This window comes from Pseudomonas sp. IB20 (assembly GCF_009707325.1).
GTDB lineage: Bacteria > Pseudomonadota > Gammaproteobacteria > Pseudomonadales > Pseudomonadaceae > Aquipseudomonas.
This window is the reverse complement of record NZ_CP046103.1, coordinates 5,252,892-5,310,253: the sequence shown is the minus strand read 5'-3', so window position 1 is coordinate 5,310,253 and position 57,362 is coordinate 5,252,892. Positions and strand designations below refer to the sequence as shown.

At 60.5% G+C, this 57,362-nt stretch carries 51 protein-coding genes and 2 pseudogenes (2 of these 53 cut by a window edge); 35 read left to right on the top strand and 18 right to left on the bottom strand.

Features of this window, described 5'->3' with window-relative positions:
- The 20 genes from rnpA to glmS all read left to right on the top strand — a co-directional run.
- On the top strand, nt 1–149 hold the final stretch of the coding sequence (gene rnpA, locus GJU48_RS24810) for a ribonuclease P protein component (RefSeq protein WP_218193654.1). It extends 256 nt beyond the left edge of the window; the window shows 149 of its 405 coding nt (coding positions 257–405); its start codon lies beyond the left edge, outside the window; it ends in the stop codon at nt 147–149.
- Nucleotides 142–387 carry a membrane protein insertion efficiency factor YidD gene (yidD, locus tag GJU48_RS24805; RefSeq protein WP_083355989.1) on the top strand — a complete coding sequence of 82 codons (246 nt, stop codon included), beginning with the start codon at nt 142–144 and terminating at the stop codon, nt 385–387. Before rnpA ends, yidD begins: the two co-directional genes overlap by 8 nt.
- A gap of 2 nt (nt 388–389) precedes the next feature.
- Nucleotides 390–2,069 carry a membrane protein insertase YidC gene (yidC, locus tag GJU48_RS24800; protein ID WP_094949091.1) on the top strand — a complete coding sequence of 560 codons (1,680 nt, stop codon included), beginning with the start codon at nt 390–392 and terminating at the stop codon, nt 2,067–2,069.
- Between the two features lie 79 nt (nt 2,070–2,148).
- On the top strand, nt 2,149–3,519 hold the full coding sequence (gene mnmE, locus GJU48_RS24795; RefSeq protein WP_094949090.1) for a tRNA uridine-5-carboxymethylaminomethyl(34) synthesis GTPase MnmE: 1,371 nt from the start codon (nt 2,149–2,151) through the stop codon (nt 3,517–3,519).
- A gap of 552 nt (nt 3,520–4,071) precedes the next feature.
- Nucleotides 4,072–5,964, top strand: a complete 1,893-nt coding sequence (gene mnmG / locus GJU48_RS24790) for a tRNA uridine-5-carboxymethylaminomethyl(34) synthesis enzyme MnmG (protein ID WP_094949098.1) — start codon at nt 4,072–4,074, stop codon at nt 5,962–5,964.
- Entirely contained in the window at nt 5,961–6,605 is a 645-nt protein-coding gene (gene rsmG / locus GJU48_RS24785) for a 16S rRNA (guanine(527)-N(7))-methyltransferase RsmG (RefSeq protein ID WP_094949089.1), read from the top strand. Before mnmG ends, rsmG begins: the two co-directional genes overlap by 4 nt.
- 18 nt (nt 6,606–6,623) lie before the next feature.
- Complete coding sequence (locus GJU48_RS24780) at nt 6,624–7,421, top strand: ParA family protein (protein WP_094949088.1); 798 nt, start codon at nt 6,624–6,626, stop codon at nt 7,419–7,421.
- A 9-nt stretch (nt 7,422–7,430) separates the two neighbouring features.
- Nucleotides 7,431–8,303: a ParB/RepB/Spo0J family partition protein gene (locus GJU48_RS24775; RefSeq protein ID WP_094949087.1), complete on the top strand. Its 873-nt coding sequence runs from the start codon at nt 7,431–7,433 to the stop codon at nt 8,301–8,303.
- Nucleotides 8,304–8,451: 148 nt separating this feature from the next.
- Nucleotides 8,452–8,859, top strand: coding sequence for a F0F1 ATP synthase subunit I (locus tag GJU48_RS24770; RefSeq protein WP_010565865.1), 408 nt, complete (start codon nt 8,452–8,454; stop codon nt 8,857–8,859).
- 16 nt (nt 8,860–8,875) lie between these two features.
- Nucleotides 8,876–9,745, top strand: coding sequence for a F0F1 ATP synthase subunit A (gene atpB, locus GJU48_RS24765; protein ID WP_017736231.1), 870 nt, complete (start codon nt 8,876–8,878; stop codon nt 9,743–9,745).
- A 133-nt stretch (nt 9,746–9,878) separates the two neighbouring features.
- Nucleotides 9,879–10,136 (top strand): F0F1 ATP synthase subunit C, encoded by a 258-nt coding sequence (gene atpE, locus GJU48_RS24760; protein ID WP_002555987.1) that lies wholly within the window; start codon nt 9,879–9,881, stop codon nt 10,134–10,136.
- A gap of 56 nt (nt 10,137–10,192) precedes the next feature.
- Nucleotides 10,193–10,663 (top strand): F0F1 ATP synthase subunit B, encoded by a 471-nt coding sequence (locus GJU48_RS24755; RefSeq protein WP_083355998.1) that lies wholly within the window; start codon nt 10,193–10,195, stop codon nt 10,661–10,663.
- A gap of 12 nt (nt 10,664–10,675) precedes the next feature.
- Nucleotides 10,676–11,212 carry a F0F1 ATP synthase subunit delta gene (locus GJU48_RS24750; protein WP_003213551.1) on the top strand — a complete coding sequence of 179 codons (537 nt, stop codon included), beginning with the start codon at nt 10,676–10,678 and terminating at the stop codon, nt 11,210–11,212.
- Between the two features lie 21 nt (nt 11,213–11,233).
- Nucleotides 11,234–12,778 carry a F0F1 ATP synthase subunit alpha gene (gene atpA / locus GJU48_RS24745; RefSeq protein WP_094949086.1) on the top strand — a complete coding sequence of 515 codons (1,545 nt, stop codon included), beginning with the start codon at nt 11,234–11,236 and terminating at the stop codon, nt 12,776–12,778.
- Between the two features lie 50 nt (nt 12,779–12,828).
- On the top strand, nt 12,829–13,689 hold the full coding sequence (gene atpG, locus GJU48_RS24740) for a F0F1 ATP synthase subunit gamma (protein WP_083356000.1): 861 nt from the start codon (nt 12,829–12,831) through the stop codon (nt 13,687–13,689).
- A gap of 27 nt (nt 13,690–13,716) precedes the next feature.
- The gene (gene atpD, locus GJU48_RS24735) at nt 13,717–15,096 is read left to right on the top strand and encodes a F0F1 ATP synthase subunit beta (RefSeq protein WP_083356001.1); all 1,380 of its coding nucleotides are present in this window, start codon (nt 13,717–13,719) and stop codon (nt 15,094–15,096) included.
- Between the two features lie 44 nt (nt 15,097–15,140).
- Nucleotides 15,141–15,557 (top strand): F0F1 ATP synthase subunit epsilon, encoded by a 417-nt coding sequence (locus tag GJU48_RS24730; RefSeq protein ID WP_094949085.1) that lies wholly within the window; start codon nt 15,141–15,143, stop codon nt 15,555–15,557.
- A 122-nt stretch (nt 15,558–15,679) separates the two neighbouring features.
- Complete coding sequence (gene glmU, locus GJU48_RS24725) at nt 15,680–17,047, top strand: bifunctional UDP-N-acetylglucosamine diphosphorylase/glucosamine-1-phosphate N-acetyltransferase GlmU (RefSeq protein WP_094949084.1); 1,368 nt, start codon at nt 15,680–15,682, stop codon at nt 17,045–17,047.
- A gap of 241 nt (nt 17,048–17,288) precedes the next feature.
- Nucleotides 17,289–18,056, top strand: coding sequence for a DeoR/GlpR family DNA-binding transcription regulator (locus GJU48_RS24720; protein ID WP_049710825.1), 768 nt, complete (start codon nt 17,289–17,291; stop codon nt 18,054–18,056).
- Nucleotides 18,057–18,066: 10 nt separating this feature from the next.
- On the top strand, nt 18,067–19,899 hold the full coding sequence (gene glmS / locus GJU48_RS24715) for a glutamine--fructose-6-phosphate transaminase (isomerizing) (protein WP_083356004.1): 1,833 nt from the start codon (nt 18,067–18,069) through the stop codon (nt 19,897–19,899).
- Between the two features lie 406 nt (nt 19,900–20,305).
- Here the strand turns inward: glmS and pbpC are convergent, their stop codons facing one another.
- The 3 genes from pbpC to GJU48_RS24700 form a co-directional block, all read right to left on the bottom strand.
- Complete coding sequence (gene pbpC / locus GJU48_RS24710; protein ID WP_094949049.1) at nt 20,306–22,603, bottom strand: penicillin-binding protein 1C; 2,298 nt, start codon at nt 22,601–22,603, stop codon at nt 20,306–20,308.
- Nucleotides 22,584–28,391, bottom strand: a complete 5,808-nt coding sequence (locus GJU48_RS24705) for an alpha-2-macroglobulin (RefSeq protein ID WP_094949048.1) — start codon at nt 28,389–28,391, stop codon at nt 22,584–22,586. The genes pbpC and GJU48_RS24705 overlap by 20 nt, the downstream gene beginning before the upstream one ends.
- Nucleotides 28,392–28,468: 77 nt before the next feature.
- Nucleotides 28,469–29,098, bottom strand: coding sequence for a LysE family translocator (locus tag GJU48_RS24700; RefSeq protein ID WP_094949047.1), 630 nt, complete (start codon nt 29,096–29,098; stop codon nt 28,469–28,471).
- Nucleotides 29,099–29,225: 127 nt separating this feature from the next.
- On the opposite strand from GJU48_RS24700, the gene GJU48_RS24695 reads away from it, so the two are divergent.
- Nucleotides 29,226–29,708: an Lrp/AsnC family transcriptional regulator gene (locus GJU48_RS24695; RefSeq protein ID WP_016978705.1), complete on the top strand. Its 483-nt coding sequence runs from the start codon at nt 29,226–29,228 to the stop codon at nt 29,706–29,708.
- A gap of 82 nt (nt 29,709–29,790) precedes the next feature.
- On the opposite strand, the gene GJU48_RS24690 is transcribed toward GJU48_RS24695, so the two are convergent.
- The 6 genes from GJU48_RS24690 to GJU48_RS24665 are packed head-to-tail and all read right to left on the bottom strand — an operon-like array spanning nt 29,791 to nt 35,471.
- Nucleotides 29,791–30,723 (bottom strand): phosphatidate cytidylyltransferase, encoded by a 933-nt coding sequence (locus tag GJU48_RS24690; protein ID WP_094949046.1) that lies wholly within the window; start codon nt 30,721–30,723, stop codon nt 29,791–29,793.
- Nucleotide 30,724: 1 nt separating this feature from the next.
- Entirely contained in the window at nt 30,725–31,345 is a 621-nt protein-coding gene (locus GJU48_RS24685) for a lysophospholipid acyltransferase family protein (protein ID WP_094949045.1), read from the bottom strand.
- 9 nt (nt 31,346–31,354) lie between these two features.
- Complete coding sequence (locus GJU48_RS24680) at nt 31,355–31,798, bottom strand: hypothetical protein (protein WP_094949044.1); 444 nt, start codon at nt 31,796–31,798, stop codon at nt 31,355–31,357.
- Nucleotides 31,788–33,086 carry a phosphatase PAP2/dual specificity phosphatase family protein gene (locus GJU48_RS24675; protein ID WP_094949043.1) on the bottom strand — a complete coding sequence of 433 codons (1,299 nt, stop codon included), beginning with the start codon at nt 33,084–33,086 and terminating at the stop codon, nt 31,788–31,790. Before GJU48_RS24675 ends, GJU48_RS24680 begins: the two co-directional genes overlap by 11 nt.
- Nucleotides 33,087–33,088: 2 nt before the next feature.
- On the bottom strand, nt 33,089–34,843 hold the full coding sequence (locus GJU48_RS24670; RefSeq protein WP_094949042.1) for a bifunctional alpha/beta hydrolase/class I SAM-dependent methyltransferase: 1,755 nt from the start codon (nt 34,841–34,843) through the stop codon (nt 33,089–33,091).
- Nucleotides 34,844–34,853: 10 nt separating this feature from the next.
- Nucleotides 34,854–35,471, bottom strand: a complete 618-nt coding sequence (locus GJU48_RS24665) for a CDP-alcohol phosphatidyltransferase family protein (protein WP_094949041.1) — start codon at nt 35,469–35,471, stop codon at nt 34,854–34,856.
- Nucleotides 35,472–35,774: 303 nt separating this feature from the next.
- Between GJU48_RS24665 and hflK (GJU48_RS24660) the strand changes: the two genes are divergently transcribed.
- The 8 genes from hflK (GJU48_RS24660) to cfaB all read left to right on the top strand — a co-directional run bounded on the left by hflK (GJU48_RS24660) (nt 35,775) and on the right by cfaB (nt 44,943).
- Entirely contained in the window at nt 35,775–37,700 is a 1,926-nt protein-coding gene (gene hflK, locus GJU48_RS24660) for a protease modulator HflK (protein WP_094949040.1), read from the top strand.
- Between the two features lie 9 nt (nt 37,701–37,709).
- Nucleotides 37,710–38,699, top strand: coding sequence for a protease modulator HflC (gene hflC, locus GJU48_RS24655; RefSeq protein ID WP_176462890.1), 990 nt, complete (start codon nt 37,710–37,712; stop codon nt 38,697–38,699).
- Entirely contained in the window at nt 38,696–39,730 is a 1,035-nt protein-coding gene (gene hflK / locus GJU48_RS24650) for a protease modulator HflK (RefSeq protein WP_094949038.1), read from the top strand. The genes hflC and hflK (GJU48_RS24650) overlap by 4 nt, the downstream gene beginning before the upstream one ends.
- The gene (locus GJU48_RS24645; protein WP_094949037.1) at nt 39,727–41,613 is read left to right on the top strand and encodes a cation-translocating P-type ATPase; all 1,887 of its coding nucleotides are present in this window, start codon (nt 39,727–39,729) and stop codon (nt 41,611–41,613) included. The genes hflK (GJU48_RS24650) and GJU48_RS24645 overlap by 4 nt, the downstream gene beginning before the upstream one ends.
- 115 nt (nt 41,614–41,728) lie before the next feature.
- Nucleotides 41,729–41,980: a BufA2 family periplasmic bufferin-type metallophore gene (gene bufA2, locus GJU48_RS25440; protein WP_094949036.1), complete on the top strand. Its 252-nt coding sequence runs from the start codon at nt 41,729–41,731 to the stop codon at nt 41,978–41,980.
- A 67-nt stretch (nt 41,981–42,047) separates the two neighbouring features.
- Nucleotides 42,048–42,893, top strand: a complete 846-nt coding sequence (bufB, locus tag GJU48_RS24635) for an MNIO family bufferin maturase (protein WP_094949035.1) — start codon at nt 42,048–42,050, stop codon at nt 42,891–42,893.
- The gene (locus GJU48_RS24630; RefSeq protein WP_094949034.1) at nt 42,884–43,672 is read left to right on the top strand and encodes an HvfC/BufC N-terminal domain-containing protein; all 789 of its coding nucleotides are present in this window, start codon (nt 42,884–42,886) and stop codon (nt 43,670–43,672) included. Before bufB ends, GJU48_RS24630 begins: the two co-directional genes overlap by 10 nt.
- Nucleotides 43,673–43,758: 86 nt before the next feature.
- A complete protein-coding gene (gene cfaB / locus GJU48_RS24625; RefSeq protein ID WP_094949033.1) occupies nt 43,759–44,943 on the top strand; it encodes a C17 cyclopropane fatty acid synthase CfaB in 1,185 nt (394 codons plus the stop codon).
- 118 nt (nt 44,944–45,061) lie between these two features.
- On the opposite strand, the gene cls is transcribed toward cfaB, so the two are convergent.
- The gene (gene cls / locus GJU48_RS24620) at nt 45,062–46,501 is read right to left on the bottom strand and encodes a cardiolipin synthase (RefSeq protein ID WP_094949032.1); all 1,440 of its coding nucleotides are present in this window, start codon (nt 46,499–46,501) and stop codon (nt 45,062–45,064) included.
- 130 nt (nt 46,502–46,631) lie between these two features.
- Here cls and GJU48_RS24615 point away from each other — a divergent pair, with 130 nt between their 5' ends.
- Nucleotides 46,632–47,153 carry a DUF3617 domain-containing protein gene (locus GJU48_RS24615; protein ID WP_094949031.1) on the top strand — a complete coding sequence of 174 codons (522 nt, stop codon included), beginning with the start codon at nt 46,632–46,634 and terminating at the stop codon, nt 47,151–47,153.
- Here GJU48_RS24615 and GJU48_RS24610 read toward each other — a convergent pair.
- The 7 genes and pseudogenes from GJU48_RS24610 to folE2 form a co-directional block, all read right to left on the bottom strand.
- Nucleotides 47,150–48,487: a dihydroorotase gene (locus tag GJU48_RS24610; RefSeq protein WP_094949030.1), complete on the bottom strand. Its 1,338-nt coding sequence runs from the start codon at nt 48,485–48,487 to the stop codon at nt 47,150–47,152. The genes GJU48_RS24615 and GJU48_RS24610 overlap by 4 nt on opposite strands.
- 3 nt (nt 48,488–48,490) lie before the next feature.
- Complete coding sequence (locus GJU48_RS24605) at nt 48,491–49,051, bottom strand: gamma carbonic anhydrase family protein (protein WP_017135756.1); 561 nt, start codon at nt 49,049–49,051, stop codon at nt 48,491–48,493.
- Nucleotides 49,048–49,471: pseudogene (gene hisI / locus GJU48_RS24600) on the bottom strand (phosphoribosyl-AMP cyclohydrolase). Before hisI ends, GJU48_RS24605 begins: the two are co-directional and overlap by 4 nt.
- Entirely contained in the window at nt 49,468–50,346 is an 879-nt protein-coding gene (locus GJU48_RS24595; RefSeq protein WP_094949028.1) for a metal ABC transporter substrate-binding protein, read from the bottom strand. The pseudogene hisI and the gene GJU48_RS24595 overlap by 4 nt, the downstream one beginning before the upstream one ends.
- Before the next feature lie 11 nt (nt 50,347–50,357).
- On the bottom strand, nt 50,358–51,224 hold the full coding sequence (locus tag GJU48_RS24590; protein WP_094949027.1) for a metal ABC transporter permease: 867 nt from the start codon (nt 51,222–51,224) through the stop codon (nt 50,358–50,360).
- Nucleotides 51,224–51,892: a metal ABC transporter ATP-binding protein gene (locus GJU48_RS24585; RefSeq protein ID WP_094949026.1), complete on the bottom strand. Its 669-nt coding sequence runs from the start codon at nt 51,890–51,892 to the stop codon at nt 51,224–51,226. Before GJU48_RS24585 ends, GJU48_RS24590 begins: the two co-directional genes overlap by 1 nt.
- A complete protein-coding gene (gene folE2 / locus GJU48_RS24580; protein WP_094949025.1) occupies nt 51,889–52,785 on the bottom strand; it encodes a GTP cyclohydrolase FolE2 in 897 nt (298 codons plus the stop codon). The genes GJU48_RS24585 and folE2 overlap by 4 nt, the downstream gene beginning before the upstream one ends.
- 128 nt (nt 52,786–52,913) lie before the next feature.
- Here folE2 and GJU48_RS24575 point away from each other — a divergent pair.
- A pseudogene (locus tag GJU48_RS24575) lies at nt 52,914–54,125 on the top strand (N-acetylmuramoyl-L-alanine amidase).
- Here GJU48_RS24575 and GJU48_RS24570 read toward each other — a convergent pair.
- Nucleotides 54,122–54,490, bottom strand: coding sequence for a glutamine synthetase (locus tag GJU48_RS24570; RefSeq protein WP_094949024.1), 369 nt, complete (start codon nt 54,488–54,490; stop codon nt 54,122–54,124). The pseudogene GJU48_RS24575 and the gene GJU48_RS24570 sit on opposite strands and share 4 nt — an antisense overlap.
- Before the next feature lie 126 nt (nt 54,491–54,616).
- On the opposite strand from GJU48_RS24570, the gene dksA reads away from it, so the two are divergent.
- The 4 genes in view from dksA to GJU48_RS24550 are tightly spaced (at most 44 nt apart) and all read left to right on the top strand, a layout consistent with a single transcriptional unit that may run on beyond the window.
- Nucleotides 54,617–55,021: an RNA polymerase-binding protein DksA gene (gene dksA / locus GJU48_RS24565; protein ID WP_094949023.1), complete on the top strand. Its 405-nt coding sequence runs from the start codon at nt 54,617–54,619 to the stop codon at nt 55,019–55,021.
- Between the two features lie 27 nt (nt 55,022–55,048).
- Nucleotides 55,049–56,254, top strand: coding sequence for a zinc metallochaperone GTPase ZigA (zigA, locus tag GJU48_RS24560; protein ID WP_094949022.1), 1,206 nt, complete (start codon nt 55,049–55,051; stop codon nt 56,252–56,254).
- On the top strand, nt 56,254–56,898 hold the full coding sequence (locus tag GJU48_RS24555) for a DUF1826 domain-containing protein (RefSeq protein ID WP_094949021.1): 645 nt from the start codon (nt 56,254–56,256) through the stop codon (nt 56,896–56,898). The genes zigA and GJU48_RS24555 overlap by 1 nt, the downstream gene beginning before the upstream one ends.
- Nucleotides 56,899–56,942: 44 nt before the next feature.
- Nucleotides 56,943–57,362, top strand: partial view of a CobW family GTP-binding protein gene (locus GJU48_RS24550; RefSeq protein WP_094949020.1) — the beginning only. Its footprint extends 543 nt past the window's final position; 420 of the gene's 963 nt are visible here — the first part of the coding sequence; it begins with the start codon at nt 56,943–56,945; its stop codon lies off the right edge, out of view.

Here is a 57,362-nt window from a genome sequence, read left to right as displayed (position 1 = left end):
TTATCGTCGCGCGCAAAGGCTTGGGGGACGTAGAAAACCCCGAATTGATTCAGCATTTCGGCAAGCTCTGGAAACGTTTGGCGCGTACCAACAAGCCAGCACCAGCAGTCAGCACCGAAACTGTAGGGGTAGACAGCACCAATGCGTAAACTGGCCCTCGTTCCGATCCAGTTTTACCGCTATGCCATTAGTCCTCTGATGGCTGACCACTGTCGTTTCTACCCCAGTTGTTCCTGCTACGCGTTAGAGGCCATAGAAAATCATGGTCTTCTGCGCGGTGGCTGGCTGGCCTTTCGTCGTTTAGGCCGCTGTCATCCGTGGAATCCCGGTGGTTATGACCCGGTTCCGCCTATCCCTACCTCCCGTTCTTCTTCGATGGCCGAGTAATCATGGATATTAAACGCACGATCCTGATCGTCGCCCTGGCAATCGTGTCCTACGTCATGGTTCTTAAGTGGAACCAGGACTACGGCCAAGCTGCCCTGCCGACTCAGAATGTTGCTACCAATCAGGCTGCGCCGGCTATTCCGGACACCCCGCTGGGTAACAATGCGTCCGCGAGTGCCGATGTTCCCAGCGCGAATGGCGAGACAAGCGCCCCTCTAGAAACGCCAGTGGTCACCAACAAAGACCTCATCCACGTGAAAACGGATGTGCTCGACCTGGCTATCGACCCACAAGGTGGTGATATCGCGCAGTTGAAACTGCCGCTGTATCCACGTCGTCAAGACCATCCAGATGTACCGTTCCAACTGTTCGACAACGGTGGTGAACGTACTTATCTGGCACAAAGTGGCCTGACCGGCACTGACGGTCCGGATGCTCGTGCTACCGGTCGTCCGGTTTATTCGACCGAACAGAAGACTTATCAACTGGCTGATGGCCAGAACCAGCTGAATGTTGACCTGAAATTCAGTCAGGACGGCGTCAACTACATCAAACGTTTCAGCTTCACCCGTGGTTTGTACGATTTGAAGGTCACTTACCTGATCGACAACGAAAGCGCCAAACCGTGGACGGGCAACCTGTTTGCCCAGCTCAAGCGTGACAACAGTGCCGATCCTTCTTCCAGCACCGCCACCGGCACCGCGACTTACCTGGGCGCAGCCCTGTGGACAAGTGGCGAGCCGTACAAAAAAGTGTCGATGAAAGATATCGACAAGGGCTCGCTGAAAGAGACTGTACAAGGCGGCTGGGTTGCCTGGTTGCAACACTACTTCGTGACCGCATGGATCCCGAACAAGGGTGAAGCCAACCTGGTTCAAACCCGCAAAGACAGCCAAGGCAACTACATCATTGGTTTTACTGGCCCGGCGTTGACCGTCGCGCCAGGTGCCAAGGCTGAAACCAGCGCCACGCTGTATGCCGGCCCGAAAAGCCAGGCTGTACTGAAAGAGTTGTCCCCAGGCCTCGAACTGACTGTGGATTACGGCATTCTGTGGTTCATTGCCCAGCCGATCTTCTGGCTGCTGCAACATATCCACAGCATCGTCGGTAACTGGGGTTTCTCGATCATCTTCCTGACCATGCTGATCAAAGGGATCTTCTTCCCTCTGTCGGCAGCCAGCTACAAGTCGATGGCGCGCATGCGTGCTGTGGCGCCGAAACTGGCCGCTCTGAAAGAGCAACATGGTGATGACCGGCAGAAAATGTCGCAGGCCATGATGGAGCTGTACAAGAAAGAGAAGATCAACCCGCTGGGTGGATGCTTGCCGATTCTGGTACAGATGCCCGTGTTCCTGTCGCTGTACTGGGTTCTCCTGGAAAGCGTGGAAATGCGCCAGGCTCCGTTCATGCTGTGGATAACTGACCTGTCGATCAAAGACCCGTTCTTTATCCTGCCGATCATCATGGGCGCGACCATGTTCATCCAGCAGCGCTTGAACCCGACTCCGCCGGATCCGATGCAGGCCAAGGTAATGAAAATGATGCCAATCATCTTCACCTTCTTCTTCCTGTGGTTCCCAGCCGGTCTGGTGCTGTACTGGGTGGTCAACAACGTGTTGTCGATCTCTCAACAGTGGTACATCACGCGTAAAATCGAAGCGGCTACCAAAGCTGCGGCGTAGTTTACTCTGTGGATAACCACTCAAAACGCCCCCTAGTGGGGCGTTTTGCTTTCCGTCACTTTTATTCTGGAACCTGCTGATGAGCGCTCCTCGTGAAACCATCGCTGCTGTCGCTACCGCTCAAGGTCGCGGCGGTGTCGGTATCGTTCGAATTTCCGGGCCGCTGGCCAGCGTGGCAGCCCAGGCCATCAGCGGCCGCGAGTTGAAACCCCGATACGCGCATTACGGCCCCTTTCTGGATGCCGATGAAACGGTGTTGGATGAAGGCTTGGCGCTGTATTTTCCCGGCCCCAACTCGTTCACCGGTGAAGATGTGCTGGAACTTCAGGGCCACGGCGGCCCGGTTGTGCTGGATATGTTGCTGCAGCGCTGCCTGCAGTTGGGTTGCCGCTTGGCGCGTCCGGGAGAATTCAGTGAGCGTGCATTCCTGAATGACAAACTCGACCTGGCCCAGGCTGAAGCCATTGCCGACTTGATCGAAGCGAGTTCTGCACAGGCAGCCCGCAACGCTTTGCGCTCATTGCAGGGCGCCTTTTCATTGCGTGTGCATAACCTGACCGAGCAATTGATCAGCTTGCGTATCTACGTCGAGGCCGCGATTGATTTTCCGGAGGAAGAAATCGACTTCCTCGCCGATGGGCATGTGCTGGCGATGCTGGATAAAGTCCGTGATGAGTTATCCACTGTGCTGCGCGAAGCTGGGCAGGGCGCCCTGCTGCGTGACGGTATGACGGTGGTGATTGCCGGCCGACCGAATGCCGGCAAGTCGAGCCTACTGAATGCCCTGGCAGGTCGCGAGGCGGCCATCGTTACCGAGATTGCCGGCACCACCCGGGATATTCTGCGTGAACATATCCACATCGACGGCATGCCGCTGCACGTGGTCGACACTGCCGGTTTGCGCGACACCGATGACCAGGTGGAAAAGATCGGGGTAGAACGCGCCCTCAAGGCCATTGGCGAAGCAGATCGGGTGCTGCTGGTGGTGGATGCCACGGCGCCAGAGGCTGTGGATCCTTTTGCCTTGTGGCCGGAATTCCTCGAGCAGCGGCCGGACCCGGCCAACGTGACGTTGATCCGTAACAAGGCCGACCTGACGGGTGAAGCCATCGCCATGGAAACCAGCGAGGATGGCCACGTCACCATCAGCCTGAGTGCAAAGTCGGCCGGCGATGGTCTGGAATTGCTGCGCGACCACCTCAAGGCCTGCATGGGCTATGAGCAAACCTCGGAAAGCAGCTTCAGTGCACGCCGCAGGCACCTGGAGGCGCTACGCCATGCCAGCGCGGCGTTGGAGCACGGTCGGGCACAGCTGACCTTGGCGGGGGCAGGGGAGCTGCTGGCTGAGGATTTACGTCAGGCGCAGCAGCTGTTGGGTGAGATCACTGGCGCATTCAGCTCAGATGATTTGCTGGGGCGGATCTTTTCCAGCTTCTGTATCGGTAAATAACCCTTCGTTGTCCACAGACAGGCCATTCGCGCCTGTCTGTTTCGCCCGCTTGAGGGCATTCCATTGCATCTTCTGATTCACCACCCAGGTTGTGGCGGTTTTTGCGTGGGCGTTATTTGGTCGCGTGAGCACTTTTCTGTGGATTAAGCCCTGTGAATAACCGCCCCTGTGCCCAGTTGATAACAGGGCTTGAAACCTGAGTAAAAACCCCCTTGTGGATAACCACCTGTTTAATCCACAGGCTTAAAGCACTTATCCAAGGGCCTCATTGGCACATGACCACAGACTTTTGAATCTCTGTACACAACGTAAATAAAGGGCTGTAGAGATCTATCCACAGAAAGTAGGCTCAGTAGAAATAAACATAAAAACAAAGAGCTTATAAAGTTCTCTCTTTTAATTTCTATTGTCTGTGATTCATCCACAGCTGGTTAAATTTTGTGCAAAGGGTTCTTTAGGAAGGGCTAAGTCCCTATACTTGCGGCCATTGCTCTAAAACCAGCTCAACCAATCAATTCCTAATTACCTACATAAGCAGGCACGAGGTGCGTGGTGGATTTCCCTTCCCGTTTTGAAGTGATCGTCATCGGCGGCGGTCATGCCGGTACCGAGGCAGCACTGGCCTCAGCACGCATGGGCGTCAAAACCCTGTTGCTGACGCACAACGTGGAAACCCTCGGTGCCATGAGTTGCAACCCCGCCATTGGCGGGATCGGCAAAAGCCACCTGGTCAAGGAAATCGATGCCCTGGGCGGCGTCATGGCCACGGCTACCGACAAAGGTGGTATTCAATTTCGCGTGCTCAACAGCCGCAAAGGCCCGGCCGTACGGGCTACTCGGGCACAGGCAGACCGCATCCTGTACAAGGCCGCGGTACGTGAAACCCTGGAAAACCAGCCGAACCTGTGGATATTTCAGCAAGCAGCGGATGACCTGATCGTCGAACAGGATCAGGTACGCGGTGTAGTCACCCAAATGGGCCTGCGTTTTCTCGCAGAATCCGTGGTGTTGACCACCGGTACGTTCCTCGGCGGACTTATCCACATCGGTATGCAGAACTATTCCGGTGGCCGCGCTGGTGACCCGCCGTCGATTGCCCTGGCAAAACGCCTGCGTGAATTGCCGCTGCGCGTCGGCCGCCTGAAAACCGGGACCCCGCCGCGTATCGACGGGCGTTCTGTGGATTTCTCGGTGATGACCGAACAAGCCGGCGATACACCGATCCCGGTGATGTCGTTCATGGGTTCCAAAGAGCAGCACCCCAAACAGGTGAGCTGCTGGATTACCCACACCAACGCCCGAACCCACGAAATCATTGCCGCGAACCTCGACCGTTCGCCGATGTATTCCGGGGTGATCGAAGGCATTGGCCCGCGTTACTGCCCATCGATTGAAGACAAGATCCACCGCTTTGCCGACAAGGAAAGCCACCAAGTCTTCATCGAACCCGAAGGCTTGACCACTCACGAGCTGTACCCGAACGGAATTTCCACGTCCCTGCCGTTCGACGTGCAAATCCAGATCGTGCAGTCGATTCGCGGTATGGAAAACGCGCACATCGTTCGCCCTGGCTACGCCATCGAGTACGACTACTTCGACCCGCGTGACCTCAAGTACAGCCTGGAAACCAAAGTGATCGGCGGCCTGTTCTTCGCTGGGCAAATCAACGGCACCACCGGTTACGAAGAAGCCGGCGCCCAAGGTTTGCTGGCCGGGACCAACGCGGCACTGCGTGCACAGGGCAAAGACAGCTGGTGCCCGCGTCGCGATGAGGCGTACATCGGCGTGTTGGTTGACGACCTGATTACCCTGGGCACCCAGGAACCGTACCGGATGTTCACCTCCCGGGCGGAATATCGCCTGATCCTGCGTGAAGACAACGCCGACCTACGCCTGACCGAAAAAGGTCGCGAGTTGGGCTTGGTCGATGACGCACGCTGGGCCGCTTTCTGCAAAAAACGCGAAAGCATCACGCTGGAAGAGCAGCGCCTGAAAAGTACCTGGGTTCGCCCGGGCACCGAGCAGGGCGACGCGATTGCCGAAAAATTCGGCACGCCGCTGACCCACGAATACAACTTGCTAAACCTGCTGTCCCGTCCGGAAATCGACTACGCTGGTTTGGTCGAAGTGACTGGCCACGGCGCAGAAGACCCACAGGTCGCCGAGCAAGTTGAAATCAAGACCAAATACGCCGGTTACATTGACCGCCAACAGGATGAGATCGCTCGCCTGCGCGCCAGTGAAGACACCAAGCTGCCTGTGGATATCGACTACACCGGGATTTCCGGGCTGTCGAAAGAAATCCAAAGCAAGCTGGGGATAACTCGGCCGGAGACACTCGGCCAGGCTTCACGTATTCCCGGCGTCACCCCGGCAGCCATTTCGCTGTTGATGATTCATTTGAAAAAACGCGGCGCGGGCCGTCAGTTGGAGCAAAGCGCTTGAGTTCGTTGGTCACCTCGCAACACGCCGAAGAGTTATCCACAGGTGCACGCCAGTTGGGTGTGCACTTGACCGATGCCCAGCATGAGTTGCTGCTGGGCTACCTGGCCCTGTTGATCAAATGGAACAAGGCTTACAACCTGACGGCGGTGCGCGACCCGAACGAAATGGTCTCGCGTCATTTGCTCGACAGCCTGAGCGTGATGCCGTTTATCGAAAACGGCCGCTGGCTGGACGTTGGCAGTGGCGGCGGCATGCCTGGCATCCCGTTGGCCATCCTGTTTCCAGAGTCGCAAGTCACGTGCCTGGACAGCAACGGCAAGAAAACCCGCTTCCTGACCCAGGTCAAACTCGAACTCAAGCTGGATAACCTTCAAGTTATCCACAGTCGCGTCGAAGCCTTCACGCCGCAGCAGCCCTTCAACGGAATTGTTTCCCGGGCATTCAGCAGCATGGAGAACTTCAGCAACTGGACCCGCCACTTAGGCGACCGCGACACCCGTTGGCTGGCAATGAAGGGCGTTCATCCAAGCGACGAGCTGTTAGCATTGCCGGCAGACTTCCACCTCGATAGCGAACACGCCTTGGCCGTACCCGGTTGCCAAGGCCAACGCCATCTGCTGATACTGCGCCGCACGGCATGATTGGGAACACAAGCAAGAATGGCTAAGGTATTCGCGATAGCGAACCAGAAAGGTGGCGTGGGCAAAACCACCACCTGCATCAACCTCGCAGCATCCCTGGTCGCGACCAAGCGCCGGGTGCTGTTGATCGATCTCGATCCACAGGGCAACGCCACCATGGGTAGCGGTGTGGATAAACACGGCCTGGAAAACTCGGTCTATGACTTGCTGATTGGCGAGTGCGACCTGGCCCAGGCCATGCACTACTCCGAGCACGGCGGTTATCAACTGCTGCCGGCCAACCGCGATTTGACCGCGGCGGAAGTGGTGCTGCTGGAAATGCAGATGAAAGAAAGCCGTCTGCGCAGCGCCCTGGCGCCGATCCGCGAGAACTACGATTACATTTTGATCGACTGCCCTCCGTCGCTGTCGATGCTCACGTTGAACGCTTTGGTCGCGGCAGATGGGGTGATTATCCCCATGCAGTGCGAGTACTTCGCGCTCGAAGGCTTGAGCGACCTTGTGGATAACATCAAGCGTATCGCTGAGTTGCTCAACCCCAACCTGAAAATCGAAGGCCTGCTGCGGACCATGTACGACCCGCGCCTGAGCCTGATGAACGATGTGTCGGCGCAGCTCAAGGAACACTTTGGCGAACAGCTTTACGACACCGTGATCCCACGCAACATCCGTTTGGCCGAAGCGCCAAGCTATGGCATGCCCGCGCTGGCGTACGACAAATCATCGCGTGGAGCCATTGCCTACCTGGCGCTGGCTGGCGAGATGGTTCGCCGTCAACGCCGTAACTCACGCACCGCTGCAGCCCAGCCAACTTAAGGAACCCCCATGGCCGTCAAGAAACGAGGTCTCGGACGTGGACTGGATGCACTGCTGAGTGGTCCGACTGTCACTTCGCTTGAAGAACAAGCGGTGCAGGCCGACGAGCGCGAGCTGCAACACCTGCCGCTGGACCTGATCCAGCGCGGCAAATACCAGCCACGCCGGGACATGGACCCCCAGGCGCTGGAAGAACTGGCCAATTCGATCAAGGCCCAGGGCGTGATGCAGCCGATCGTGGTCCGCCCGATTGGCGGTGGTCGCTTTGAAATCATCGCCGGTGAACGCCGCTGGCGTGCCAGCCAACAGGCCGGCAAGGACACCATCCCGGCGATGGTGCGCGATGTGCCGGACGAAACCGCCATCGCCATGGCGTTGATCGAGAACATCCAGCGTGAAGACCTCAATCCAATCGAGGAAGCGATCGCCCTGCAGCGTTTGCAGCAGGAATTCAAACTGACTCAGCAGGAAGTCGCGGATGCAGTGGGCAAGTCCCGCGTGACCGTGTCCAACTTGTTGCGCCTGATTGCGCTGCCGGAAGTCATCAAGACCATGCTGTCCCATGGCGACCTGGAAATGGGTCATGCCCGTGCTTTGCTCGGTTTGCCGGAAAATCAACAGGTTGAAGGGGCGCGACACGTTGTCGCACGAGGCCTTACCGTTCGTCAGACTGAGGCTTTAGTTCGCCAATGGCTCAGCGGTAAACCTGCACCGGTCGAAACCGCCAAACCTGATCCGGACATCGCGCGCCTCGAGCAGCGCCTGGCTGAGCGCCTGGGCTCTGCGGTGCAAATTCGCCACGGCAAGAAAGGCAAGGGGCAATTAGTCATCGGATATAACTCACTCGATGAGCTTCAGGGCGTCCTTGCCCACATCCGCTGAAACATTTGCTTATGTAGCGTGTGATCGGAAAACACTACCTGACAGTTGAATAGGGGCAGAACCGCCCCTATACTCTGCGCGCATTTTGTCGGCACAAATTATGCCAAGTTATTGATTCTCGGCAGCCGACCATTGAGGAGCAAGAGTGATGGAAACCCGCACGCCAAACACGTTGCCGTTCCATCGCTTGGCCGTTTTCCCGGTTTTATTGGCTCAATTTGTTATTTTGCTGATCGCCGCATTGGCGCTTTGGTATTGGCATGGAGTCGTAGCCGGATATTCAGGACTCTGCGGAGGCCTGATAGCCTTGCTGCCCAATATGTATTTTGCTCATAGGGCCTTTCGGTTTTCCGGCGCCCGAGCAGCCCAGGCTATCGTCCGGTCTTTTTATGCCGGCGAAGCAGGGAAACTGATTTTGACGGCAGTGCTGTTTGCACTGACCTTTGCAGGTGTGAAGCCATTGGCGCCGCTGGCTGTATTCGGCGTCTTCGTGTTGACCCAACTGGTCAGCTGGTTCGCTCCCCTGCTAATGAAAACAAGACTTTCGAAACCTTAGGGCGTTTGAGGCAACCATGGCAGAAACAACCGCTTCGGGCTATATCCAGCACCACTTGCAGAACCTGACCTTCGGTCAGCTTCCCAACGGCGGCTGGGGCTTCGCCCACTCCGCAGCAGAAGCCAAAGAAATGGGCTTCTGGGCTTTCCACCTGGATACTCTGGGCTGGTCGGTCGCATTGGGTCTGATCTTCGTCCTGATTTTCCGCATGGCGGCAAAGAAGGCGACTTCCGGTCAGCCAGGTGCTTTGCAGAACTTCGTTGAAGTATTGGTCGAATTCGTCGATGGCAGCGTGAAAGACAGCTTCCATGGCCGCAGCCCGGTGATTGCGCCGCTGGCACTGACCATCTTCGTCTGGGTGTTCCTGATGAACGCCGTCGACCTGATCCCGGTGGACTGGATTCCTCAGTTGGCCATGGCGATTTCCGGCGACCCGCACATTCCATTCCGTGCCGTATCGACTACTGACCCGAACGCTACCCTGGGCATGGCCCTGTCGGTGTTCGCGTTGATCATTTTCTACAGCATCAAGATCAAGGGCATCGGCGGTTTCATCGGCGAACTGACCCTGCACCCGTTCGGCAGCAAGAACATCTTTGTTCAAGCCCTGCTGATCCCGGTGAACTTCCTGCTGGAATTTGTGACCCTGATCGCCAAGCCAATTTCCCTGGCCCTGCGACTGTTCGGCAACATGTATGCCGGCGAGCTGGTGTTCATTCTGATCGCTGTGATGTTCGGCAGCGGCCTGCTCTGGCTTAGCGGCCTGGGCATTGTTCTGCAGTGGGCGTGGGCTGTGTTCCACATCCTGATCATCACCCTGCAGGCCTTCATCTTCATGATGCTGACCATCGTCTACCTGTCGATGGCGCACGAAGAGAACCATTAAGACCAGTCTCGACTAGTCTGATGTCCTTCCCGGTAACACGGGAAGGTGGCCCAACAGGGCTATGAAACGATTTGTTTTACCGCTTTAAAATCTAAAAAACCTAAACCATACGACGTAAAAGTCGGGAGGAAAGATGGAAACTGTAGTTGGTCTAACCGCTATCGCTGTTGCACTGTTGATCGGCCTGGGCGCCCTGGGTACTGCCATTGGTTTCGGCCTGCTCGGCGGCAAGTTCCTGGAAGGCGCAGCGCGTCAGCCAGAAATGGTGCCAATGCTGCAAGTTAAAATGTTCATCGTTGCCGGCCTGCTCGACGCTGTGACCATGATCGGTGTTGGTATCGCTCTGTTCTTCACCTTCGCGAACCCCTTCGTTGGTCAACTCGCCGGTTAATCACTCGTTTTTTCGAGTGATTGGTGTGTTGTGCAACGAACGAGCGAGGTATTGGCGTGAACATTAATGCAACCATTATTGGTCAGTCCTTAGCGTTCTTGATTTTTGTCGTTTTCTGCATGAAGTTCGTATGGCCTCCGGTCATCGCAGCTTTGCATGAACGTCAAAAGAAGATCGCGGATGGACTGGACGCTGCCACCCGTGCAGCTCGCGACCTGGAGTTGGCCCAAGAGAAAGCGGGCCATCAACTGCGCGATGCTAAGGCACAGGCAGCTGAAATCATTGAGCAAGCCAAGAAACGCGGTAATCAGATCGTTGAAGAGGCTGTTGAAAAAGCCCGTATCGACGCTGACCGTGTGAAGGTTCAGGCTCAGGCCGAGATCGAGCAGGAACTGAACGGTGTCAAAGATGCGCTGCGTGCCCAATTGGGTGCTCTGGCCGTCGGCGGTGCTGAGAAGATCCTGGGTGCCACAATCGATCAAAACGCGCACGCGGAGCTGGTAAACAAACTGGCTGCTGAAATTTAAGCGAGGGCGATCATGGCAGAATTGACCACGTTGGCCCGACCTTACGCTAAGGCAGCCTTCGAGCACGCCCAGGCCCACCAGCAGCTGGCCTCTTGGTCAGCCATGCTCGGCCTGGCTGCAGCAGTGTCGCAAGACGACACCATGCAGCGCGTGCTCAAGGCCCCGCGACTGACGAGCGCAGACAAGGCCGCCACGTTTATTGACGTGTGCGGCGACAAGTTTGATGTGAAAGTGCAGAACTTCATCCACGTCGTTGCCGAAAACGACCGTCTCCCGCTTTTGCCGGAGATCGCCGCTCTGTTCGACCTGTACAAGGCCGAGCAAGAGAAGTCGGTAGACGTTGAAGTGACCAGTGCTTTCGCATTGAACCAAGAACAGCAAGACAAACTCGCCAAGGTTCTCAGTGCACGACTCGACCGGGAAGTGCGCCTGCAAGTTGCGGAGGATGCCACCCTGATTGGTGGTGTCATCATTCGCGCCGGCGACCTGGTTATCGATGGCTCGATTCGCGGCAAACTCGCGAATCTTGCCGAAGCATTGAAATCTTGAGTTTGAAGGGGCAGCAGAGCAATGCAGCAACTCAATCCTTCCGAAATAAGTGAAATTATCAAGGGCCGCATCGACAAGCTCGATGTGACCTCCCAAGCCCGTAACGAAGGCACTGTCGTCAGCGTATCTGACGGCATCGTGCGGATTCACGGTCTGGCCGACGTAATGTACGGCGAGATGATCGAGTTTCCGGGCGGCGTCTACGGTATGGCTCTCAACCTGGAGCAAGACTCCGTAGGTGCCGTTGTATTGGGCGCGTACACCAGTCTGGCTGAAGGCATGAGCGCCAAGTGCACCGGCCGCATCCTGGAGGTTCCGGTTGGTAAGGAACTGCTGGGCCGCGTAGTCGACGCACTGGGTAACCCAGTTGACGGCAAAGGTCCGCTGAACAATACCGAGACCGATGCGGTCGAGAAAGTTGCTCCAGGCGTGATCTGGCGTAAGTCGGTAGACCAGCCTGTACAGACTGGCTACAAGGCTGTCGATGCCATGATCCCAGTCGGCCGTGGCCAGCGTGAGCTGATCATCGGTGACCGTCAGATCGGTAAAACCGCTCTGGCGATCGACGCGATCATCAACCAGAAGAACAGCGGCATTTTCTGCGTCTACGTTGCAATCGGTCAGAAACAATCGACCATCGCCAACGTGGTTCGCAAGCTGGAAGAAAACGGCGCCCTGGCCAACACGATCATCGTGGCTGCCAGTGCTTCGGAATCTCCTGCGCTGCAATTCCTGGCACCGTACTCCGGTTGCACCATGGGTGAATTCTTCCGCGACCGCGGTGAAGACGCGCTGATCGTTTATGACGATCTGTCCAAGCAAGCAGTGGCTTACCGCCAGATTTCCCTGCTGCTGCGCCGTCCACCAGGCCGTGAAGCTTACCCAGGCGACGTGTTCTATCTCCACTCCCGTCTGCTGGAGCGCGCATCCCGCGTATCCGAAGAGTACGTAGAGAAGTTCACCAACGGCGCAGTGACCGGCAAAACCGGTTCCCTGACCGCACTGCCGATCATCGAAACCCAGGCTGGCGACGTTTCCGCGTTCGTTCCGACCAACGTGATTTCCATCACCGACGGTCAGATCTTCCTGGAATCGGCCATGTTTAACTCCGGGATCCGTCCTGCAGTGAACGCCGGTGTTTCGGTATCCCGTGTGGGTGGTGCCGCTCAGACCAAGATCATCAAGAAGCTCTCCGGTGGTATCCGTACCGCTCTGGCTCAGTACCGTGAACTGGCGGCATTCGCCCAGTTCGCTTCTGACCTGGACGAAGCGACCCGTAAGCAACTTGAGCATGGTCAGCGCGTTACCGAGCTGATGAAGCAGAAGCAATACGCCCCAATGTCGATCGCTGACATGGCGTTGTCGCTGTATGCCGCTGAGCGTGGGTTCCTGACCGACGTTGAAATCACCAAGGTCGGCAGCTTTGAACAAGCGCTGATTGCTTACTTCAACCGCGATCACGCCGAATTGATGGCGAAGATCAACGTGAAGGGTGACTTCAATGACGATATCGATGCTGGCATGAAAGCCGGTATCGAGAAGTTCAAGGCCACCCAAACCTGGTAAGCCGCAGCGGGAGCCGCAAGGCTCCCGCTTGCTAACCTGATAGGTGTTACATGGCAGGCGCAAAAGAGATTCGCAGTAAGATTGCGAGCATCAAAAGCACGCAAAAGATTACCAGCGCCATGGAAAAAGTGGCGGTCAGCAAAATGCGCAAGGCACAAATGCGCATGGCTGCTAGCCGTCCTTATGCGGATCGTATCCGCCAGGTAATTGGGCATTTGGCCAACGCCAACCCGGAATACCGCCACCCGTTCATGATCGACCGCGACGTTAAGCGTGTGGGTTATGTGGTAGTGAGCAGTGACCGTGGTTTGTGCGGTGGTCTGAATACCAACCTGTTCAAGGCCCTGGTCAAGGACATGGCGGTAAACCGCGAAAACGGCGTCGAGATCGATCTGTGTGTTGTTGGTAGCAAGGGTGCGGCCTTTTTCCGTAACTTCGGCGGTAACGTCGTTGCAGCTATCAGCCACCTGGGTGAAGAGCCGTCGATCAATGATTTGATCGGCAGTGTGAAGGTGATGCTGGATGCGTACCTGGAAGGCCGGATTGACCGCCTGTCCGTGGTATCCAACAAGTTCATCAACACCATGACCCAGCAGCCAACCGTGGAGCAATTGATTCCACTGGTGGCGACTCCGGATCAGGAACTCAAGCACCACTGGGACTACCTCTACGAACCAGACGCCAAAGAGCTGCTTGATGGCTTGATGGTGCGCTACGTGGAGTCGCAGGTGTACCAGGCGGTGGTCGAGAACAACGCAGCTGAACAAGCGGCGCGGATGATCGCGATGAAAAACGCTACCGATAACGCCGGTGATCTGATCAGCGATTTGCAGCTGATCTACAACAAGGCGCGTCAGGCTGCGATCACCCAAGAGATCTCGGAAATCGTCGGCGGCGCTGCCGCGGTTTAACGGTTCAAATATTCAGAGGATCCAGCTATGAGTAGCGGACGTATCGTTCAAATCATCGGCGCCGTCATCGACGTGGAATTTCCACGCGACAGCGTACCGAGCATCTACAACGCTTTGAAAGTACAAAGCGATGCAGGCACCACTCTGGAAGTTCAGCAGCAGCTGGGCGACGGCGTGGTTCGTACCATTGCAATGGGTTCCACCGAAGGCTTGAAGCGCGGTCTGGATGTTCTGGACACTGGCGCTGCCATCTCCGTACCGGTCGGTAAAGCGACCCTGGGCCGGATCATGGACGTACTCGGTAACCCAATCGACGAAGCTGGCCCAATCGACACCGAAGAGCGCTGGGGCATTCACCGCCCAGCACCTTCGTTCGCCGAACAAGCTGGTGGCAACGATCTGCTGGAAACCGGCATCAAGGTTATCGACTTGGTTTGCCCGTTCGCCAAAGGCGGTAAAGTCGGTCTGTTCGGTGGTGCCGGTGTAGGCAAAACCGTAAACATGATGGAACTGATCCGTAACATCGCCATCGAGCACAGCGGTTATTCCGTGTTCGCCGGTGTGGGTGAGCGTACTCGTGAGGGTAACGACTTCTACCACGAGATGAAGGACTCCAACGTTCTGGACAAAGTGGCACTGGTTTACGGTCAGATGAACGAGCCGCCGGGTAACCGTCTGCGCGTAGCACTGACCGGCCTGACCATGGCCGAGAAGTTCCGTGACGAAGGTAACGACGTTCTGTTGTTCGTCGACAACATCTACCGTTACACCTTGGCCGGTACTGAAGTATCCGCACTGCTGGGCCGTATGCCTTCGGCAGTAGGTTACCAGCCGACCCTGGCTGAAGAGATGGGCGTTCTGCAAGAACGTATCACTTCGACCAAAGAAGGTTCGATCACCTCGATCCAAGCGGTATACGTACCTGCGGATGACTTGACTGACCCATCGCCTGCGACCACCTTCGCCCACTTGGACGCCACCGTCGTTCTGTCCCGTGACATCGCTTCCCTGGGTATCTACCCAGCGGTCGATCCACTCGACTCGACTTCGCGCCAGCTGGACCCGAACGTGATCGGCCAGGAGCACTACGACACCGCTCGCGGCGTTCAGTACGTGCTGCAGCGTTACAAAGAACTGAAGGACATCATTGCGATCCTGGGTATGGACGAGCTGTCGGAAACCGACAAGCAGTTGGTATCCCGCGCTCGTAAGATCCAGCGCTTCTTGTCGCAGCCGTTCTTCGTGGCTGAAGTCTTCACCGGTGCCTCGGGTAAATACGTTTCCCTGAAAGACACCATTGCTGGCTTCAAAGGCATCCTCAACGGTGACTACGACCACCTGCCAGAACAAGCGTTCTACATGGTCGGCGGCATCGAAGAAGCGATCGAGAAAGCCAAGAAACTGTAATCCCGGCGCCCGGCAACGGGCGCTCATCAGGTTGAGGCAATCAGATGGCTATGACAGTCCATTGCGATATCGTCAGCGCGGAAGGGGAAATTTTCTCCGGTCTGGTAGAGTTTGTAACAGCGCACGGCGACCTCGGCGATCTTGGTATCGCCATGGGTCATGCTCCGCTGATCACCAGCTTGAAGCCAGGTCCGATCACTCTGACCAAGCAAGGCGGGGAACGTGAGGTGTTTTACATCTCTGGTGGTTTCCTCGAGGTTCAGCCGAACATGGTCAAGGTACTTGCCGACACCGTGCAACGTGCTGGCGACCTGGATGAAGCCTCCGCTCAGGAAGCCGTCAAGGCTGCCGAGAAGGCCCTGAACGAAAAGGGCGCGGACTTCGACTACAGCGCTGCTGCTGTACGTCTGGCCGAGGCTGCAGCTCAGCTGCGCACGCTCCAGCAGTTGCGCAAGAAGTAAGCGGCCACGCCGTCATGCTTATGCGCGATTGATTAAAAAGGGTAGCCTCGGCTACCCTTTTTCTTTTTTAGCAAAACACTTCTCTGGTCTGAAGCCGGACCGCCCAGGATTGGTAGCCATTCATGTCTCTCGAAATCGTCATTCTCGCCGCAGGTCAGGGCACCCGCATGCGTTCGGCCCTGCCCAAAGTGCTGCACCCGGTCGCGGGCAATTCCATGCTCGGCCATGTTATCCACAGCGCCCGGCAACTGGACCCGCAGCGGATTCACGTGGTGATCGGCCACGGCGCCGATGTGGTGCGTGAACGCCTGGCCGCAGATGACCTGAATTTCGTTTTGCAGGACAAACAACTCGGCACCGGCCACGCCACCGCGCAAGCCGTGCCGTTCATCACCGCCGACACCGTGCTGATCCTTTACGGCGACGTGCCGTTGATCGAAGTGGAAACCCTGCAACGCCTGCTCAAGCAGGTAGTACCCGGCCAGATGGGCCTGCTGACCGTTGAGCTGGATGACCCCACCGGCTATGGCCGCATCGTGCGCACCGCCGACGGCAAGGTTGCGGCCATCGTCGAACACAAAGATGCCACGCCAGCGCAGCGCGCGATTACCGAAGGCAACACCGGGATTCTCGCCGTCCCTGCCAATAATCTTGCTGACTGGATGAGCCGCCTGTCCAACAACAACGTCCAGGGCGAGTACTACCTCACCGACGTGATCGAGATGGCCGTGAGTGATGGCCTGCTGGTCGCCACCGAGCAGCCCCATGACCCGATGGAAGTGCAGGGCGCCAATGACCGCAAGCAGCTTGCGGAGCTTGAGCGCCACTACCAACTGCGCGAAGGCCGCCGCCTCATGGCCCAAGGCGTAACCTTGCGCGACCCGGCACGTTTCGATGTGCGCGGCGAAGTCACTGTAGGCCGCGACGTGCTGATCGACATCAACGTGATCCTCGAAGGCCGCGTGATCATCGAAGACGACGTGGTGATTGGCCCGAACTGCGTGATCAAGGACAGCACCCTGCGCAAAGGCGTGGTGATCAAAGCCAACAGCCATATCGACGGTGCAGTGATGGGCGAGGGCAGCGATGCCGGCCCGTTTGCGCGCTTGCGTCCCGGCAGCGTGCTGGGCGCCAGGGCACATGTGGGTAACTTCGTTGAACTGAAAAATGCGCGCATGGGCGACGATGCCAAGGCAGGCCACTTGGCTTATCTCGGTGATGCGGTCATCGGTGCTCGCAGCAACATCGGTGCGGGTGCGATCACCTGCAACTACGATGGCGCGAACAAGTATCAGACGACGATCGGTGAGGACGTATTCATCGGCTCGAATAACTCGCTGATTGCACCCGTCACCATCGGCGACGGATCCAACACCGCTGCGGGGTCCACCATCAATCAGGATGTGGATAAGTCTCAACTGGCGGTGGCCCGCGCCCGTCAGCGCAACATCGACGGTTGGAAACGCCCGGTCAAAATCAAGAAGACCTGAGTTATCCACAACCCGACCAGTTGATGCTATTCCCTGTGGGAGCTGGCTTGCCTGCGATAGCTGTCTGACATTCAACATGGATGTCGCCTGACAATCCGCTATCGCAGGCAAGCCAGCTCCCACATTTGTTTGAGGGTGTCTTCGAGCACCCTGCAAAAATTTGCAGTCCTGCGCTTGACGATCTTTCACCAATAGGTTTTGATTGCCTTCGTTATCTTTCGAAACGAAACTTACCATCACCATGTCGAAACGAAATACTCCCCAACGACGCCACAACATCCTGACCTTGCTCAATGAACAGGGCGAAGTCAGCGTGGACGAATTGGCCAAGCGTTTCGAAACTTCGGAAGTGACCATCCGCAAGGACTTGGCCGCGCTGGAAAGCAACGGCCTGCTGCTGCGCCGCTACGGTGGCGCCATCACCATGCCCCAGGAGCTGGTGGGCGACGCCGCCCAACCCATCTCGGCCTACAAGCGCGCCATCGCACGTGCGGCCGTAATGCGTTTGCGTGAACACGCACGCATCATCATCGACAGCGGCAGCACCACCGCCGCCATGATCCCCGAGCTGGGCCATCAGCCTGGCCTGGTGGTGATGACCAACTCCCTGCACGTAGCCCGCGCCTTGAGCGAGCTGGAGCATGAACCGGTGCTGCTCATGACCGGCGGCACCTGGGACCCGCATTCCGACTCGTTCCAGGGCCAGGTCGCCGAGCAAGTGCTGCGCTCCTACGACTTTGATCAACTGTTTATCGGCGCCGACGGCATCGATCTGCAGCGCGGCACCACCACCTTCAATGAATTGCTGGGCCTGAGCCGCGTGATGGCCGAGGTCGCCCGTGAAGTGGTGGTGATGGTCGAATCCGACAAGATCGGCCGCAAGATTCCCAACCTGGAACTGCCCTGGAGCAGCGTCCATACCCTTATTACCGATGATCGCCTGCCGCTTGAGGCCCGCGACCAGATCCAAGCCCGCGGCATTACGCTGATATGCGCGGCAATCATCTAGGAGAAACACCATGTGTGGAATTGTAGGCGCAGTCGCTGAACGCAACGTCACCGCCATCCTGCTTGAAGGCCTCAAGCGCCTCGAATACCGCGGCTACGACAGCGCCGGTGTGGCCGTCTTCACCAATGCCGGCAAGCTTGAGCGCATGCGCCGCCCGGGCAAGGTCAGTGAGCTGGAGCAAGCGCTGCTCGGCGAGCCGCTGGTCGGCCGCCTCGGCATCGCCCACACCCGCTGGGCCACCCACGGTGCGCCGTGCGAGCGCAACGCCCACCCGCATTTCTCCGGGGACCTGGCGGTGGTGCACAACGGCATCATCGAAAACCACGAAGTGTTGCGCGAGCAGCTCAAAGGCCTGGGCTACGTGTTCACCTCGGACACCGACACCGAAGTCATCGCCCACCTGCTGAATCACAAGCTCAAAGACCTCGGCGACCTGACCGTCGCCCTCAAAGCCACCGTCAAGGAACTGCATGGCGCCTACGGCCTGGCCGTGGTCAGCGCCAGCCAACCTGACCGCGTGGTTGCCGCGCGCAGTGGCAGCCCGTTGGTGATCGGCCTGGGCCTGGGGGAAAACTTCCTCGCCTCCGACCAACTGGCGCTGCGCCAGGTCACCGACCGCTTCATGTACCTGGAAGAAGGCGACATCGCCGACATTCGCCGCGAAAGCGTGGCGATCTGGGACGTTAACGGTAACTCCGTAGAGCGCGAAGCCGTGCAATACCGCGACGGTGCCGAAGCCGCTGACAAAGGCGAGTTCCGCCACTTCATGCTCAAGGAAATCCACGAGCAACCGTCCGTGGTGCAACGCACCCTGGAAGGCCGCCTGAGCCAGAACCAAGTGCTGGTCAACGCCTTCGGCCCGCAAGCCGCCGAGCTGTTCGCCAAAGTGCGCAATGTGCAGATCGTCGCCTGCGGCACCAGCTACCACGCCGGCATGGTTGCGCGTTACTGGCTGGAAGAACTGGCCGGCATCCCGTGCCAGGTCGAAGTCGCCAGCGAATTCCGCTACCGCAAAGTGGTGGTGCAGCCCGACACCCTGTTCGTGACCATCTCCCAGTCCGGCGAAACCGCCGACACCCTGGCTGCGCTGCGCAACGCTAAAGAGTTGGGCTTCCTCGCCAGCCTGGCGATCTGCAACGTCAGTATCAGCTCCCTGGTGCGCGAATCCGACCTGACCCTGCTAACCCAAGCCGGTCGCGAAATTGGCGTAGCCTCCACCAAAGCCTTCACCACCCAACTGGTTGGCTTGTTGTTGCTGACCCTGTCCCTGGGCCAGGTGCGCGGCACCCTCGCCGAAGGTGTTGAAGCCACGCTGGTGGAAGAACTGCGCCGCCTGCCGACCCGCCTGGGCGAAGCCCTGGCCATGGACAGCACCGTGGAAAAAGTCGCCGAACTGTTCGCCGACAAAAACCACACCCTGTTCCTCGGCCGTGGCGCGCAATACCCAGTCGCGATGGAGGGCTCGCTGAAACTCAAGGAAATCTCGTACATCCACGCCGAAGCCTACCCAGCCGGTGAACTGAAACACGGCCCACTGGCCCTGGTGGATGACGACATGCCTGTGGTCACCGTCGCGCCAAACAACGAACTGCTGGAAAAGCTCAAATCCAACCTGCAGGAAGTGCGCGCCCGTGGCGGCCAACTGATCGTGTTCGCCGACGAAAAAGCCGGCATGACCAATGGCGAAGGTACCCACGTCATCAACATGCCGCACATCCACGACACCCTGTCGCCGATCCTCTACACCATCCCGCTGCAGCTGCTGTCGTACTACGTGGCTGTGCTCAAGGGCACCGACGTTGACCAGCCGCGTAACTTGGCGAAGTCGGTGACGGTGGAGTAATACGGCACCTGTAGTGGTCGAATGAAACCGGACACCTCGATAGGTGGAAAATGCATCTATCGAGGTGTCAAATGACCAAACAACGCCGTTCCATTTCTGCTGAATTCAAACACGAGGCTGCCGACCTCGTCTAAGCAATCAGCTTCATGAGCCAGTCGTCACTCGGCGTCGGCGAGTCGGTTCTATACGGGGATTTTTTTGTCGGATGCTGAAGAACGGAGCCCCCCGCTAATCGCTTGATGGGGGGAAAGCCTCACCGCGTAACTTACAGGCTGTTTGAGGGTAGTTGAAGCACCGTCAGCAAAATCGCGCTCAATCTTCCTTGGGCTTCCTGTCTGGTTTGCGCAGATGATATTTCCGGATCTTCATCGACGTTTTTACTGAGCTGTGCGAAAGGGATGTCTGATCACGGCACAAACTCCACCTTCAACCCCCGGCTCGCACTACGCCCCTGATCATCACTGACCCGCAACCGGTATTCCCCCGACTTGCCCGGCCGCCAGTTCAGCGTGGTTTGCGGCGGGCCTTGGCCGATCAACGTTTGGTCGGCAAACCAATACAGCATCGTCGCATCGCTGGCCGCGTTGGCATTCAGCGGGATGCTTTCCTGCGGCTGGGACAGGCGCAACTGATAGCTCACTTGAGTCAGCGGCGAGCGAATCTGCGGCGCTTCGCTCTGATCGCTGATGCGGTTGGGTTGGCAGTTCTTCATCACATTGGGCGGCGTGCGCCGGGGCAGGCCTGCCGCTCGGTACAGGCGCTGTACGTCGCTGGGCCAGAATTCGAAGACTTCTTCGCGGGTGTATTGCGCATCGAAGGGCGGGCACGCGGCTTTGCCGGTGCGCGTGTCGATCAGCACTGGGCGGTGCAGGTTGGACACACGAATCGGCGAGACGCCCGGTACATACCAGGTTTTGCGGGTTTGCGGGCACCAGCGGTTGGGCAACTCACCGGAGGCGGCGCAGACGTCGATGCGCATCAGCCCGGCGGGTGGCTTGTCGGGTTTGATCACCACCGTGGGCAGTGCCAGGGGCAGGGCGTCGGCGATGCGGAAGAACAACGGCGCGGCGGTCTTGGCGCCGATAAACGCGGGGTTCGGTCGACCATCAAAGTTACCGACCCACACCACCAGCACGTAGGGGCCGACCAGGCCTGCGCTCCAGGCATCGTGAAAGCCCCAGGAGGTGCCGGTTTTCCACGCGGTGCGCCAATGGCGGCCCGGCAAACCATCCGGCCGGGGGTTGCGGCGCAGCATGTCGCGCACCATAAACGCGGCTTGCGGAGTGAGCAGTTGGGGGCCGGTAGATTGCGGCTGTTCCTGCAAATAGCGCAGTGGCCGCAAATGCCCATCGCCGGCCAGCATCACATACAGCTGCGCCAGCTCTTCCGGCGTCATCTCGCCGCCGCCCAGCGCCAAGGCCAGGCCGTAATGGCTCTCGCCGCGCAGGCCTTTGATGCCGGCGCGTTGCAACAAGCCATACAGCGAAGGCGACTTGACCTGGCTGGCGAGCCACACCGCCGGGATATTGCGACTACGGATCAAGGCGTCCCGCGCCGTCAGCGGCCCGATAAAACTGCCGTCGAAATTTTCCGGCTGGAAGTAGCCGAAGTTACTCGGCAAATCCTTGAGAATGCTCATGGGGTGAATCACACCCTGATCCAGCGCCAGCCCATACAGAAACGGTTTTAGGGTCGACCCCGGCGAGCGTCGCGCCAACACTCCATTGACCTGCCCGTGGATGCTTGTGGATAAGTAGTCCGCGGAGCCCACCAGCGCCTTGACGCTCTGGTCGCGGCTGTCGATCAGGATCGCCGTGGCGTTCTCCACACCGGTGCTGCGCCGCTCGGCGATAAAGCCGGTAATCAAGCGCTCCAGCAATTGCTGAAGCGGCAGGTTGAGGGTGGTGTTGAGCTCGTTACCTGCCTGGGCCGCGAGCAACTGTTCGCTCAGGTGCGGCGCCAGAAACGGGATCTGCTGACGGTTGCGCGCTTCCAGCGGCAAGTCGAGCAAACTGTCGTTGCGCGGGTCTTGTGGATAAGTTTCACGCCAGTCGGCCATCAAGCGCAGCCGCGCGTTTTGCAGCGACGGCCCAAAGCGCGCGCGTCGCCCCGGCTGCTGTGGAATCACCGCCAGCGCCAGCGCTTCAGACAACGACAACTGCGCCGCCGACTTGCCAAAGTAAATGCGGCTGGCCGCTTCGGCACCTTCGATGTTGCCGCCCATGGGCGCCAGGTTCAGGTAGGCCTCAAGGATGTCGTGCTTGCTGTAACGCGCCTCCAGCCACAGCGCCAAGGCCATCTGCTGCAACTTGCCCGGCACCTGGCGGGTGTTCAAGTCCCACAAGCGTCGCGCCAGTTGCATGCTCAAGGTTGAGCCGCCCTGGCGCTGGCCGCCGCTGTAGGTGGCCATGGCCGCCCGCAGTAACGCCGGGGGGTTGATCCCCGGGTGCCAGTAGAAGTTGCGGTCTTCCTTGAGCAACAACGCTTCGACCAGTGAAGGCGACATGCGCGCAAGCGGCAGCCACAAACGGTATTGGCCGTCAGTTGCCAACGTCATGCGCAGCAGCGCGCCGTCGTCGGCCAGCACCACCCGCGACGAGGTCACGGCCTGTTCCAGCGGGGCATGTGGCCATAGCCGCAACCCCACCAGCACCGCCGCCGTTGCCAGCAGCGGCGTCAGGCGTTTAAGGCTTGGTAATTTCAAGCTGGCCTACTTTGCCGCGCCCTTGCAGGGTGGTTTCGTACATCCCTTCGGCGTAGGCCGGTGGCGTGTTGAAGGTGCCGGCGTTGGTGGCGCGCACGCGGTAGACGAAAGTACTTACATCGCGCAGCGCAGTGCCGTACACCACCACTCGATCATCCCGCACATCCACGTAGTCCGGCTGCCAGTTGCTCAGCTCGGTTTCGCCGATGGGCGCCTGCCAGGCGTCAGTTTCATCACCGTCGGCAGTTTCCACGTACTCCGAATCGTCGCCTTCACTTTCATCGGCGCTTGCGGCCTCTGGTTCCGGCGGCAAGTTATACACAGGCTCGACGCCGCCGGGCAGCAGGTCGACCACGGCCACTTGCTGCACTTGGTCGCGGTCGGTGGCGCGCAGACGCAGGCGCACCAGGAACTCATCGCCCACCGCCACTTTGCTCACCGGCTCGCCCTTGAGGTCGAGGTATTCGTGGATGATTTCCAGGCCATTGTTGATCGGCTTGAGCTTGGCGCCCTTGTCGAAACCGGCTTCGCTGAGCATGTAGAACGCGGCCGGGCCGTCGGTTTTTTCCATCACCAGCTTCTGCGTGGCACCCGGCACGGCGGCGCGCGGTGGCTGGCCGGCCATCTCCAGCAATTGCTGCTGCTTGTCGCCCAGCCAGGCGGTGGCCTTGAGGGTCATGTCGCTCTGCGCGCGCTGGCCATAGTTGTCCAGGGCACGCAGCAGCAAGGCGGCCGACAGCGAGTTGTAGCGTTGCTCGTTAAGGCGTTTGCCGAGTTTATCCAGCAGCGCTGTCGGTACATCGTCGAGCAACTCTGGGAAATGCCGCGCCAGCAGGTGCAAGTGTTCGGCGTCGTGCACCAGCGGGTCGTAATACAGGCCGTCGCTGACCCACTTATCCACAAGGGAGCGCCATGGGATTTTGCGGAACAGCGTATCGGCCTGGCGATCCTGCTTGAGCAGTTTGTAGCTAGCGGCCAGGTAAGCGGCGCCCAGGTCGTTCTGCCAGGTGTCTTTGAAGTAGCTCTCGTAGCGCTCGCGGATATCGCTCAAGGCGCCGCTCACGAGAATCCCCTGACGGCTCAGCAGGTAACTGGCGTAGGCACGGTTGCGCAATTCCGACAGCCCTTCGCTCGGGCCGTTGGCCAGGTCCGTCAGATACGCATTGGAGCGCACCAGCAAATCTTCCGGCACTGGCAGCCCGCGTTCCTTGGCTTCGATCAGGAAGTCGGTGGCGTACAGGCTGGCATACGGCGCCACATCCGGGTTGGCCGCCCACAAACCGAAGCCGCCGGCCTGGTTCTGGCGTTGACGCAACATGCGCACCGCGCTGCTGAACGCTTGCTCGGCTTCTGGCGCCGTGCCGCCCCAGATCAACGCCGGCATGGCCTTGGACACCAACTGCTCGGTGCAGGCGTAGCCATAGTCATCCAGGTAATGCTTGAGGCCGTTGGCCCACACCAGCGGCGAGGCCGCCACGCCCAGCTGCACATCACGCAGTTGGCTGAACAGTTCGCGCGTTGGCTTGAGCTCTTTGCTGGCGCTGTCGAAACGACCCAGGCTCAGGGCCACGCGGTGTTCGCTCAGCGGGCGGATCGAGGTGGTTTCCCCGACCTGGATGCGTTTGCCATCGGGCAGCACGGCGATAAAACGCAGGTCCGCCGAGCCGAGGGTTTCGCCGACCTTGATTTTGAACTCAGCGGTGCCTTCCTTGCGCGGTTGCAACGACAAGGTGCTGCCTTTGTTGCCTTGCACGTTGAGGCCGTCGCTGGTCTGCAGTTCAAACTTCACGTCCGCCGCTGCGTCGAGGTTGCTGAACACCCCGGCGCTCACATTGAACACATCCCCCGGCGCGACAAAGGCCGGCACGTTCGGCGTGATCACGATCGGCCCACGCACGTCGGTGCTGGCCTCGCTGACACCCACGCTGTCGGCATCCACTGCCACCGCAAACAGGTGCAGCTTGCCGTTGAAGCTGTCCGGCACTTGGTAATGCAGCACGGTTTCACCGGCCGGCAGGTCCACCAGCCCGGACCACCACGCCACCGGTGGCTGATGTTTACGCTTGAATGGGTTGAGGTGGTTGGCCAGGGCGCCTTCGGTATCGCCACCGGGCGCTGCCCCACTGAGCAGGCGGCTGAATTCCGGTAGGATCAGGTCAAGAATCTGACTGGTGCCGACTTCCAATGCGCGCTTCTGGAAGAAGAAGCCCAATGGGTCCGGCGTCTGGTAGCGCGCCACTTGCAAGATGCCTTCGTCAACCGCGTAAACCACCGCGCGGCCTGGGCGGTCGGCCGTGACCTTGATGTCCAGGGTTTGTCCCGGTTCGATCTTCGCCGGGCCTTCGACCTTCAGCGCCATGCGCCGCGCATCCAGGTTGATGCTGAACGGCACCACGCCGTAGGACAGCGGGCTCATGTAGACCTCGGACGAGCCGATGTCCCGCACAAACTGCACGTTGACGTAGGCATTGCCCTCAAGGCCTGCCGGCACGCGGATATGTTGCACGCTGTTGGTGCTGTCGGCCTTGAACCACTGCTGGGTGTAGACCTTATCGCGCTCGATGGTGATCAAGCCGGCGCCGGTGTAAGGCGCGCGAATGCTGATCGCAATTTCATCACCGGTGGCATAGCTGCGTTTATCCAGGCGCAGTTGCAACTCGGCGTTACGCTCCAGGGAGCGCGAAGTGTTGCCACGCCCGGCTACGCTGTAGTCGATTTGGTTGAGCAGGTTGCCGTTGGCATCCTTGAGTTGCAGGGTGAAGTCGCCCGGCGTGCCGGTGTTCAGGGTCTGCTTGGCGCCGTCCTTGGTCATCGTCAGCGGTGAGGCCGGCTGGCTGATGTTTTTGATGCGCGATTCGTACTTGTAGGTGCCGTTGGATTGTTTCACCAGCACCGACACATAACGGTGCTCGACCACTTCGCTGGTCAGGCCATCCACTGCCACTGGCGTAAGGTCCGGCGCGACGGCCAGCCACTGCACCTGACGCGGGGCGTCCTTGGCCACGTATGAGAGCGAATCCTGACTTTTCACACCCACCAGATACGGCGCGGACGACACCAGCAGCGCACTTTGCGCCGCTACGTTACGGCCACCTTCGGCCTCGAATACCTGGGTCATGACCTGCAGGCGATAGGTGCTGTTGGCGAAGCGTTGCAGGTTGAGGTCAAGCACGGCCTGGCCGTTGTCATCGACGGTGGTTTCGGCGAGGTCTTCGGTGCTGGCGTCTTCCAATGAGTCGTTGAGGCGGAAGCGGTAATCGGGATAACGGTCGAAGGCCGCGAGCGTCGGGCTCAGGGACATCTTCGCCGTGACCCGGCGGCCGGACGCCGGGGCGCCGAACAGGTGCATCGCGGTGACTTTAGCCACCACTTGGTCCGGTGGGATCCAGCCCGGCACCGGCGTTTCGTGCAGGCTCAGGCTGACCTTCATGCGGTCCGGCTCGAAATCTCGGACCTTGAAGCTGACACTGCCCAGGTCGGTGCGGGTGTTTTTCTCGCCAATCAATTGCAAGGTGGCGGTGTAATCGCCAGCCGGGGCGACTTCACTGCTGGGGAAATCAAAGGTTTCAAAACCGCTGGTGGACAACTTCAGTGGCTGGCGAATTACCTCCAGGCCGCGTGGGTCGGTGATTTGCAGCTCCACCGGCAGGCCCTGCAGGGCGCCTTTCCAGTTGCCACTGCGTACGATCATGCCCACGTGCGCCGTCTCGCCCGGGCGATACAGGCCACGGTCGGTAAACAGGTACGCGCTGAGGCGATCAATCGCACCGTCTTCTTCCAAACCGCCTACGTCGAAACGCGACAAATCCAGCTGCTGAGACTGACGGGCAATCGGCAGGAAGGACTGGTCATTGCCGCGAGTGACCACGTACATCAGCGGCGTTTTCTCACGGCGCAATTCATCCAGCTTGGCGAAATGCACATGGCCTTCGGCGTCGGTGCGGCCACTGCTGACCGCCAGACCGTTGCGGCCGATGATGTCGACTTGCGCATCCGCCACCGGCGAACCATTGCCGATCGACTGCACGTACACATCATGGCTGCCGTCGCTTGCGCGCTTGGCGATGATGCCGAGGTCGGTGACCACGATGAAACGCAGATCGCTGGTGCTGCTGCGGTCGTATTCAAACGTGCGCTCGGCCGGGTCGTCCTGAGGGCTCAGCTTGAGTACGAAAATGCCGCGACGCCCGCCGTTGGCGGTGAGGTAGTGGCTCAGATCGACGTTGTCATAAACGGTTTTCGCCGGGTCATTAGACGACAGCGGAATATCCAGCGACTGACGCTCGACCATCCGATCAAAGTATTCGTTGCCGAAGTTCGGCCGAGCGAAGCTGCCGCTGCTCTGGTCCACCAGGTGCTGCAACTGGTTGGGCAGCAGGCGAGCGATTTCGACGTGGGCGCCGGGCACGCCACGGGCCATGAAGCCCAGGCGTTTTTCGCCGTTGAGGCTGAGCAGTGCGCCGTCAGACAAGAACTGCAAGGTACGCGGATATGCGGGCATGCTGATCAAGGAGGCCGTAGGGTTTTTCGCCAGGTAGCCGCCAATGGCTTCCAGGTTCGCGGGCACGCGCACATACAGCGCGCGGCCAGCCGGGGCCTTGAACTTGAAGGCGTGCAGGGTGTTCAGCGGCTCGACGCTGGGCACGTGGGTCAAGTTGACCTTGGTGCTGCGGGCGAGCAGGGTGTCGTCGATGTCGTTGCTGGTGTAGGGGCGGGTGTCGTCCTGGGCTTTTTCCGGCAGCAGCCAAGCCTGCACCTTACCGGAGATGGTGTCATCGGCTACGGCGCTGGAACTGCTGAACATCAGCACCGGCTCCGGCTCGCCGCGTTCGTTGTCGACAAAACTGACGTCGGCGCCGGTAAAGGTCAGGCGATAGCGACCGGGCACAGTGACTTCCGCCACCAGCGGCGCGTTGTTGGCATTGCCGCCATCACGGGCCTTGATGCCTTCGTCGAGCTTGGCGCTGACCGGTGTGCTTTCCAGCGGCGTGGCCAGGGCGGCGGAGCGTACGTAGGCGTTGAGCTTGGTGTCGTCGAAGGTGATTTCGGGGCGGTTAGGCAGCTGCGCATCACGGTAAGCCAGGCCTTTGCCGAGGGTCACGGACACGCGCTTACGCAGGTTGTCTTCGTCCACCGGGTGGGAAAAGTGGAAGGTCGCCACCAGCTGTTTCAGCGTTGGGTTGGACGGGTCTTGGTACAGCTCGTTATGGGCCAGGGTGGCGCGGAACGGCTGGGTAGAAAACTGGCTGCTGTACTGGCTGAGCAGCACGCCGTCGGCCAGGAGATTTTTCTTGGTCAGGTCGAGGGTGTAATGGGTGTCGATGGGCCAATCTTTTTCCGGCACGAACAGTAAGGTGCGGTCGTCGGACCAGCGCCAGGCGCCCGCCACAGTGGGCTTGAGCGTGATGCCTTCGGTAACCGGTTTACCAATCGCCGCCAACGGGGCCACGGATTCAGCGAAACGCACCTGCAAGTTATCCACAACCGGCGGCTGCTGGGTGTAATCCGTCAGGTTAGGTTTGTGCAGCGAATAACCCACGGTGTGCGGCTGCGGCAGGTTTGAATACCAATGCCAGCCATAGAAGCCGGCGGCGGCCAGCAACACCAGCCCCAACACCCCAGCGCCAGCCTGACGCGGGTAAGCGCGAGCCTTGCGGCCCAGGTTCGCCAGGCCATGGCCGATGGCGCGCAGCCAGGATGGCGGTTGCCATTGGCCGAACAGGGCACTCACCACAGTGGTTAACAGGCTGAGAAAACGGCGGCTGATCGCTTTCAACGTATCGAACATGGTGAGCATCCCTGGCTAAGTGCGGCGTATCTTACAGCGTCTTTGATACAAAAGATGACGTGGATACACCGCAGGGCTCAGGCGTGCTGCACAAAAGTGAGACGCAGCGCAAAACCGATCAACAGACTGCCGAATAACCACTGCTGCATACGTTGTGCCGAGCGATTACGTGCCAGCCAGCGGCCGATGCGTGCGCCGGCCAGGGCGTAGCAACAATCGAAGACGAAACCGACACTCACCAGGATCACGCCCAGCAACGCAAATTGCGCCGCCACCGGGCCGCTTTGCGGGTTGATGAATTGCGGCAGCAGCACCGAGCAGAACAACAGGGCCTTGGGGTTGAGCAGATTGGTCAGCAGGCCGCGTTGAAAGGCCGCGCGCCAGGCATGGGCTGGCGGGGCGCCGTGAGAGGCTTCGAGCGCTGGCAGCATATTGGTGCGCAGGCATTGCACGCCCAGCCATAACAGATAGGCCGCGCCACCCAGGCGCACCACATCAAAGGTCCATGGCGCCACCTTGAACAAGGTCGCCAGCCCCATGCCTGCCAACGCCACGTGGCACGCCCGCGCTAGTCCCAAACCGATTGCCGTGGTCAGCGCCAATGCCTTGCCCTGGCGCGCGCCGGTTTGCAGCAACAAGATCATGTCCGGCCCCGGCAGCAGATACACCACCGACAGCGCCACCAAAAATAACCAGAGCTGCGCCATGTTTCACCCCCTTCAATTGTCGGCTAATTCTAGGGCGGGAGGGCGAGGCAGGTGCTTGCGTAGTCAGCTAGAAAAGCGTCTAGTCTTGGCACTATCTGCCACTTATAAAGCCAGCGACCATTCATTTATGCCAAATCTAAAACTCGATGCCTTTGACCGCAAGATTCTTGAAGCCCTGCAACGGGACGGGCGCCTGAGCAATGTGCAACTGGCTGATGAGATCGGCCTGTCTGCCTCACCTTGCTTGCGGCGCGTGCGGCTGTTGGAAGAGGCCGGGGTGATTCGCGGCTATCAGGCGACGCTGGATCGCGATGAAGTCGGCTTGGGCATGATGGTGTTTGTCGGCGTGAAGGTGGAACGGCATAACGACACCGAGGCGAATGCGTTTCGTGAGGCGGTGACGGCGTTGCCCGAGGTGATCTCGGCTTTTTTAGTGTCGGGCGAGTCGGATTTTCTATTGCAGGTGGTGGTGCCGGATTTGCGTGGGTATGAGCGGTTTGTTACTGGGAGCCTGCTGAAGCTGCCGGGCGTGAGGGATATCCGCAGCAACTTCGCGATCCAGACCGTGAAAACCCCAGGCGCCTTGCCCCTGGGGCATTTGCCAGGCTGAATACTTGGAAACACCGCAAAACAACCGTGGGAGCGGCGCCAGCTCCCACAGTTGATCCGCTTTGGGCTTGAGGGTGTATTTCTCAGGTCCACCAGTACCGCACTAGGTGAAAGAAAATCGGCGCGGCAAAACACACTGAATCCAGCCGATCCAGCATGCCGCCGTGCCCTTCGATCATATGCCCCCAATCCTTCACGCCGCGGTCGCGCTTGATGGCTGACATCACAATGCCGCCGGCAAACCCGAGCAGGTTGATCAGCAGCGCGATCAAGAACGACTGCCACGGGTTAAACGGCGTGGTCCACCACAGCGCTGCGCCGATCAGGGAGGACAGCAGAATCCCGCCAACAAAGCCTTCGACGGTTTTGGACGGTGACAGGTTGGGCGCGATCTTGTGTTTGCCGAACAGCTTGCCGCACACGTACTGCAGCACGTCCGACAGTTGCACCACGATCACCAGGTAGGCGATCAGCAACAGGTTGCGGCCTTCGTAGCCAGGGATGTCGAGGGTCAGCAGGGCCGGTACGAACGACACGCAGAACACTGCGATCATCAGGCCCCATTGCACCTTCGATGCGCGTTCCAGGAAGTGTGTGCTGTCGCCGCCCAGCGAAGCGAGGATCGGCAGCAGCAGGAACAGGTACACCGGGATGAAGATCGAGAACAGCCCGTACCAGTCGGCATAGATCAGCAGGTATTGCAGCGGCAACGCCAGGTAGAACGCGGCCACCAGCGCCGGGTAGTCACTGCGGCGGGTTGGGGTGAGGGTGAGGAACTCGCGCAGGGCGTAGAACGACACCGCGTAGAACAGCAGGATCACCGCGCCGGTGCCGAGCCAGAAGGCGATGCCAATCACCACCACCATCACCCACCAGGCGTTGATGCGGGCGTTGAGGTTGTCGATTACCGCATTCGGCGTGCCACGGGTGCGCAGCTTGAGGATCAGGCCGATCAGCGAGGCGAGCACCAGGATGGCGCCGATTCCGCCGAACAACATCAGGGTTTGGCTATCCATGTCAGACATGCTCCGGGGCAAGGGCGAGCAGGGCGTCGCGGGTGCGGGCGAGGAAGGCGGATTTGTCTTCGTCGTCTTCCAATTGCAGCGGCGCACCGAAGCTCGTGGTGCACAACAAAGGCAGCGGCAAGACCCGGCCCTTGGGCATGACCCGGTTGAGGTTGGCGATCCACACCGGGATCAGTTCGGCCTGTGGGTAACTTTTTGCCAGGTGATACAAGCCGCTCTTGAAGGGCAGCAAGCCGTCTTCGAGATTGCGCGTGCCCTCGGGGAAGATGATCAACGAGTCACCGCCTTCCAACGCGGCGAGCATGGGCTGCAAAGGGTTATCCACAGGGTCTTTGCGTTCGCGATCGATCAGCACGCCGTTGAACACGCGGTTGATGATGTAGCGGCGCAGCGCGCTTTTGTTCCAGTAGTCGCTGCCGGCCACCGGGCGCGTGAATTTGCGCAGGTTCTGTGGCAACGACGCCCACACCAGCACAAAGTCGCCGTGGCTGCTGTGGTTGGCAAAATAGATGCGTTGCACCGGCACCGGCGCGCAACCCAGCCACAGGCTACGGGCGCCGGTCACGGTGCGGGCCATTGAGGTAATCAGGGTGGCAACCACGGGTTCGAACATGGGGATTCCTTATCCGGCGAAAGGTAGCCAAGGGCTGGCGAGGATCACGGCCAGGGTCAGCAATACTTGCGCGCCCAAGAGCCAGGCTTGCTTGCGCAGCAGTTTGAGGGCGCCGCGACGGCGTTCGATCCAAGGCCGGCCGACGCGTTTGGCCGATTGCAAGCCAAGGGTTTGCAGGGCTTGATCGAGGTCCGGGGTGCGCTCGGTGTCACGCGCCAGCAGGGCGAATAGATCCGCATCGAAGGCTACCCGCAGCGCCCAGTACTTTTGCAGCAGCCCGAGGGTAATCATCCACAGGCTGAGCAGCAGGCAGATCGGCGAAATACTCGCCAACAGCAGTTGGGCCAGGCCGAATAACACGCCGAGCAGCGTCAGGCCTGTGGATAACTGATCCAGCGAGCGGCCGCGACGCAGCAGGCTGGCAACCACTTGGAGTTCCATATCAGCGGGCATGGGCTAAACCCTCCAGAGCTTCACGGTGAGCGGGATGCAGGACCACGTTGGTGCGCGCTGTACGAATAACAGCCAGTGCCTCATCCACCGTTGCCGCGCGCCCGCTGTGCAGCAGCCACGCGGCGACGGCCGTGGCGCTGCGTGAATAGCCGAGGGCGCAACACACCAATAACGGCCCGCTTGCGCGCAGGCGTTCAATGGCCTGGGCGGCTTGCAGGCATTCGGCGGGTGTCGGCGCGATCAGGTCCAGCACGGGGACGCATTCATAAGAGCGGCCCTGTGGATTAATCGGTAATTCGGCGCACAGATCGACGATGGCCTTGAATGAACCTTGCTCACCCACCGTGGGGATTCGCCCAAGCCAAACGTTATCCACAACCAGGTCCGGCTGTGGATGTTTACGTGTCCACAGGCGCGAGTTGACCCACGCCGCCGCCAAGTAGGGCGCATACAGCCAGCGCGCGGCAGGCGTCAGGGTGCCGTCGGCGCGTTTCTGAAAGCCCGGCGCGCCGAGTACGAAGTAATTGGCCTTGACCAACCCCAGGGAAACCGCTGGCCACAGCAGCCACAGCCACCCACCGCCGAGCACCAACGCGAGAATCACCAAGGCCAAGGCGCCCAGGCCGTAGCGCACGCCTAGCCGCCAGCGTTTTCTATCCCGCGTAAGCCGCGCATTCAGCAGCGGGCTCGGGTGTTCCAACGGCCACAGCCACACGCAAACCCAGCCGGCGAGGGCGCCTGTGGGTAAGTCGATAAAGTGATGTTGATAAGTGGTCAGCACCGAAATACCGATCAACGCGAACCAACCGTGGACCACCCAGCGCCAAACGCCTTGGCTGTGGCGTTGGTACATGATCCACAGGATCACCAGCAATGCGATGTGCAGCGATGGCGCCTGATTGAACGGCTTGTCGAAGCCCGCCAGCACGGCAAACAGCCAGCCGAACACGCCATCCAGCTCCGGCCGTTCAAACGTGAAGCGCAGCGGCCAGATCAGGAAGCAGCTCACGGCAATCACCTGGGCCGTCAGCAGGCGCAACGCGTGTTGTTTCAGTTCATGGCGGCTATTGGGCAGCAGCAGGGAGAAGCCGTAGAGCAGGTCGATGGACCAGTAGGGCACGATGGTCCAGGCCCAGAACGGCATATGGGTTTCCCAGCCGAACACCAGCGTGCCGACGTCGCTGCGCTGGCTGGTGACCCAAGTGGCGAAGCCGTAGGTGCTGAAAAACAGCGGTGCCAACAGCAACAGCCACAGGACTGCAGGTTTCAATAAACCGGGTTCGCGCATGCTCAGATCTTCTGTGCCAGGGACACGGTGAAAATGCCCCACTCATCCACACGCTGGGTGATCTTGCGAAAGCCTGCCGCCTCGACCAGTTGATCCATCTCCGCCTGGCTGCGTCGGCGCATCACCCAGGCCTGGCCCTGGCGGTGGCTGGTCAACGCGCGGGCGATCAGTTCCAGTTGCGGGTGCCACGGCTGGCCGGTGTAGACCAGGTAGCCGCCGGGCTCCACGGCTTCGGCAAGGCCGGCCAACGAGCCGCCGACCATGGCGTTGTCGGCAAACAACTCATACAGGCCGGACACCACCGCCAAGGTCGGCTTGGGGTCGAGCGCCGCCAGGTCCGCGCGATCAAACGCATCACCTTTGACGAACTGGGCGATATCCCCCATGCCTTTTTCACGAATCAGTGCGCTACCGTCACGCACGTTGATGTCGCTGTAGTCGCGCAGCAGGATCGATTCCGGCAACGGCGACACACCCTGCAAGGCTTCCAGAATGTAGCGGCCGTGGCCCGCAGCGATGTCGACAATGCGCACTTCGCGATCATCGCTGCGCAACTTGGCCATGGCCAGGCGCAGCAGTTCTTCGACGTTCAACTTGCGCTGGCGAATGCCGCGCCAGCCGATGGAGTTGAGGTAGTTGGTGTCGATCATCCGCCCCAACCCGCCCTTGCCGGTGGGAGTGTTGCGGTACACATAGTCGAGGGTGCTGCCGGAGTCGAAGCCGGTGTCGAAGCCCAGCTTCACCCCGTCCGACAAGTTCTTGCCCAGGCCCATGCTGGCGCGGGTCATGCGCCAGTACAGGTCGCGCAGGGAATTGCGCGGCAGCGGCGCGGCGAGGGATTCGGACTCGGCGCAGGTGGCGCCGAGTTTGTCGGCGTCGAGTAGGGCGGCACGGTCCAGCGGGTGGGCAAAGTTCTGCAGGATAAAGCGCTTGGCGCTGCTCACGGCCACGGCGCGGTCGCGCTCGCCGAGGGTGTCGTGGAAGAAGCCGGGCAGGATGTGCAGTTCTTTTTTCAGGCTGCCGAGGCGGTCGAAAAATTGCTGCTGGGGTTTGCGGTGCACCACAAAGTCGGAGCCGGAGATCAGCAGTTGGGTCGGCACCTGGATCGCCTGGGCATCGGCTACAACGCGGTCGGCGGCTTCGTACAGGCCAAGCAGCACATTCACCGAAATCGCCTTGGTGATCAGCGGGTCGCTGTCGTAGGACGCCACGCGTTCAGGGTCATGGCTGAGGAACTTGGCCTTGACGTAGCTGTTGACGAAAAAGTTGCCGCGAAATTTGCGCATCAACGCCAGGCCCGGCCGTGCGAACGGCACGTAGAGCTTGACCTTGAACGCCGGAGAGGCGAGCACCAACGCGCGGATTTTCGGCGCGTAATCGTGCACCCACGTGGCCGCGATCACTGCGCCGACGCTTTGGGCGATCACTGCGCTATTTTCTTCTTCAATGCCGTAAGTGGCGCCGATGTGGTCGCGAAAGGTCTGCACGTCGCGGGCACTGGTGGCGAAGCTGGGGCTGTCACCGCGTGCGCCGGGGGATTGACCGTGGCCACGAGCGTCCCAGGCGAAGAAGTCGAACTGCGGCAGGTCGAGTTCATCGACCAAGTGGGCAATACGCCCCGAATGCTCGTGGCCGCGATGGAACAGCAGGATCGCCTTGCGCGGCTCATCGCCAAGCGGCGCGGTGGCCGGCCAGTGCCGGTAGAAAAGCTCGACGCCATCGTGGGTACTGAAGCTGTGCTCTTGCTGTTCGCGCATCGCAAATTCCTTATGCAGAAGGGGACGTCGTTTCTTTAAGGCCTTGGCGTACACGGTTGACCAAGGTGTAGGCGAGCAGGGCGGCAACCAGCCACATCACCGTGTCGACCCAACCCGCGCCGAGCCAGCCCAAGGCCACGCCGGTGGCCAACACGCCGAGTACAAACGCGCGATCACTCTTGCCCATCGGGCCGTCGTAGCGCCGCGACGCACCGACCATTGGCCCGAGCACACCAGCGTATTCGCTGAACACCGCCAGCAACGTGACCAGCAGCACCGGCGCCAGGCTCACGCCGGGGATTAATGCAAAGGGCAGGATCAGCGCGCTGTCGGCGATCACGTCGCACAGTTCATTGAGGTAGGCGCCCAGGCGCGACTGCTGGCCGAATTCGCGGGCGAGCATGCCGTCAATGGCGTTGAGGGCCATGCGCAGGATCATCCACAGCGGGATCAGCGCAAACAGCCAGAGGTGTTGGGCAAAGCCTGCGATCAGCAAGCCGACCAACAAGGAAACCAAGCCAGCCAGCACGGTGATCTGGTTGGCAGTGGTGCCGTTGTCGTAGAGACGTTGCACCAGAGGGCGCAGCAGGTTTTGAAAACGCGGCTTGAGCTGATAGATCGAAATCATGAGAGGTGACGCTTCCTAGTCCATGGACCCGCGAAAAACTGTTTGGAGTGTGCCGATTTATCCGTGCTTACACCAGTGATGGCTCGTGTTTCTGGGGGGTTAGTCACGATCTCGAATGCAATGAAGGACAAATGTGGGAGCGGGCTTGCCCGCGATAGCGGTGTATCAGACTAAACATCGATAAGCGGCAGACCGCCATCGCGAGCAAGCCCGCTGCCACAGGGGTTTTGTGGTGTTTTCGAACAAAAATTTCACGCCGCGTGTTATATCGTAACGAATTGTGTGCGAGCGGGCGTTGAGTGGATGCAAGTGGATCTAGAGGCTGACGGCGCTTCGGTGGAAGGCCTGCCGCGTTTTCAGCAGGGGCTGTTTCATGCCCGTCGATTGCGCCAGGCCGGTATCAGCCTGACGGCGCTGGCCGTTTCCGGTTGGGTGCTGGCGTTGTTTGTCGCCCTGTTTGCGCCGCTGTCAATCTGGCCGGTGGTGCTGATCAACTGCGCGTCGGCCTTGTGGGTGTTGGTGGCGGGCCTGCAGTCGGCATGGTGGGTCGCCGATTGGCGGGCCCAGGCGCTGGAAGAACCGACGGTTGAGTTGATCGAACCGCCCGTTGAAGACGCCGGCTGGTGCGCGCGATTTGTCGCACGTTTTGGCAGCGGCCTGCTGGCGCAGATTGGCGCGCCGGTGTTGTGGTTGAGCGGCTGGTCGTTGCTGGCGTTGGTCAGCATTATCGAGTTCTGGAACCTGGCGATGCCCGCTGCAGCCGTAGGGCAATCGGCGAGTATTGGCGCCGCGTTGGGGCTGGCATTGGCCTTTGGTTTGTTGGTGTTCGAGCGCCGCCTGGCTCAGGAAACCGCCGCGCAATGGCCGGAGGCGTCACAGCTGGCGCAGTTGAGCCGGGTGGCGATTGCCTGTTTGGTGGTCAGTGCGATCTGCCTGCTGTTTGCCGGCGCGGAATCTGTTTGGCCATTGCGCCTGGCCGTGCTGATCGGCCTGCTGCCCGGGCTGGTCGCCGTGGAGTTTTTGCTCAGGGCCGTACTGTCGCTGTTCAGCCCACGCCAGCCGCGCCTCGAACCGCGCTTGATGGCGCAAAGTTTTATCGCCGACTTGCTGCGCTGGCCGCCACGACCCTTGCTGGCGTTGCAGCACGAATTGCACAACCGCTTCGGCATCGACCTGCGCCAGATCTGGGCATTTACCTACATGCGCAGGGCTTTCCTGCCGGTGTTGCTGGTCGTATCGGCGGTCGGCTGGGCGCTGACCGGTGTGCATGAAGTGCCCCTGCAAGGCCGTGGGATTTATGAGCGCTTCGGCAAACCGGTGGAAGTGTTCGGCCCTGGCTTGCATGCCGGGTTGCCCTGGCCGTTGGGCCGCGTCATCAACATCGAAAATGGCGTGGTGCATGAACTGGCCACCAGCGTCAGCGACGGCTCCCCACCTGAGCTGGTTTCTGCTGAAGGCCCGGCGCCACTGATCGCCAACCGGCTGTGGGACGCCAGCCATGTGAATGACAAAGCCCAGGTAATTGCCAGCAGCAGCGGCGACAAGCAGAGCTTCCAGATCGTCAATATGGACGTGCGTTTCGTCTACCGCATTGGCCTGACTGATCAGGCCGCGCTGGCCGCCACCTATAACAGCGCGGATGTGCCGACGCTGATCCGCAGCACCGCCAGCCGTATCTTGGTTCACGATTTTGCCTCGCGCACCCTCGACGAATTGCTCGGTGAGCAACGCACCCAACTGGCCGATGAAATCGGCCGCTCGGTGCAGGCGGATTTGCAGAAACTCAACAGTGGCGTAGAAATTTTAGCCACGGTGGTGGAAGCGATTCACCCACCGGCCGGCGCCGCCAATGCCTACCACGCCGTGCAGGCTGCCCAGATCGGCGCCCAGGCGCTGATCTCCCGCGAGCGCGGCGCCGCCAGCGAACAGACCAACCAAGCCTTGCTGCAAGCCAGCACCGCGCGCGATCAGGCGTTGGCCACCGCGCGCGAAGTGAATGCCGGTGCCCAAGCGGCCGACCTGCGTTTTAGCGCTGAGCAAAAGGCCTACGCCGCTGCAGGCCAGGCCTTCGTGCTGGAACAGTACCTCGGCCAACTCAGCCAAGGCTTGGCCCACGCCAAGCTGCTTATTCTGGATCACCGCCTGGGCGCCGATGGCGCACCGACGATTGATCTGCGTTCTTTTACTTTGCCGGCCGACCCGATGGCGCCGCGTAAAGCCGTTCAATAAGGAGTCTGTCTGTTGAGCGCTCATTCTCACGATCACGGTCATCATCACGGCCACCACCATCACCACCACGGTGATGAGCAAGCGGCTGGCCCGTTCCCTTGGCGGCGCATGGCCTGGGCGGTGTTGCTGGTGCTGTTTGCGGTAGCAGCCGCCAGCCTGGTGCAGGTGCGTTCCGGCGAAGCCACGGTGATTACGCGGTTCGGCAACCCGTCGCGGGTGCTGCTGGAACCGGGCCTGGGCTGGCGCTGGCCGGCGCCGTTCGAAGCGGCGATCCCGGTGGACCTGCGCTTGCGCACCACCTCCAGCGGTTTGCAGGATGTGGGCACTCGCGATGGCCTGCGCATCATCGTGCAAGCCTATGTGGCGTGGCAGGTGCAGGGCGATGCCGACAATGTGCAGCGCTTTATGCGTGCGGTGCAGAACCAGCCGGATGAAGCGGCGCGGCAGATTCGCAGGTTCGTCGGCTCGGCGCTGGAAACCACCGCCGCGAGTTTCGACCTGTCCAGCCTGATCAACACCGACGCCAGCCAAGTGCGCATCGCTGATTTCGAGGCGCAGTTGCGCCAGCAGATTGATCAACAATTGCTCACCACTTATGGCGTGCGCGTGGTGCAAGTCGGTGTCGAGCGCCTGACGCTGCCGTCGGTGACGCTCACCGCCACCGTCGACCGCATGCGTGCCGAGCGCGAAACCATCGCCACCGAGCGCACGGCCGTGGGCAAACGTGAAGCGGCGCAGATTCGCTCCGCCGCCGAGCGTGATGCGCGCATCGTGCAGGCTGATGCCACCGTGAAAGCCGCCGACATCGAGGCGCAGTCGCGGGTCGAAGCCGCACAGATTTATGGGCGTGCCTACGCCGGTAATCCGCAGCTGTATAACTTGCTGCGCTCGCTGGACACTTTGGGCACGGTGGTGACGCCGGGCACCAAGATCATCCTGCGCACCGACGCTGCGCCGTTCCGCGCGCTGGTCGATGGGCCGAAGGATGTTCAACCATGAGTGAGCGTGACAGCCCGGACAGCCCATGGATCCAGGCTGGGCGCCTGACTTTCCTGGCGCTGTACGCGGTGACCGTGTTGGCGGCGTTGGCCTGGGCGTTTTCCAATGTGCGCCAGATCGACCCGCAGAACCGTGCGGTGGTGTTGCACTTCGGCGCGCTGGACCGTATTCAAAATGCCGGGCTGTTGCTGGCGTGGCCGCAGCCGTTCGAGCACGTGGTGCTGTTGCCGGCGGCGGACCGCGTGATCGAACGTCGCGTGGAGAACCTTCTGCGTTCCGACGCGGCAACGCAGGCCGACCGCGTGGCCAGTTTTTCCACGCCGTTGAGCGACGCACTGGCCGGCTCCGGCTACCTGCTGACCGGCGATGCCGGGGTGGTGCAGCTGGATGTGCGGGTGTTCTACAAGGTCACCGAACCCTACGCGTTTGTGCTGCAAGGCGAGCATGTGCTGCCGGCGTTGGACCGCCTGGTGACGCGCAGCGCCGTGGCCCTGACGGCCGCGCGCGATCTGGACACGATTCTGGTGGCGCGCCCGGAATTGATCGGCAGCGATAATGGCGCCGCCGAGCGTCGTGAGCGGCTGCGTGGTGATCTGGTGCAAGGCATCAATAAGCGTCTGGCGGAGTTGGCTTCCACCGGTTTGGGACTGGGCATCGAAGTGACCCGTGTCGATGTGCAATCGAGCCTGCCGGGCCCGGCGGTGAATGCATTCAACGCAGTGCTGACTGCCAGCCAGCAAGCCGACAAAGCCGTGGCCAATGCGCGTACCGACGCGGAAAAACTCACCCAAACCGCCAACCAAGAGGCCGACCGCGTGGTGCAAGTCGCCCACGCCCAGGCCAGTGAGCGCCTGGCCAATGCCCAGGCGCAAACCGCCACCGTCGCAAGCCTGGCCCAGGTCAAAGACCCGGGCTTGATGCTACGGCTGTACCGCGAGCGCCTGCCGAAGATTCTCGGCCAGGCCGGTTCCGTGACCACGGTCGATCCTAAAGACGACTCCCGTTTGATCATTCAGGGAGCCGAACAATGAGCGCGCCTATGCTGACGTCCGCCGAGCAGCGCAGTGCTGCCCGGCAATTGACCCTGGCCATGTTGGCGTTGGGCTTGCTGGTATTGGGGTTGGTGTGGCGCTGGCTGGCGCCGGACCAGAACGGTGTGAGCCAACTGCTGCTCGGCGTCGCCTCCTTACTGGTGGCCGTGCCGGTGATGCGCTCGGCCTGGTACAGCCTGCGTTACCCGAGCCTGCATGGCATCACCGACCAGTTGATCGCCCTGGCGATGATTGGCGCGTGGGCCACGGGCGACCTGCTGACCGCCGCGTTGCTGCCGATCATCATGATTTTCGGCCATGTACTGGAAGAGCGCAGCGTGATCGGCTCCCAGGAAGCGATTCATGCGCTGGGCAAGCTGACCCGCAGCCACGCGCGTTTGGTGCAGGCTGACGGCAGCATTGTGGAAGTGGATAACGGCACGCTGAACACGGGCGATATCGTCGAAGTGCGTGCCGGTGACCGCGTGCCCGCCGATGGCGTGGTGCTGTCGGGCCAGGCGAGCCTGGACACGGCGCCCATTACGGGTGAGTCGGTGCCGCTGGAAGCCAGTGTCGGCGTGCAGGTGTTTGGTGGCGCGATCAACCTCGACGGTTTGCTGCGCCTTGAAGTGACCCGCACGGGTAATGAATCGACCTTGGGCAAGGTTATCGCGCTGATGCAGAACGCCGAGCGTTCCAAGCCGCCGATCACGCGGCTGCTTGAGCGTTACGCCGGCAGCTATATGGTGCTGGTGTTGCTGCTGGCGGCGGTGACCTGGTTTGTGACCAATGACGCGCAGGCAATGCTCGCCGTGCTGGTGGCGGCGTGCCCGTGTGCGTTGGTGCTGTCGGCACCGGCCACGGCGATTGCCGGGATTGCGGTGGCGGCGCGGCACGGAATTTTGATTCGCAGCTCGGCGTTCCTCGAAGAGCTGGCGGACCTGACGTCGTTGGTTGTGGATAAGACCGGCACGCTGACTTTTGGCACGCTGCGCCTGCAATCTGTCGAAACCACGGCGCCGGATCGGCAGGTGCTGCTGAACCTGGCGGCCAGCCTGGGTTCGGCCAGCAGTCACCCGGTCAGCCGTGCGCTGGCGGGGTTGGCGACGCAGGAACAAATGCTGGGGCTCACGGATATCCGCGAACGTCAGGGGCTTGGCGTGGTGGCGCAGACCGAGCAGGGCGAAGCGGCCTTGGGGCGCCCGGAGTTGTTTGAGCAACTGGGTATTACCACTACCGCAGTCCCGAACCATGACGGGCCGATTGCCGGGTTGGCACTGAACGGGCAATTTCTCGCCTGGCTGTTGCTGGCTGACAGCGTCAAGCCGGAAGCGCGTCAGGCACTGCAAGAACTGCGGGACTTGGGCCTGGGCCGCCAACTGCTGCTGACCGGCGACCGTCAAAGCGTGGCGGACAGCCTGGCGCTGGACGTGGGCATCAGCGACGTCGAAGCCCAGGCGCTGCCGGAAGACAAACTCAACCGCGTGCTGGGGGAAATCAGCAGCGGCTTCCGCCCGATGGTGGTCGGTGACGGTATCAACGACTCGCTGGCGCTCAAGGCGGGCGTGGTCGGCGTGGCGATGGGCGCGGGCGGGGCGGACATTGCACTCGCTTCGGCGGATGTGGTGTTGATCGGTAGCGATCTGCGCCGCCTGGGCACCTGTGTGCGTTTGAGTCGCCAGTGCCGCCATACGTTGCAGGTCAACGTGATCATCGGTTTGGGTTGGACCTTGGCCATCGTCGTGTTCGCCGCGTTTGGCTGGCTGGGGGCCGCAGGCGCGATGATTGCGGCGGTGTTGCATAACCTCAGCACCTTGCTGGTACTGGGCAACGCCGGGCGTTTGCTGCGCTTTCAGGAGCCGCTTTTGAAGCTCGACGATTAATTTTAGAAATATTTGCACACGGCTGTAACGCGGATAAGGGACCTCACTCTAGTGGTATGTCGAGACTGAACAATCCGTTCAGACCGGCTCCACTACCGATCATGAGGAATACACGATGAACATCAAATCCGCTGCTGCTGGTGCCGCCCTCGCAATGGCCGCCGCTACTATGTTTGCTGGTGTTGCCACTCAGGCTCAAGCCGCTGATACCGCTGTGCATTGCTATGGCGTCAACGCTTGCAAAGGCCAGAACGACTGCAAAACCAAAGACCACGCGTGCAAAGGTCAGGGTTCTTGCAAAGGCCAGGGCTTCCTCTCCATGAGCAAAGCCATGTGCGACCAGAAAGGCGGCACCGTCGGCGAATAACCGGCAACCAAGTGCACCCGCAGCGGATGCCCCCCACCGCTGCGGACACTTTGCCTTGGAGTGAGTCATGTCCGCGTCCCTTCCAAGTCTGGGTTACGGCCTGGGTTTACGCAGTGAGTACTACCAGCAGATCCTTGAACAATCGCCGGCCGTGGATTGGTTCGAAGTGATCTCCGAGAATTATCTGGTCCAGGGCGGTAAAGCCTTGTATTACCTGGACGCGATAGCCGAGCGTTATCCCTTGGTGATGCACGGTGTGTCCCTGTCCATCGGTGGGCCGCATGCCCTCGATATCGATTACCTCAAACAAATCAAACAGCTCGCCGAGCGCATTCAGCCCGCGTGGATTTCCGATCACCTGTGCTGGAGCCGTGGCAGTGCGCACCAATTGCACGACTTGCTGCCACTGCCTTACACCGAAGAAAGCCTTTATCACGTAGCCGGCCGCGTGCGCCAAGTGCAGGACGTGTTACAGCGCCCGTTAGTATTGGAAAATGTCTCCAGCTACGTGCGCTCCAAGGCGGATGAATTCACCGAGTGGGAATTCCTCAATGCCTTGGCTCATCTCACGGGCTGCCAGCTGTTGCTGGACGTCAACAATGTGTATGTCAGCTCGCGTAATCACGGGTTCGACGCCTGGACCTTTATCCGCAGCCTGCCGCCCGAAAGCATTCGCCAGCTGCACTTGGCCGGGCATATGGATTACGGCGATTACGTGGTCGATACCCACGACCATCCGGTCTGCGACCCGGTGTGGGCGCTTTATCAGCAAACGCTAGAGCTGTTGGGGCCGGTGTCGACGTTGTTGGAGCGCGATGACCATTTCCCACCTTTCGAAGAGCTGCTCACCGAGCTGAGCAAGGCCCGTGAACTGGGCGCTGCCGCGTTGGCCAGGAGGGCGTTATGCGCCTGATTGATTGGCAGCTGGCCTTTGAACAGCATCTATTGTGTGAAACCTCGGTGGCCAACCATTGTTTTGCCGCCACCTTGCTGGGCGGGCCGACCCTGGACGTGGACACGGGCCTGGCGATTTATCACAACGCCTATGTCGCCCGACTGCAAGAAGTGTTGCGGCATGACTTCGGCGCCATCTGGTATTGGCTGGGGGACGATGAATTCGCGTTACTGACACACGCCTATGTGCGGCGTTATCCGTCTGCCCATTACAGCCTGCGATGGCTGGGCGAGCGGTTCCCGGCGTTTCTCGTTGAGCATCTGGTGGCTGAGCAAAGCGCGCCGCTGGCCGAGCTGGCGCGGTTGGAGTGGGCGTTTACCCTGGCCTTTGACGCGCCGCAGGGCGAGCCGCTGAGCCTGAATGACATGGCGCAATTGGCACCCGAAGACTGGCCGGGTTTGCAGGTCACCCTGGCGCCGTCGGTGCAGCAGGTGCTGTGCCATTTCAACAGCGTGGCGATCTGGCGAGCCAGCAAAGATGAGTCGGATTTCCCTGACAGCCAGGCATTGGAATTGGCGCAGATTTGCCTGGTGTGGCGTCACCAGAACGTGTGCCATTACCGCAGCCTGGAGCCGGCCGAAGCCTGCGCGTTGGCGGGAATGGTGACCACTGGCTGGAGTTTTTCAGAACTGTGCGCAGAGTTGGCAGTCACTACTGGAGAGGGTGCGCCACTGCAAGCGGTTACGTGGCTGAAACAGTGGATCCAGGACGGTTTGCTCGAGCGACGAGGCCTATAGAATAGCGCTATCAATTCGATAGCCTCCTACTTTGTCTTCGGATGGTCTACCCTCAAACCAGACGTCTGAAACAAGGGGGATTACTCATGCTCGCGCAACTTCCACCGGCCTTACAGAATCTTAAGCTACCGCTACGTCTTCGACTCTGGGACGGCCATGAATTCAACTTGGGCCCCGAGCCCAGTGTGACCATCGTGGTGAAGGACCCCACGTTTGTGTCCAGTCTGACCCATCCAACGCTCGACTCATTGGGCGAAGCCTTCGTCGAGGGCAAATTGGAGCTGGAAGGCTCCATCACCGAAGTGATCCGGGTGTGTGACGAGTTGAGTCACGCCCTGATTGATGACGACGAGGGGAGTCGTCCGGTGCGCTCGATCCACGACAAGGCCACTGACGCAGCGGCCATTTCCTACCATTACGACCTGTCCAACGAGTTCTACCAGCTGTGGCTGGACCAGGACATGGCGTACTCCTGCGGTTATTTCGAAACCGGCAGCGAATCCATCGATCAAGCTCAACAAGACAAATTTCGCCATCTGTGCCGCAAGTTGCGCTTGCAGCCGGGTGAGTATTTGCTCGACGTAGGCTGCGGTTGGGGCGGGCTGGCGCGGTTTGCGGCGCGTGAGTTCGGGGTCAAAGTGTTTGGCATCACCCTGAGCAAGGAACAACTGGAGTTGGCCCGGGAACGGGTCAAAGCCGAGGGCCTGGAAGGCCAGGTGGACCTGCAACTGCTCGACTACCGCGACCTGCCGCAAGACGGTCGTTTCGACAAAGTGGTGAGCGTGGGCATGTTTGAACACGTCGGCCACGCCAACCTGGCGCAGTACTGCAAGGTCCTGTTTGGCGCAGTGCGTGAAGGCGGCCTGGTGATGAACCACGGCATTACTGCTAAACACATCGACGGCCGCCCAGTTGGCCGTGGCGCCGGGGAGTTTATCGAGCGTTATGTGTTCCCCAACGGCGAGCTGCCGCACCTGGCGATGATGACGGCGGAAATCAGCGAGGTCGGGCTGGAAGTGGTCGACGTCGAAAGCCTGCGCCTGCACTACGCGCGCACGCTGGACCATTGGAGCGAGCGCCTGGAAGACAACCTGGAAGCGGCGGCGAAGAGGGTGCCGGAGCAAGCGTTACGCATCTGGCGGCTGTATTTGGCGGGTTGCGCGTATGCGTTTGCGCGGGGCTGGATCAATTTGCACCAGATATTGGCGGTAAAACCGCATGCCGATGGCAGCCATGAACTGCCGTGGACGCGGGAAGATATCTACCGCTGACTTAGGAACACCGAAGGTCTAAAAAACGTGGGAGCTGGCTTGCCAGCTCCCACGTTGTTTTGAAGGTCTAAAAAACGTGGGAGCTGGCTTGCCAGCTCCCACGTTTGTTCTGTTGTGTTCAGAGGATGGGTGAAATAAGCCGTGCTACCCGCATGCCCAGATGTTGCAGGCGGCGGGTCTCAAGGCTTTCCTCCTGGCTGACTTCATGGGCCAAGGCGAAGTCATCCAGCAGCATCTGCTCCACCTCGCTGGCAAAGGCTTCATCGACCGTCAGCAACATCACTTCAAAATTCAGCCGGAACGAACGGTTGTCCATGTTCGCACTGCCGATGGCGCTGATTTCGCTGTCCACCAACACCACTTTCTGATGCAGGAAGCCCGGCTTGTAGCGGAACACCCGCACGCCGGCGCGTACCGCTTCGATCGCATACAGGCTGGAAGCGGCATAGACGATGCGGTGGTCCGGCCGCGACGGCAGCAGTAGGCGCACATCCACGCCGCGCAGCACCGCCAGGCGCAGGGCCGCGAACACGGCTTCATCGGGCACGAAATACGGGCTGGTGATCCACACCCGCTCGGTCGCTGCGTGAATGGCCTCGACGAAAAACAGTGAGCAGGTTTCATACGGGTCGGCCGGCCCACTGGCGAGCAACTGGCAGAGCACACCGTCTTCGGGGTAAGCGTCCGGCAGGATCAGCGGCGGCAATTCCCGTGCGGCCCAGAACCAGTCTTCGGCAAACGACTCCTGCAGGCACGCCACTACAGGGCCTGTGACCTGCACATGGGTATCGCGCCACGGTGCCAGCGGTGGCTTTTTGCCCAAGTACTCATCACCGACATTATGCCCACCGACAAACCCGGTGATGCCGTCCACCACCACGATCTTGCGGTGGTTGCGGAAGTTGACCTGAAAGCGATTGAGCCAACCGCTGCGGGTGGCGAACGCTTTGACTTTGACCCCAGCGTCGCGCAGCGACTGCACATAACTGTAGGGCAGGGCGTGGCTGCCGATGCGGTCGTAGAGCACGTAAATATCTACGCCTTCGGCAGCTTTTTCCTTCAGCAAGGCATGCAACTGCCTGCCAAGATCGTCGTCATGAATGATGAAGAACTGGAACAGCACGGCGGTCTTGGCGTTGCGAATCGCCTCGAAAATCGCGCTGAACGTGGCTTCGCCATTGATCAGCAAGCGCACTTCATTGTTGGCCAGGCACGGCATGCGGCCCAGCTTGGGCATGGCGCGCAGGGACGCGTAGGCGCTGGAGTTGCGCGCGGCCAGGGCTTCTTCGACCCAAGGGCGCCAGTTCAGCTCGGTAATGGCGGTGTGCATTTCCTGGTTGGCTTGGCGACGGGCCTGGATGTACGCGTCGAAGGTGCTGCGGCCGAAGATCAGGTAAGGGATCAGCGTCAGGTAGGGCATGAACATCAGCGACAAGGCCCAGGCGATAGAGCCTTGGGCGGTCCTGACGGTCAGCACTGCGTGGATCGCGGCCAGAGTCCCGAGAAAATGCAGCGTGGCAATGAAGTAGGCGAGCAGGTGCGGGCCAAAAAAATCCATGAACGACGTAACTCCAGGCAATCCAGTGCCTAACAGACCATGAACAGCGGTGAATGTCGCTATTTTATTTGCCGTGCAACACTGGCAACTTTACGGCGTCTAACGCCGACAATTACCCAGGAGTTACCCGATGAATGCTCGTCTGCTTGGTTTGGCCATGGTTGTTGGATTGACGCTGCCCGTGGCGGCTCAGGCGCAGATGCTGGCGCCGGGCTTGTGGGAATTGACCACCAGCAATATGAAAGTCGATAACCAGGACTTGCCGGACCTGTCGCTGATCCTCGGTCAGCTCAAGCAACAGATGACGCCTGAACAGCGCGCCATGCTCGAAAAGCAGGGCATCACCATGGCGGGTAAAGGCGTGCAGGTGTGCCTCACGCCCGCCCAGGTTGCTTCTGATTCGATCCCGTTGACCGACCCTCAATCGGGCTGCAAACAGGAAGTGACCGACAAAACCGGCAACCAATGGAAATTCCGCTTCAGTTGTCCGAAAGCCCAAGGCACTGGCGTTGCGACCTTCCGGAGCCAGCAGGAATTCACCACCACCGTTAACGGCACTTTCAATGCCACCGGCATCCAGCAGAAGGGCAGCCTGGACACGCACGCCCAGTGGCTGGGCAACGATTGCGGTACGGTCAAACCCCGCGCTTAACGCAGAAAATGCAGGGGCAACCCCTGGCAACTGTCGACCACCTGGCCGTTGTGCCACGCCAGGTGGCCGGACACCAGCGTGGTGCTGACGCTGTGGCGAAAGCTGCGCTCGGCAAAGGGCGTCCAGCCGCAGCGCGCGAGGATCGGTTGGCTGCTGACGGGTTTGCCTTCGGGCTCGGGTTTGATCAGCACCAAGTCGGCCCAATAGCCTTCGCGTAGATAACCTCGGTCCGGGATGGCGAACAAGTCGGCCACACGGTGACTGGTCTTCGCCACCAGCGTGGTCAGCGGCAAATGCCCGTCGATCACCAACTCCAACAACGCCGGCAACGCGTGCTGCACCAGCGGCAGGCCTGACGGCGCTTCGCGATAGCCCAACTGTTTCTGCGCCCAGGTATGCGGCGCGTGATCACTGCCAATCACATCCAGACGGTCACTCAGCAGGGCCAGGCGCAGGGCGTCGCGGTCGGCGCGGGTCTTGATCGCCGGGTTGCATTTGATCTGGTGGCCGAGGCGGTGATAGTCGCGGTCATCGAACAGCAAGTGGTGCAGGCAGACCTCGGCGGTGATGCGTTTTTCCGATAAGGGTTTGTCCTCGAACAGGGCCAGCTCGCGGGCGCTGGTCAGGTGCAGCACGTGCAGGCGCGTGCCGTGACGCTTGGCCAGTTCCACCGCAAAAGACGATGAGCGATAACAGGCTTCGGCATCGCGGATCAGCGGGTGGGCGACGGCGGGAATGTGCTCGCCGAAGCGCTCACGCAGGCGCTGCTCGTTCGCCAGGATGCTCGGCGTGTGTTCGCAGTGGGCGAGGAGGATGGTCGGTACTTCGGCAAACAGCCGCTCCAGAATCCGCGGGTCGTCCACCAGCATGTTGCCGGTGGAGGCGCCCATGAACACTTTGACCCCGGCCACTTCGCGCGGGTCGAGGGCGGCGACGGTGTCCAGGTTGTCGTTGCTCACGCCAAAGTGAAAGCCGTAGTTGGCCACCGAATTCAATGCGGCCCTTCGCTTCTTATCGGCCAGGGCTTGGAGGTTCAGGGTGGCGGGGTTGGTGTTGGGCATGTCCATGAAGCTGGTAATGCCACCGGCCACCGCCGCGCGGGACTCGCTGTAGAAACTGCCTTTGTCGGGCGCGCCAGGTTCGCGAAAGTGCACCTGGTCATCGATCATGCCGGGCAGCAGCCATTGACCCTGGGCGTCGATTTCTACCGGTTCGTTGTAGCCTTCGAGGCTGGCGGCAATCTTCTCGATGCGGCCGTTGGCGACCAGTACATCGGCATCGAACTCCCGGCCTTCATTCACCAGGCGGGCATTGCGAATCAGCAGGCGGCTCATGGTTCAGAACTCGTTTTGCAGGGCTTTGTAACCGCGCACCAGGTCGACGTTGGTGCGCGCCACGTCTTCGGAAAACTCCGAAGCGCTGACACTCACCGGCGGGAATTGCGACAGGTCGGTGTTCGGCCCGATGCGGGTGGTGGAGGGCACATAGAAGGCGGCGGGCAGGTCGCGGCCATCGACCACTGAGTTGTGGCGCACCACGCAGCCATCGCCGACGGCGCAGTTGAACAGCACGCTGTTGAAACCGATAAACACGCGGTCGCCAACGGTGCACGGGCCGTGGACGATGGAGCGATGCGCGATGGACGTGAATTCTCCGATCGTCACCGCCGCGCCAGATTTGGAGTGGATGACCACGCCGTCCTGGATATTCGAATTGGCACCGATGGTGATCGGGTCCATGTCGCCGGTGGCGTCGACTTCGTCGGCACGGATCACCGCGTAAGGGCCGACAAACACGTTCTCGCCGATGATGACCTTGCCGCAGATGATCGCGGTTTTGTCGACGTAGGCCGACTCGGCAATCACCGGCAGATCGCCGGAAGGGTTCTTGCGGATCATGCAGTGGGCTCCTTTTTAAGGGGCGAGGTGATGATATGAACGTAGGCGCCGTCGATGGCGTTGTAGAAACAGGTCGGCCGGCCGGTGTGGCAGGCCGGGCCTTGTTGGTCGACGATCAGCAGTACCGCGTCGCCGTCGCAGTCCAAACGTGCCTCGAGCAGTCGTTGCCGGTTGCCGGAGCGTTCGCCTTTGCGCCACAGCTGCCGTCGCGAGCGCGACCAGTAGCAGACCTGCCCGGTGGCCAGGGTTTCGCTGAGGGCCTGGCGGTTCATCCAGGCGAGCATCAACACTTCGCCGCTGCCGTGCTGCTGGGCGATGGCAGCAATCAGGCCGTCGCTGTTCCACGGCAGGGCGTCGAGCACCGGTTCGAGTGGGAAGCGGGGCGTGGCCCGCTTCCAGGTCGAGCATGCTCAAGGTCATGGCTTGCTCAGGGCGGCGCACAGGGTGTTGAGGTTGTACTCGAACAGCCCGGTGAAGGTGCTGGCCGGGCCTTCGGCGGCAAGGGCGTCGGAGTACAGCGTGCCGCCGATCTGTGCGCCGCTTTCGTCAGCAATCTGCTTGAGCAGGCGCGAGTCCTTGATGTTTTCCACGAACACGGCTTTGACCTTGTCCTTGCGGATCTGGGTGATCAGCGCAGCGACTTCGGCGGCCGACGGCTCACGTTCAGTCGACAGACCTTGGGGCGCCAGGAACTGGATGCCATAAGCTTGGCCCAGGTAACCGAAGGCGTCATGGGAGGTGACGATGCGACGGTTGCCCGGTGGCAGCGCGCCGAACTTGGTTTTGGCTTCGGCCAGCAGGCGGTAGATTTCTTTCAGGTAGGTTTGGCTGTTGCGCAGGTAGTCCGCCTTGTTGCTTGGGTCGGCCGCCACCAGTGCCTTGGTGATGTTATTCACATAGATTTCGGCGTTGGCCAAGTTGTGCCAGGCGTGCGGGTCGGGGATGGTTTCGCCGTCTTCGTCCATGGTGTGGGAGATCACGCCCTTGCTGGCGGTCACGACCGTGGCTTTGGTTTCTGTGCTGGTTACCAGGCGGTCCAGCCAAGGTTCAAAGCCCAGGCCGTTCTTGATGATGAGCTTGGCCTTGAGCAGCGCTTTGGCGTCATCCGGCGTGGGTTCGTAGGTGTGGGCGTCAGCGTCCGGGCCAACCATGTTGCTGATCTGGATGTGGTCGCCACCGATCTGGTGGGTGATGTCATCGAGAATACTGAAGCTGGTAACCACTTGGAGCTTGTCGGCGGCCTGGGCCATCGACAAAGGCAGCAGCAGGCTGAACAGCACGAGTAGAGCGCGCATCGGGAAACACCTCATTGGGATGTAAGCAAAGGCGGGCGGCGCAGCAAGCCGTGCACCGGACCGAAGATTACGGACAGCAAATACCCACCGCCAGCCACCAGCACGATGGCCGGGCCGCTGGGCAGCGAGTAGTAGAACGACAGCAACAAACCGAACCACACCGACAGGCATCCCAGCACCGCCGATACCGCGATCAACACCGGCAGGCGCCGGCTCCAGAAGCGTGAAGCAATCGCCGGCAACATCATCAAACCCACCACCATCAACGCGCCGATGGCCTGGAAACCAATCACCAGATTCAGCACCACCAAGGTCAGGAACAACCCGTGGGCGATCGGGCCGAGACGGCTGACGGTTTGCAGGAACAGCGGGTCGAGGGTGTCCAGCAGCAGCGGTTTGTAGATCAGCGCCATGGCGATCAGGCTGAAACCGGAGACCCAAAGCATGCCGGTGAGGGTGGTTTCATCCACCGCCAGGGCTGAGCCGAATAGCAGGTGCAGCAGGTCCAGGCGCTTACCGGCGAGGCCGAGGATCAGCACACCGGCGGCCAGCGAGATGGGGTAGATGGCGGCGAGGCTGGCGTCTTCGCGCAGGCCGGTGCGGCGCGTGATCCACGCGGCCAAGCCGGCCATGCTCAGGCCCGCGCCGAGGCCGCCGATGGTCAGCGCGGGCAGGCTGAGGCCAGCAAACCAGAAGCCCAATGCGGCGCCAGGCAGGATGCCGTGGGCCACGGCGTCACCGATCAGGCTCATGCGCCGCAGGATCAGAAACACACCCAGCGGCGCGGTGCTGCACGCGAGCACCAGCCCGCCAATGAGTGCACGGCGCATAAACACGAAGTCGAGGAACGGCATCCACAAGTGGGCGGCGAAGTGCATCAGACCACCTGCATGTGAGGTTGCGGGCGGATCAGTTCTTTACTGGGGCCGAACACGCAGCCGGTGCTTTTGATCTGCACCACGTGCGGGGTGTGATGGCGCACCGATGCCAGGTCGTGACAGACGACGATGATCGTGCGGCCTTGATCGTGCCAGGCGTGGATGTGTTTCCAGCACAGCGCCTGGCCGTCTTCGTCGAGGGCGGCGTGGGGTTCGTCGAGCAACAACACGGGCGCTTCGGCCAGGCTCATGCGGGCGAGCAGGGCGCGTTGCAGTTCGCCACCGGACAACGCCATCAACGGGCGATGCTCCAGGCCACTGAGGCACCAATCCTCCAAGACGGCTTGCAGGCGTTCGTTGCGTTGTAGCGGGGTTAGCTGAGTGCCCCAGAAACCGGCGGCGACCAACGCCTGCAGGCTGATTGGGAACTGCCGATCCAGGTGTTGTTGCTGTGGCAGGAACGACAGGCCACCGCGGCGTGGGACCGCCACGCTGACTTTTCCCGCCAGCGGTTTTTGCAGGCCTGCGATGACTTTGAGCAGGCTGCTTTTGCCAGTGCCGTTGGCGCCGATGATGCCGGTGAGGCTGCCTTTTTCCAGGGTCAAATCCAGCGCTGGAGTGAGTGGTTGCCCAGGTGCGCCCCAACGCAAAGCGTTACAGGTGATCATGCAGAGTCTCTCGTCCAGCGGCTTTCAGCCACGGCATCGTGCGCGTGCAGGCTTTCGGCATGGATCACTTTCAGGTGGAAGGCTTTGACGGCATCCGAGCGTTTCAAGGCGAGGTTCAGGCGGCGGGCGGCGTCTTCGCAGAACATCAGGTTCTGCCCGTTGGCCAAGGCGAAGGCTTGTTCGTCCGCACGTTTCACAGCGGTTTGCACGGCGGTGCCGAGGGCGGCCTCGACGTCGTCGATCAGGTTGGTGAGCGGCAAGGTGGACTGGTTGGCGTCCAACTGGATGGAAAGCTCTGCGCTGCTGCGTTGGCTGTGGGGTGTGGCGACGATGCCGTTGGCGCTGCCGAGCCAGGTCAGCACGTCTTCGTGTTGCAGCGGCGTATTGGCGAAATCTTGAACAAATTGCTGCTGAATCAATTGCCTGGCGAGCGCAGCGGAGCAGGGGCAGGTTGAGGAGTATGTAACGTCAATTTTTAGTTCCACGTGGAACATCTGGTTTTCCAGACGCGCCTCGATGCACACCGGGTAGCTTTTCCAGCCAGCTAATGGGCTGACCAGCGCCGGACGTTTTAGCAGCAAATCCGTGTGAATTCGCAGGTACGCGTTCTTAGATAAACCTTCATGACTCTCCAGAAAGCGCTGCAGTACATTACGCAGAAGTGCAGGCGTAAGAAGCTGCTGGTCGAGCATTTCCAGGGCCAGGTACAGGCGTGACATATGAATGCCACGGGCCTCGCCGTCGTCCAGGCTGACGCCCGCATCGGCAGTGGCAGCCAGGCGTTGGCCGTCGACGAGGATGGGCAAGGCGATGCCGCACATGCCCACCCAGTCGAGCGGCAAGGCTTGGCGTGAAGCCTGCGCGGCGATATCCGGCAGAGTCAGCGCATTCATGAGCAGGTCCATCGTTGGAAATAAAAAGACATGTTATATTATAACTATTGAGTCGACGATGCTTTTTCTGTTCCAGCCTTTCTTCAGTCATGTCGAGCAGGGACGCTCCTCTATTTGCGGTACATGTCATGCACAGACGTCAGCTCCTCAACCTGCTGCTGGTCAGCCCTCTGTTCACCTTTCCATTGGGGGCCTTCGCCACACAGATTCGTAATGCGCGCCTGTGGCGCTCCGACGACAAACTGCGGCTGGTGTTCGACCTCAGCGGCCCGGTGCAATACAAGACCTTTTCCCTGACCGCGCCGGAACGCCTGATCATCGACTTGAGCGGCGCCGGGCTCAGCGGTGATTTCTCGCAGCTGGCGCTGAAAAACAGCGGGATTACCTCGATCCGTTCCGGGCATTTCGGCAAAGGTGATACGCGTATCGTGCTGGACCTGGCCGCGCCAATGCAGCTCAACAGCTTCTTGTTGCCGCCGCAGGATGGCCAAGGCCATCGCCTGGTACTCGACCTGACCAACGCTACCCACGCGCCGCGCCAAATCGCCGCCGAACCGCCGCCCTTGATTGCGCCGGTGGATAAAGCCCATCCCAAGCGCGACATCATCGTGGTGGTCGACCCCGGCCACGGCGGCAAAGACCCAGGCGCGATCGGCTCCAAGGGCCAGCGCGAGAAAGACGTGGTGCTGTCCATCGCCCAATTGCTGGCCAAACGTTTGAAGCGCGAGAAGGGTTTTGACGTGAAACTGGTGCGCAACGACGACTTCTTCGTGCCGCTGCGCAAGCGCGTGGAGATTGCCCGTCAGCACAAGGCCGATATGTTTATTTCGGTGCACGCCGATGCCGCGCCACGGCTCACAGCATCCGGAGCGTCGGTGTATGCGTTGTCTGAAGGCGGCGCCACCTCCGCCACGGCGCGCTTCATGGCGCAGCGTGAAAACGGTGCGGATTTGCTGGGCGCCACTACGTTGCTCAATCTCAAGGACAAGGACCCGATGCTGGCCGGGGTGATTCTCGACATGTCGATGAACGCCACCATCGCCTCCAGCCTGTAACTGGGCAGCTCGGTGTTGGGCAGCTTGCAAAGCATCACCACGCTGCACCAGAAGCGCGTGGAGCAAGCAGGTTTCGCGGTGCTCAAATCACCGGACGTGCCGTCGATCCTGGTCGAGACCGGGTTTATCTCCAACACCCAGGACGCCCAGCGGCTGGTGACGGCGCGCCATCAACAGGCGGTGGCGGATGGGCTGTTCGAGGGCTTGAAAAAATACTTCGAGAAGAACCCGCCGATGAACAGCTACATGGCCTGGGTTCAGGAGCAGAAGAACGGCCAGGTCTAACAGCCGGTCATACGGCTGCAGGTGAACGTCGCGCGGGTGCCGCCTGAACTGGAAAACCGGTTGATCGTGGTCCAGCCCACGCGGCGCGTATAGCCGACCCACGCCTCACCATCGGACGCCAACCCGGTAAAGAACGTCAGCTGCCCATAGCGGCTGTTGGTCTGTGCCCAGTAGCGTTTGCCGATCACCTCGAAACCTCGCAAGTACGTGGTGCTGCCCACAGTCGCCACGCTATAGGCATTGCCCAACGGGTCCACACAGGCCAGCAGGTTGGCGCTGCGCGTGCAGTTTGCCAACAGGCTCGGCGCTTGGGCGCAGGCCGGTCCTGCCACCGCCAACAACAGTGCGCACACCAGGTATTTCATAGGGCTTCTCGGGGCAAGAAAGTGTTCAAGCATTGCGCCCTTCGTCGTGACGAGCAAGGGAGATTGGCTTATTCGCATTGTTATACTATAACATCGTAGCACAGCCTGACCCGTGAACCGCTCTCCATGACTGAACAAGACCTGCTGGCGCAACCGCCCTGCGACTACATGAATGAAGCCCAGCAAGGTTTCTTCCGCGAACTGCTGCTGACCCAGCGCTACGAACTGCAGGCGCGCATCCAAGCCGAGTTCCTGGTGCTACGCGAGCAAGAAACCAACAGCGACCCCGCGGATGTGGGCAGCGCCGAAGAACAGCGCCAATGGCAACTGCGCCTGCTGGAGCGTGAAAAGAAGCTGCTGGACAAGATCGACGACGCCCTGGAATTGCTCGCCCGTGGTGAGTACGGCTGGTGCCGTGAAACCGGCGACCCCATCGGCCTGAAACGCCTGCTGCTACGCCCCACCGCGACCCTGAGTATCGAAGCCAAAGAACGTGAAGAGCTGCGCGAACGCCATAAACGGGCGATTTGACCGGCCACCCCTGATGAGGAATACCTGATGCCCAATCGTCTCCCCGTTACTGTGTTGTCCGGTTTTCTCGGCGCCGGTAAAAGCACGCTGCTCAACTACGTCCTGCGCAACCGCGACAACCTGCGGGTGGCGGTGATCGTCAACGACATGAGCGAAATCAACATCGACGGCAGCGAGGTGCAGCGCGACGTCACCCTTAACCGCTCCGAAGAAAAACTGGTGGAGATGAGCAACGGCTGCATCTGCTGCACCTTGCGGGAAGACTTGCTGGAAGAAGTCGGAAAACTCGCCAAGGAAGGTCGGTTTGATTACCTGCTGATCGAATCCACTGGTATTTCCGAGCCGTTGCCCGTGGCCGAAACCTTCACCTTTCGCGATGAAAACGAGCAAAGCCTGGCCGATGTCGCGCGCCTGGACACTATGGTCACCGTGGTCGATGGCATGAACTTCCTGCTCGATTATCAGGCCGCTGAAAGCCTGGCCTCACGCGGTGAAACCTTGGGTGAAGAGGACGAACGCTCGATCACCGACCTGCTGATCGAGCAGATCGAGTTTGCCGACGTGATCCTGATCAGCAAGATCGACCTGATCAGCAGCCGCGAGCGCGAAGAATTAATGGCGATCCTCGAGCGCCTCAACGCCCAGGCGCAAATCATCCCGATGGTCATGGGCGAAGTACCGCTGAACAAGATCCTCAACACTGGCCGCTTCGACTTCGAACGTGCCGCCCAGGCGCCGGGTTGGTTGCGGGAACTGCGCGGTGAACATGTGCCGGAAACCGAAGAATACGGCATCGCCTCCACGGCTTATCGCGCGCGCCGCCCGTTTCACCCACAGCGTTTTTTCGACTTTATCGACCGCCCGTGGGTGAACGGCAAGTTGCTGCGCTCCAAGGGGTTTTTCTGGCTGGCGAGCAAGCATCAGGATGCGGGCAGTTGGTCTCAGGCCGGCGGCCTGATGCGCCATGGTTTTGCCGGGCGCTGGTGGCGCTTTGTGCCGAAAAGCCAATGGCCCCAGGACGAAGAAAGCGCGGCGGCGATCATGGGCAACTGGCAGCTGAGCACCGGCGATTGCCGCCAGGAGCTGGTGTTTATCGGGCAAAACATCGACTTCACCCAGATGCGTGCCGAGCTGGACGCCTGCTTGCTCACCGATGAAGAAATGGCCCTGGGCGTCGAGGGTTGGCGCCAGTTGGCCGACCCGTTTGGCCCTTGGTTCGAGGAGGTCGCCTGATGCTGGCCCCGGTTATCCCGCTGCGCCCGGTGATCCGCCAGACTCGTGGTGAAACCCCGCTGGCGCTGGCTGACGTGCTCAATGACGGCGTGAACCTCGCGGTTTGGCAACGCCAGTTGCCCCTGCATATCGCCCAGTTTGGTGCTTTGCTGGTGGCGCTTAACGAGCCGTTGGCTGAGTCCTTGGTGATTGAACTCAATACCGAGGACGCAGTGCCGAACTTGCAGGGTTTGGTGTCCAGTTGCCGTGATCTTGAAGGCTACGACGGCTTTATCGCCGATGTGTCGTGGCTGGTCAGCGCGTTTGCCTGTTTGCTTGGCGCCAAGCGCATTGGCGTGCGTTTGCGGCTGCTGGACAAGGCCATGTGCCCGCGTTTTCACGTTGACCACGTGCCGGTGCGGCTGATCACTACTTACGCGGGCATCGGCAGCCAGTGGCTGCGCGAAGGCGTGATGGACCGCCGCAAACTGGCCCAGCCGGACGCGGAACCCACTGAGCGCATCGAGCAGATTCTCTGCGGTGAAGTGGCGATGCTTAAGGGCACCAAATGGCATGGCAACGAAGGTCATGGTTTGATTCACCGTTCGCCAGCACTCAAGGCCGATGAGCGCCGCTTGATCCTGACGCTGGATTGGCTCGCATAACCGGGTAGGATCAAACGCTCTACACGGTCTGAAAGATGCCCAACATGCTGCAGAACATTCCCACCCACGTGATTGCCGGGCCTTTGGGCGCCGGCAAGACCAGCCTGATCAAGCACCTGCTTGCCCAACGCCCGGCCAACGAGCGCTGGGCGGTGTTGATCAACGAGTTCGGGCAGATCGGCCTGGACGCCGCCTTGCTGACCCAGGATGACGACGGCATTGCCCTGGGCGAAGTAGCGGGCGGCTGCCTGTGTTGTGTGAATGGTGCACCGTTCCAGGTAGGCCTGGGCCGCCTGCTGCGTAAGGCCAAGCCGGATCGGCTGTTTATCGAACCCTCGGGCCTTGGCCACCCGGCGCAGTTGCTCAAGCAATTGCGGCAGGCGCCGTGGCAGGGCGTGTTGGCGGTTCAGCCGTGCGTGCTGGTGCTGGATGCCGAGGCGCTGGCGGCGGGCAAACCTTTGCCT

Excerpts from the sequence above, each read along its gene's own strand:
- GJU48_RS24695 (WP_016978705.1), top strand. The coding sequence starts at position 29,226 with ATGCCAAATCTAAAACTCGATGCCTTTGACCGCAAGATTCTTGAAGCC.
- GJU48_RS24730 (WP_094949085.1), top strand. The coding sequence starts at position 15,141 with ATGGCTATGACAGTCCATTGCGATATCGTCAGCGCGGAAGGGGAAATT.
- GJU48_RS24570 (WP_094949024.1), bottom strand. The coding sequence starts at position 54,490 with ATGAAATACCTGGTGTGCGCACTGTTGTTGGCGGTGGCAGGACCGGCC.
- GJU48_RS24585 (WP_094949026.1), bottom strand. The coding sequence starts at position 51,892 with ATGATCACCTGTAACGCTTTGCGTTGGGGCGCACCTGGGCAACCACTC.
- yidD (WP_083355989.1), top strand. The coding sequence starts at position 142 with ATGCGTAAACTGGCCCTCGTTCCGATCCAGTTTTACCGCTATGCCATT.
- GJU48_RS24720 (WP_049710825.1), top strand. The coding sequence starts at position 17,289 with ATGTCGAAACGAAATACTCCCCAACGACGCCACAACATCCTGACCTTG.
- hflK (WP_094949040.1), top strand. The coding sequence starts at position 35,775 with ATGCAAGTGGATCTAGAGGCTGACGGCGCTTCGGTGGAAGGCCTGCCG.
- GJU48_RS24590 (WP_094949027.1), bottom strand. The coding sequence starts at position 51,224 with ATGCACTTCGCCGCCCACTTGTGGATGCCGTTCCTCGACTTCGTGTTT.
- GJU48_RS24675 (WP_094949043.1), bottom strand. The coding sequence starts at position 33,086 with ATGCGCGAACCCGGTTTATTGAAACCTGCAGTCCTGTGGCTGTTGCTG.
- GJU48_RS24770 (WP_010565865.1), top strand. The coding sequence starts at position 8,452 with ATGGAAACCCGCACGCCAAACACGTTGCCGTTCCATCGCTTGGCCGTT.
- hflK (WP_094949038.1), top strand. The coding sequence starts at position 38,696 with ATGAGTGAGCGTGACAGCCCGGACAGCCCATGGATCCAGGCTGGGCGC.
- GJU48_RS24630 (WP_094949034.1), top strand. The coding sequence starts at position 42,884 with ATGCGCCTGATTGATTGGCAGCTGGCCTTTGAACAGCATCTATTGTGT.
- GJU48_RS24610 (WP_094949030.1), bottom strand. The coding sequence starts at position 48,487 with ATGAGCCGCCTGCTGATTCGCAATGCCCGCCTGGTGAATGAAGGCCGG.
- GJU48_RS24700 (WP_094949047.1), bottom strand. The coding sequence starts at position 29,098 with ATGGCGCAGCTCTGGTTATTTTTGGTGGCGCTGTCGGTGGTGTATCTG.
- GJU48_RS24595 (WP_094949028.1), bottom strand. The coding sequence starts at position 50,346 with ATGCGCGCTCTACTCGTGCTGTTCAGCCTGCTGCTGCCTTTGTCGATG.
- GJU48_RS24680 (WP_094949044.1), bottom strand. The coding sequence starts at position 31,798 with ATGCCCGCTGATATGGAACTCCAAGTGGTTGCCAGCCTGCTGCGTCGC.
- folE2 (WP_094949025.1), bottom strand. The coding sequence starts at position 52,785 with ATGAATGCGCTGACTCTGCCGGATATCGCCGCGCAGGCTTCACGCCAA.
- GJU48_RS24555 (WP_094949021.1), top strand. The coding sequence starts at position 56,254 with ATGCTGGCCCCGGTTATCCCGCTGCGCCCGGTGATCCGCCAGACTCGT.
- bufB (WP_094949035.1), top strand. The coding sequence starts at position 42,048 with ATGTCCGCGTCCCTTCCAAGTCTGGGTTACGGCCTGGGTTTACGCAGT.
- atpD (WP_083356001.1), top strand. The coding sequence starts at position 13,717 with ATGAGTAGCGGACGTATCGTTCAAATCATCGGCGCCGTCATCGACGTG.
- cls (WP_094949032.1), bottom strand. The coding sequence starts at position 46,501 with ATGGATTTTTTTGGCCCGCACCTGCTCGCCTACTTCATTGCCACGCTG.
- GJU48_RS24670 (WP_094949042.1), bottom strand. The coding sequence starts at position 34,843 with ATGCGCGAACAGCAAGAGCACAGCTTCAGTACCCACGATGGCGTCGAG.
- GJU48_RS24605 (WP_017135756.1), bottom strand. The coding sequence starts at position 49,051 with ATGATCCGCAAGAACCCTTCCGGCGATCTGCCGGTGATTGCCGAGTCG.
- atpE (WP_002555987.1), top strand. The coding sequence starts at position 9,879 with ATGGAAACTGTAGTTGGTCTAACCGCTATCGCTGTTGCACTGTTGATC.
- dksA (WP_094949023.1), top strand. The coding sequence starts at position 54,617 with ATGACTGAACAAGACCTGCTGGCGCAACCGCCCTGCGACTACATGAAT.
- glmS (WP_083356004.1), top strand. The coding sequence starts at position 18,067 with ATGTGTGGAATTGTAGGCGCAGTCGCTGAACGCAACGTCACCGCCATC.
- atpA (WP_094949086.1), top strand. The coding sequence starts at position 11,234 with ATGCAGCAACTCAATCCTTCCGAAATAAGTGAAATTATCAAGGGCCGC.
- GJU48_RS24690 (WP_094949046.1), bottom strand. The coding sequence starts at position 30,723 with ATGGATAGCCAAACCCTGATGTTGTTCGGCGGAATCGGCGCCATCCTG.
- atpB (WP_017736231.1), top strand. The coding sequence starts at position 8,876 with ATGGCAGAAACAACCGCTTCGGGCTATATCCAGCACCACTTGCAGAAC.
- mnmE (WP_094949090.1), top strand. The coding sequence starts at position 2,149 with ATGAGCGCTCCTCGTGAAACCATCGCTGCTGTCGCTACCGCTCAAGGT.
- GJU48_RS24775 (WP_094949087.1), top strand. The coding sequence starts at position 7,431 with ATGGCCGTCAAGAAACGAGGTCTCGGACGTGGACTGGATGCACTGCTG.
- GJU48_RS24780 (WP_094949088.1), top strand. The coding sequence starts at position 6,624 with ATGGCTAAGGTATTCGCGATAGCGAACCAGAAAGGTGGCGTGGGCAAA.
- GJU48_RS24705 (WP_094949048.1), bottom strand. The coding sequence starts at position 28,391 with ATGTTCGATACGTTGAAAGCGATCAGCCGCCGTTTTCTCAGCCTGTTA.
- GJU48_RS24665 (WP_094949041.1), bottom strand. The coding sequence starts at position 35,471 with ATGATTTCGATCTATCAGCTCAAGCCGCGTTTTCAAAACCTGCTGCGC.
- GJU48_RS24750 (WP_003213551.1), top strand. The coding sequence starts at position 10,676 with ATGGCAGAATTGACCACGTTGGCCCGACCTTACGCTAAGGCAGCCTTC.
- GJU48_RS24615 (WP_094949031.1), top strand. The coding sequence starts at position 46,632 with ATGAATGCTCGTCTGCTTGGTTTGGCCATGGTTGTTGGATTGACGCTG.
- cfaB (WP_094949033.1), top strand. The coding sequence starts at position 43,759 with ATGCTCGCGCAACTTCCACCGGCCTTACAGAATCTTAAGCTACCGCTA.
- atpG (WP_083356000.1), top strand. The coding sequence starts at position 12,829 with ATGGCAGGCGCAAAAGAGATTCGCAGTAAGATTGCGAGCATCAAAAGC.
- GJU48_RS24685 (WP_094949045.1), bottom strand. The coding sequence starts at position 31,345 with ATGTTCGAACCCGTGGTTGCCACCCTGATTACCTCAATGGCCCGCACC.
- bufA2 (WP_094949036.1), top strand. The coding sequence starts at position 41,729 with ATGAACATCAAATCCGCTGCTGCTGGTGCCGCCCTCGCAATGGCCGCC.
- zigA (WP_094949022.1), top strand. The coding sequence starts at position 55,049 with ATGCCCAATCGTCTCCCCGTTACTGTGTTGTCCGGTTTTCTCGGCGCC.
- yidC (WP_094949091.1), top strand. The coding sequence starts at position 390 with ATGGATATTAAACGCACGATCCTGATCGTCGCCCTGGCAATCGTGTCC.
- glmU (WP_094949084.1), top strand. The coding sequence starts at position 15,680 with ATGTCTCTCGAAATCGTCATTCTCGCCGCAGGTCAGGGCACCCGCATG.
- GJU48_RS24645 (WP_094949037.1), top strand. The coding sequence starts at position 39,727 with ATGAGCGCGCCTATGCTGACGTCCGCCGAGCAGCGCAGTGCTGCCCGG.